Origin of the sequence: Siminovitchia jepli (genome assembly GCF_047228825.1) — a bacterium.
In the GTDB taxonomy this organism is placed as follows: Bacteria; Bacillota; Bacilli; order Bacillales; family Bacillaceae_C; genus Siminovitchia.
On sequence record NZ_JBFEGN010000030.1, the window covers coordinates 1 to 41428 of the forward strand.

Here is a 41428-nt window from a genome sequence, read left to right on the forward strand (position 1 = left end):
GGAGGCTTGTGCTGGGAACTATTGGCTGGAAACATTTTCATGCCAAGTTTGTGACCCGCCGGTCATGTATGTTTAGTTTAACGGTTTTAATATGGCGGTCACTCAATTGAACTTCAATTTCTTTCACGTGCTGAATGCTTACAGCCTCGTTATCCATGCCCATTGTCGGATAATCATTGCCGCTTTGGGCCATTTTTAATGTCAGTTTCCTGTCTTTGCCCAATATAAAAGGAGAGCCGAGCGTCCGGTAGCGGTTGCTGTTAATTGATGCCAATTCATTGACTTGAAGACAAGGCAGGAGCGGGTCAACGACGGCTCCCCTTACAGATTTGTTATAAGCCGTACTCCCTGTCGGTGTGGCAATGATCATCCCGTCCCCCCGGAAAGTTTCAAAATGAAAACCGTCGATAAACACTTCAAGGACGAGCGTTTTAATAATCGCCGAACGGATTGTAAATTCATTTAAGCAAAAAAAGGAACCTTCTTTATCAATTTCGACCTTGATGACAGGATATTTTCTTACCTCCATTTGTTCCATCGTCATGGCGTCGATCATTCCGTGCAGATCGTCTATTTGAAAATCGCAATAAAGCCCGCGGAAACGGTCATCATCAATTCCGATATAAAGAACGTCCTGTCGGAAGCCCGTTTTTCGGACTGCCTGCAGAAAAGTCCCATCTCCCCCAATGGCTGCGATAATATTGGCTTCTTTCGCATTTTCAACGGGGGTGAAACCATGCCTTTCTACCGTCTCATGAAGAACGTCTATTTTGGAACTGGCTGTTTTGTCGTTTTGATAAAAGGTATATTTATAGAAAAAGTAAATATTTTTCCGGGGCATGTAACGACTCTCCTTTCTCCCTTTTACTTTCTTCATGTTTATTTGTTACATTGTTGTTTGTGGGATTTTAGTTTACCATGAAAATGAAACCCAGGGGAAGGTTTTAACGTATGTAAGAACGGAAGGAGGAAATTAGATGACTGGAAAAAGATGGGCTGCACTTGGAATTGCGGCCGGAGTATTTTTTGTGTCCATCATGGTGAACATGGCCAGTGCATTTGTATTTGGTGACTTTTCGAAAATGTTTAAGGACAATATTTTGGCCGGCGAGACGTTTGAAGAAGAGATTGTGGAATCCGGAGATCCGACAAAACGGATTGCCGTTCTAAACGTTGACGGGGTCATTCAGGATACGGGAGAGACGCCATCCTTTTTGTCGGAAGGGTATTTTCACAGAGATTTTATGAAGCAATTGAATCAGGTGAAGGACGATAACAGTATTAAAGGGATTGTCCTGCGTGTAAACAGCCCGGGTGGAGGAACAAAAGAATCCGCTGAAATTCATGACAAAATAGTCGAAATTCAAAAAGAAACGAAGAAACCCGTTTATGTTTCGATGGGATCGATGGCAGCGTCGGGAGGATATTACATATCGGCATCGGCCGATAAAATCTTCGCAAGCCCGGAAACGATGACCGGCTCTCTCGGGGTTATTATGCAAAGTTTAAATTACACGAAGTTTGCCGACAACATCGGGATCGATTATAAGACGATCAAGAGCGGAAAGTATAAAGACATTATGAGCCCCTCCAGGGAGATGACCAAAGAAGAAGAAGAAATTTTGCAAGGCATGGTCAATAACGCCTATAACGGTTTTGTCAAGGTGATTGCCGAAGGCAGGGGGATGTCTGAAAAAGATGTCCGGAAAATTGCCGATGGCCGCATCTATGATGGGTACCAGGCAAAGGAACTGAATTTGATCGATGAATTTGGATATGATGAAGATGCCATCAAGTCATTGAAAAAGGACCATAAATTACAGGGGGCTGAAGTCATTAAATTGACAGCTTCGACTGGGTTTGGTTCGCTATTTAGCATGGCTGCCGAAAAAATATCCGGAAAGTCATCAGGGGTGAACGAGTTTCTTCACGTCTTAAACAAGCCGAACTCCCCCCGGCTGATGTACTTATATACGCATTAATGGAGGTGGCAATGAATGGATGAACTGCAGCATGATTACAGCGCAACTTGGCAATATGGCGGCTTCTGGATGCGTTTTTGGGCTTATTTGCTTGATTTGCTGGTAATAGCGGGGATCAACGGAATTCTCATCAAACCGGTGTTTCGCCTTTTCGATCTTTCCCTCGAAGCAAGCGGCATTTTTACCCCGATTAACATGGCGACAGCCGCAGTATTTTACTTGTATTTTGTGGTAATGACGAAATATTTTGGGCAGACACTCGGAAAAATGGTCTTTGGATTGAAAGTCGTTCCGCTCAATGGCAATAGCCTCAGCTGGGGAACGGTCATTTTCCGCGAATGGATCGGGCGTTATATTTCCGCCACTTTTCAAATTCTGTACATCATTGCCGCTTTCACGCCGAAGAAACAGGCGCTGCACGATTTGTTTGCCGATACAACCGTTATTCATGAACGTTCTAACGGAATAAAACCTGCCTTCGATTAGGCAGGTTTATTTTTTTTTCTTTCGGAAACACTGGTGCCGGAGGTAGATTATGAGTACGGTTTTCATTATCATGGCGATCATCGCAGTGATTTTCGTTCCTGTCATCTTACTGTCTAATGTAAAAACGGCCATTCAGCTTAAGGCCAATCTCTCCGAATGTATTTTAGCCATACATATACGTTTTTTATATGGATTGATTCGGGTCAAGAAGCAAGTGGATATAAAGGAGTTGTTGATCAAACGAACGGAAAACGAAGAAGCAGCAGCAGAAGTATTTTTTCGCCTGCCTGAACAATCCGGTTTTGAACGAATGAAAGAAATGCGTCCTTTTTTGTTGAAGCAGCTCAATAAGTTTAGCATTCGCCGCTTTGTTTGGTACTCCAGAGTCGGCCTTGACGATGCCGCATCCGCGGGAACATTGTGCGGCATTGTTTGGATTCTGAAAGGAGTGGCTGCGGCCTGGCTGAAAAATCTGTCCTGCATGAAATGCGAACCGCAAATGACCCTCGACCCTTGCTTTCAATCCAATTGTGCGGAAACGAACCTCTCATGTATGGTATCCATTCGGACAGGAAAAGCTATATGGACGATGTTGCAAATATATGTACAACGGAAAAAATTAAAAGACGGGAGGACAGATGATGGAACATCCAATCAAAGGTTTAATGACAACGGCCATGGAGAATTTAAAAGAAATGATCGATGTAAACACGATCATCGGCGATCCGGTTGAAACCCCTGATGGCGGGGTAATTTTAACGGTATCCAAAGTAGGATTCGGATTTGCCATGGGGGGAAGCGAATTTTCGCCGGGAAGCAAATCCGAAGGAGATTTTGATGACGAATCTTCGGACCTGCCCTTTGGGGGTGGAAGCGGCGGGGGAGTGTCCATTACGCCGATTGCCTTTTTGGTCGTTAATTCCCACGGCGTCAACATGCTTCACCTCGAACAAAATACACATTTATTTGAAAAAATGATGGACATGGCTCCCGCAGCCATTGAAAAAGTCCAATTACTTATGAAGAGCAGCCAGTCGTCCAAGAACAAGCAGTCTTCCGAAGGAGAACAAACGGATAAAAAATTGGATTATCATATTTAGCTGTTTCTGACATTTTTTTCTTGCTATTCAGAAAAAAATCCATCATGATAGGAGATACAATCGATAAGGGGGAATGTTGATGGCAGCAGTAACATTTGGCGGCAATCCGGTTACACTTGAGGGAAATCAAGTCAGGCCGGGGGATAAAGCACCTGAATTTACCGTTTTGGCGCAAGACTTGTCAGAAGTGAAATTAAGCGATTTCAGCGGAGTGCGCGTTATTAGTGTTGTCCCGTCCGTGGATACGGGAGTATGTGCCGTACAAACAAAACGGTTCAACGAAGAAACAGCCCTGAAAAACGCGCAGGTTTTAACAATTTCGGCAGACTTGCCGTTCGCCCAAAAACGATGGGCCCAGGAGAACGGCCTTGATGATGCCAAAATTTTCTCGGACCACCGTGACCTTTCTTTTGGACAAGCCTACGGTGTTGTCATGAAGGAATTCAGGCTCCTTGCGCGCAGCGTCTTCGTCATTGACAGCAATGATCAAATTACCTATGCCGAATATGTAAGCGAAGTCACGAACCATCCGAACTATGAAGCAGCCATTGAGGCTGTAAAAAATGCAAGGTAACGATGGCTGAATCCCCTTTTACAGGGGATTTTTTTTTGAATAATGAAGACCGTTAAGGAGAAATGTGTTACGCAACGCCAATTCCTTGTTTACAAGACGCTGCAAAGATAAAATAAAAAGAGTAGTTTCTCGCCGGGAGGTAAAAACATTTGAAAAAATTTCCAATGGAAAAGCTGTTTGAAGTAATCAATGAAACAGCCGAAATATTACAAGAAGAGTTAAACTGCACCTACCTGGAAGCTCTTGCTGAAACAGGGGATAACCTATTTCATCATGATGTCATGCAAAATAAACTGAGTGAGCTCACCGAAAAAAGATTGGCGAAAAAATATTCTGAGGTTCAGCTGTCTTCCTACAACAATGAGGAAATCCGCAAGGCATACCAATTTGCCATTTTAAAAGGCATGAAAAAACACGTCCAGCAGAATCACCAGATGACACCGGATACGATCGGATATTTTATCAGCTACTTGCTCCATAAATTTATGAACGGGCAAAATGAGATTCGCTTGCTTGATCCCGCTGCTGGGACAGGAAACTTGCTGACTACGATTTTAAACAGAACAGATCCGGACGTTGCCATGCATGCTTATGCCGTTGAAATAGACGATATTCTGATCAGGCTGGCATATGCCGGGGCAAATTTGCTGCAGCACCCGATCGAGTTTTTCAATCAGGACGGGCTCGGTCCTTTGTTGATCGACCCGGTTGATGCCGTCGTTTGCGACCTGCCTGTCGGCTACTATCCAAACGATGAACGGGCTGCCGAATTCAAACTAAAAAGAGATGAGGGGCACTCTTATGCGCATCATCTTTTTATTGAACAGGGGCTGAACTATACAAAGCCGGGCGGGTATTTATTTTTCCTTATTCCAAACGATTTGTTTGAAACAGAAGAAGCACCAAGGCTGCATCAGTTTTTAAAAGAAACGGCATACATTCAGGCGGTCTTGCAATTGCCGTTTTCCATGTTCGCAAACAGTCAGGCGGCAAAAAGCATTTTCATCATTCAAAAAAAGAAGCCCGGGATCAAGCCTCCGAAAGAGGTGCTGTTGGCTGCCCTTCCTAAACTGTCCAATAAAGAAGCGTTGGACAAAATATTCATCAAAATGGAAAAATGGTTTCAGGAAAATCATTAAACAGAGCGCAAAAGGATGATATTCGTTGGCTAAAGTCATTGCTGTCAATGCGGGCAGCTCTTCACTCAAGTTTCAGCTTTTCGACATGCCGCAGGAAAAAGTAATCGGCAAGGGAATAGTGGAAAGAATTGGTTTGCCAAACGGTCAGGCAGCGATGACCATTGGGGGAGTCAGGGAAAAGGAAAAATTAGATATTCCCAATCATGAAACAGCCATAAAATTTCTGCTTGACCGCTTGATGGCAAACGGAGCAATTGATTCTCCGGAGGAAGTGGACGGGATTGGCCACAGAGTTGTGCACGGCGGGGAAGTCTTTCTGGATTCGGTGCTCGTTACACCGGGAACGCTAGAAAAAATGGAGAAACTGACAGAACTCGCTCCATTGCACAACCCGGCGAATATTGCAGGAATAAAAAAATTTCAAAAAGTCCTCCCGTCTGTTCCGCAGGTGGCTGTTTTTGATACGGCATTCCACCAAACGATGCCTGAAAGCTCCTACTTATATAGTCTTCCATATGAGTATTATCAAAAATACGGTATTCGAAAATATGGCTTTCATGGCACTTCCCATAAATATGTGTCACAGCGTGCGGCCGAGCTTCTTGGGAGGCCCCTGGAACAGCTCCGCCTGATCTCTTGCCACCTTGGCAACGGAGCGAGCATCGCCGCCATCAAAGAGGGGAAGTCGATCGACACATCGATGGGCTTCACTCCGCTTGCAGGGGTGACAATGGGGACAAGATCAGGTAATATCGATCCTGCTCTCATTCCCTATTTAATAGAAAAAACGGGAGCATCTGCAGACGAAATATTGGATATATTGAATAAAAAGTCCGGCCTCCTCGGTCTTTCAGGATTTTCAAGCGACCTTCGTGATATCGAATTGGAAGCGGGCAGAGGGAATCGCCGTGCGGAACTTGCATTGGATATATTTGCGAACCGCATCCATAAATATCTCGGCTCTTATGCTGCCCGCATGTCAGGAGTGGATGCGATCATTTTTACCGCCGGAATAGGGGAAAACAGCGAGGTCATCCGCGCGAAAGTGTTGAGCGGCCTTCAATTCATGGGCGTGTATTGGGATCCGGATTTAAATAAAATCCGCGGTAAAGAGGCCTTTCTTAACTACCCGCATTCACCGGTAAAAGTACTGGTCATACCGACGAATGAGGAACTCATGATTGCGCGCGATGTCATGCGCCTTGCGATTCCTTGAATGGATTTTTTGTGTTTTTACGCCTGATTTTCTATACTTAAAAATAAACAAGATGAAGGGATGGTTGCAATGGATTGGACAAAAAGAGATGAAGTTGTTTGGGAAGAGTTACAAGAATGGCGCCAATCGTTGTTTGAATATGAATCGACTGATTTTCAGAACGCATACGATAAATGGATTGACCAAGCTTTTTCATTATTGCCTGATTCATTGCAAATCCAATTTTTTGAAAAAGTGGACGGATGGCTTTTTCATTTAAACTCATTGCTTCGGGGCTCACAACTGCAGTCCGAGGCGCCTGAAAGAATATTGAGCGCCGCCAGATCGATGAGCGGGGATATTTATACGTTGGCTGATTTGAGAAAACTTTCCGTGGACAAGCTGACATATTTGGCCGAACAGCAGGCTGCAAGGCACCGGCTTTACTCCCTCATCCAGGGCGGGATGACCGGATCGGGGAAAGCGGTATGGGTGAGCAGTGACTTTCTGGCCATGCTTGTCATTAACCTGCGGGCCATCCAACTGACGGCGATGTCGTTCGGTTATGATGTCCAGTCGCCTGCAGGCCTGCTTGAAACACTGAAGGTGTACCATACGGCCACAATGCCCGACCGCCTCAAAATGTTTGGCTGGGAAGATTTGATGAATGATTTGAAGAAAGAGGGAGAGGAATATTACTATGATATTCCCGAACGGGTGACGGACCAGTCGTGGATTGATGAGCCGTTGAAACAAGTGTTAAAGATCGCGCTGATTGTTATGTTTGCAAAGAAAAAAATATCCGGGCAGCCGCTGCTTTCCATGGTGATCGGTGCAGGCATTAATTACAGGGCGACGAGAAAGATTACGGATTTCGCTCTGAAATATTACCAATATAAACATTTACTGCAAAAAAATGGTGGAGAACTATGAGCGTTGACGAACATAAAAAAGAAGCACCGCGATCAGTCAACTGTGCCGTCATCACGATCAGCGACACAAGAACGGAAGAAACGGACAAAAGCGGCAAATTAATAAAAGAGCTCTTATTGGAACACGGTCATTCAATCGGGCATTATGAAATTGCCAGGGATGACGGAGCGGCCATTCAGGCAGCATTCGATAAAGCTGTCCAACGACCGGCAGTACATGCCGTCATTCTTAACGGCGGTACGGGAATTGCCAAACGCGATGTCACCATTGAAACGCTCGTTCCCTTGTTTGATAAAGAAATTGTGGGCTTCGGTGAACTGTTTCGGATGATCAGCTATTTGGAGGATATTGGCCCAGCCGCCATACTTTCAAGGGCAGCGGCAGGCGTCTACCGGAATAAAGCGGTTTTTATCATGCCCGGATCAACCGGGGCCGTCAAGCTGGCCATGGAAAAATTAATCTTGGCAGAATTGGGGCATGTCATAAGGGAAATACAAAAATAATGAAAGGGACCACTTCATTTTCGTGTGTCCCTTTATTATTTTTATACATAATGATGAATAAGTATTGTACAATAGCAAAATATATGTTATTATCTCTTATAGTTAATGATTAAATATAAATATTTTTGTATAACTATACACTTTCAAGCGGAGGGTTTGTTGTGAAAAAGAAAGTTGTTCTCGCTTATTCCGGGGGGTTGGACACCTCTGTTGCCGTAAAATGGTTCATTGATCAAGGATATGATGTAATAGCTTGCTGCCTCGATGTCGGCGAGGGGAAAGACCTGCATTTTATTAAAGAAAAAGCTCTGACAATGGGTGCGGTCAAAAGCTATATGATTGATACAAAAGAAGAATTTGCCCACGAATTTGTGCTTCCTGCACTTCAGGCGCATGCCTTGTATGAAAAAAAATACCCGCTCGTTTCTGCTTTGTCCAGACCGTTAATTGCGAAAAAGCTCGTTGAAGTGGCGGAAAAAGAAAATGCAGATGCAGTCGCCCACGGCTGTACGGGAAAAGGAAACGACCAGGTGCGTTTTGAAGTTTCCATTAAAGCGTTGAATCCAGACCTCGAAGTATTGGCGCCGGTACGCGACTGGAGCTGGTCGCGTGAAGAAGAAATCGAATATGCGAAAGAGAAAGGTGTCCCCATTCCGATTGATTTGGACAGCCCGTTCTCCATTGACCAAAACCTTTGGGGGAGAAGCAACGAGTGCGGCATTTTGGAAGATCCATGGGCGGCGCCGCCTAAAAATGCGTATGAATTGACGGCGGAGCTCGAAGATACACCCGATCAGGCGGAAGTAATTGAAATTGAATTTGAAAAAGGCGTGCCTGTTGCCATTGACGGCGAAAAATATAATTTAAGTGATTTAATCCTCTATTTGAATACTGTTGCCGGAAAACACGGCGTCGGAAGAATTGACCATGTCGAAAACAGACTTGTCGGCATCAAGTCCCGCGAAGTGTACGAATGTCCGGGGGCCATGACTTTGCTGACAGCCCACAAAGAGTTGGAAGATTTGACACTTGTAAAAGATATCGGCCACTTCAAGCCAATCATCAGCAAGAAATTGACAGAGCTCATTTATGAAGGCCTATGGTTCTCTCCGCTTACACCGGCTCTGCAGGCATTCCTGAAAGAAACACAGCAGTATGTCAACGGAACTGTACGTGTAAAACTGTTCAAAGGCCATGCGATTGTAGAAGGCAGAAAATCACCGAACTCGCTTTACAATGAAAAACTTGCTACGTATACAGCAGAAGACGAGTTTGACCAATCTGCATCTGTCGGCTTCATTAAGCTCTGGGGGTTGCCGACCGAAGTACACAGCTCAGTAAATAAAAAGGAAAAAGTGAAACAATGAAAAAATTATGGGGAGGCCGCTTTTCCAAGACGCCAGAGCAATGGATCGAGGAGTTTGGGGCCTCCATCTCCTTTGATCAGCAATTGGTTTTGGAAGATATTGAAGGCTCGCTCGCACATGTGAAAATGCTCGGCAAGACAGGTATTTTAACACAGGGTGAAAGTGAGCGGATTCAAGCCGGCCTGTTAAAGCTGAAGGAAAGAGCACAAGCTGGAGAACTGGAATATTCCGTTTCCGAAGAGGATATCCATTTAAACCTGGAGAAAATGCTCATTGAAGAAATCGGTCCCGCCGGTGGCAAGCTTCATACGGGAAGAAGCCGCAACGACCAGGTGGCAACCGATATGCATTTATATCTGAAAAAGCAGGTCAAGATGATCATTGAGCATGTAAAAGAATTGCAGTCGTCTCTCGTAAAACAGGCAGAAAAGAACGTGGAAACCATTCTCCCGGGCTATACGCATTTACAAAGAGCGCAGCCTGTTTCATTTGGCCATCATTTATTGGCTTATTTTTGGATGCTGGAGCGCGATAAACAGCGTTTCGAAGAGAGCTTGAAAAGAATCGACATATCTCCATTGGGAGCCAGCGCATTGGCCGGAACGACTTTTCCGATCGACCGCCATTTCTCTGCGGAACTTCTCGGCTTTTCCGGCGTATATGAAAATAGTATGGATGCAGTCAGCGACCGCGATTTTATTGTAGAATTTTTGAGCAACTCCGCTTTGACGATCACACATTTGACAAGACTGGCCGAGGAAATCATTCTTTGGTCAAGCAAAGAGTTCAGCTTTATTGAGCTTGATGATACGTATGCAACGGGGAGCAGCATCATGCCGCAGAAGAAAAATCCCGATATGGCAGAGCTGATCCGGGGAAAAAGCGGAAGAGTGTTCGGAAATCTGATTTCCATGCTGACGATTTTAAAGGGTTTGCCTTTGACATACAACAAAGACATGCAGGAAGATAAAGAAGGCATGTTTGATACCGTCCATACGATGATCGGCTCGTTGAAAATTTTTTCAGGAATGATTGAAACGATGACTGTAAACAAAGACGTCATGAAAGAGGCAGTCAACCAAGATTTTTCCAATGCAACCGAGCTGGCAGACTATCTGGCGGCAAAAGGAATCCCGTTCCGTGAAGCGCATGAAATCGTCGGTAAGCTTGTGCTGTATTGCATTAATAAAAACTGCTATTTATTGGATCTCTCTTTGGAAGAATTCAAGGAAGCCTGCGGTGAAATTTCCGATGACGTTTATGCCGTACTGTCACCGACAGAAGCGGTAAGAAGAAGAAATTCCTATGGCGGCACAGGATTTTCCCAGGTGAAAATACAGCTGGAACAGGCAAAAAAACTAATATAAAAAGAGCGTTTCCCCCTTCGGGATAACGCTCTTTTCATGGAAATAAGCCAAGTAAGAATTATTCGTCAACTTCCGTCCTGACGACGAGGACATCGCATTTTGCGGAGCGTGTGATGTTTTCGGACACGCTTCCGATCAAGAAACGTTCAACCGCGTTAAGACCTGTAGCACCGCAAACAATCAGATCGGCATTTAATTCTTTAGCCGCTTCTTTTGAAATAACGACTTTCGGAGACCCATGTTCAATCACCGTATGAACATTTGTCAAGCCCTGGGCTTCGGCTTCTTTTCGGTATCCGTCGAGCAGCTCCTCAGCATAGGCTTTTGCCCTTTCCGCCATCGTTGGGTCATAGGCTTCAATAGCCCCATACGACCTGGTATCGACAACATGGATAAGGTTCAGCTTTGCGTTATTGTTTCTTTTTGCAATTTGTACCGCTTTTTTAAATGCCCATTCTGCCTGCTTTGATCCATCAACTGCAACAAGAATGTTTTTGTAAGACAATTCCATTATAAAACGCCTCCTTTCTCATTATTTTAACATTTTTGAACAAATTTTTCTCTTTTTTGTGCTATTAAACATGAAAATTTTGGGAACAAAAAAAACGATAGTCCATCTAAAGCTATTCTTAAAATTGTATGCCATATAAAAATGTGGCAATTGTAAAACCATGCAAGGAATATATTGATTATAAAACAATTACAAGCTATTATTTTATAAGGTAACATTTTCGCATTTTTCATCAAGGTATGACAGTATATAGAGGAGGACCGACAGTGAATTATTCTTTTAAAAAATCTTTCATGGCCATCATGGCCGGCTCTGCCCTGCTTTTGGCAGCCTGCGGCGGCGGTGGCGGGGACGCCAAGCAGGGTGAGTCCAAAGAGGCGCCAAAATCAGAGGATAAAAAAGTATTGAATGTTGGTACAGAGGCAACTTTTATTCCGTTTGAATTTATGGAAAAAGGCAAGGTAACCGGGTTTGATGTGGACTTGCTGAACGCGGTTGCCGAAGAAGCCGGATATGAAGTCAAAATTGAAAATACGGGGTGGGACGCCATGCTTGCAGGATTGCAGGGCGGACAGATTGATATCGGCATGGCGGGCATCACGATCACAAAAGATCGCCTGAAAACGTATGACTTCTCCGATCCGTACTTCGAATCGATCGGTATGATTGCCTTTAAAGAAGGAACTGATATTAAGAGTGCAGAAGATTTAAAAGGCAAGAAAATTGGCGTGCAAAATGGCACGACAGGACAATTTAACGCAGAAGCCGTTGTAGGTGAGAACTCTCCGGATATTTCCAAATATGAATCTGCCGCACTCATGTTCCAGGCCCTGCTCAGTGACAATGTGGACGTCGTCGTAACGGATAAAGCGGTCGCCGAAGAATATCAGAAAAAATATCCTGACAGCAACATTCAGACAATCACCGATAACAAGGCATTTGCCATTGAACATTACGGAATCGCCTTTAAAAAAGGCAGCGAATTAAAACCTGAATTTGATAAAGCACTTGATGCATTATTTGAGAACGGCAAGTACGCCGAAATTTATAAAAAATGGTTTGATGGTGCCGAGCCGGATATTGAAGCTCTCCGTAAAGCAGCGAAAGAATAATCACATGCGGCTGTCCATGAGCGGATGGATGGCCGCTTTTTTTCGGTTAGACAATGAAAAGATCAGTCGATTGGAATTGGTTAATAAAGAAAGGTGAAAACCATTGAACATTCGCTATGACATTATCGCAGAATATCTTCCATTCTTTTTAAAAGGTACCTTATTAACGTTGGGCTTAACGATCGCCGGTATCTCAATCGGTGTGATTTTGGGTTTGGTGATTGGATTGGGAAAGATGGCCAACACGCCTGCCGTCCGTTTTCCCTTTGTTTGGTATATTAACTTTTTCCGGGGAACCCCTTTTCTCGTACAATTATTGCTCATCCACTTTGGGGTTGTACCGCTCTTTATGACGCCAGCCAATCCTATTGTATCTGCCATCATTGCCCTTTCTCTTAACGCTTCGGCGTACATTGCGGAAATTTTTCGCGCAGGAATCCAATCGATTGACAAGGGGCAAATGGAAGCGGCTCGTTCTCTCGGAATGAGCCATAACCAAGCGATGAAACTCGTTATTTTGCCGCAGGCAATCAAGCGGATGATCCCTCCTCTCGGTAATGAATTTATTGTATTGTTAAAAGAAACATCATTGGCGGCCATTATCGCTGCCCCCGAATTGATGTATTGGGGGCGTGCGGCACAGGGGGCACACATTCGCGTATGGGAACCGTATATTACAGTCGCCATTATTTACCTCATCCTCACTCTTTCTTTAACACAGCTAATGAACTATATTGAAAGGAGAATGAGGATGGAATGATCTCTGTAAAAAATTTAAAAAAATCCTTTGGCAACAACGAAGTTCTTAAAGATATCACGCTTGAAGTAAAGCCGCAGGAAGTGGTCGTGATAATCGGCCCTTCGGGTTCCGGGAAATCAACGTTCATACGCTGCCTCAATCTGCTTGAAGCCGTCACTGGAGGACAAGTGATCGTCGACGGCAAAGACTTGACCAATAAAAAAACGGACATCAATGAAGTCCGCAAAAATGTCGGCATGGTCTTCCAGCACTTTAATTTGTTTCCGCACAAAACGATTTTGGAAAACATTACAATGGCCCCGATTCATGTAAAAGGCCTGTCGAAACAGGAAGCCGAGCAAAAAGCGGTCGACCTGCTGGCCAAGGTAGGCCTTTCCGAAAAAGCGTCCGCTTACCCGGATTCACTTTCCGGCGGCCAAAAGCAACGGGTCGCCATTGCCCGCGCTTTGGCCATGGAACCAAAAGTCATGCTGTTTGATGAACCAACGTCCGCCCTGGACCCCGAAATGGTCGGCGAAGTTTTGGAAGTCATGAAGCAGCTGGCTAAAGACGGCATGACCATGATCGTCGTCACACATGAAATGGGCTTCGCCCGTGAAGTCGGTGATCGGGTGATTTTTATGGATGACGGTTATATTGTGGAAGAAAATGAACCTAATCAACTATTCAGCAATTCACAGCATGAACGGACGAAAGCCTTTTTGAGCAAGATATTGTAAAAAACATAAATAAAAAATCATTGAAATGCGTTTAAGTCCCGAAAGTAACCGCAAGAAATCAAGGTTTTCAAATTTGATTTCTTGCGGTTTTTTGATTTTTGCCGGATTTTGCCCCAGTCTTGCATGTAAGGATTCAAATAATGGATTCGTGCAAATAAATCAAATTTTAGTGCATATCGTGCTGAATTCGTGCACAACATTTTTTGGAGTTTCCCACATATCAATACAAAACCATGCATATAGTCGATATTCAAATTAAAAAGAGTGTCACGCTAGGGTAACACTCAACCACTTATACTGTGGATTAGCTTTTCTTTTTTTTATCGTACAAATCCATCAAGATCATAAAGACTAAAACTAAAACAGAAATTTGAATAGAATCAACAAACGATAAATCTTCTATAATAAAATAATTAATCGGTGTTAATAAAATAAACATGAATATATATCTCAACATTTAATCATCTCTCTTTTTTTTTAAAACGGCTCTATTATGGTCGATTTCTTGTTTTTTTCAGTAACCTGTCCACCAGTACCATTTTTACTTTTTCCGTTATGTGTAAGCCTGTTGTATTTTGTACTTTGAAAATATATCCTTCAGCTGTGCTTCGATGCAAATTCCCATTTCATTTTCAAATAAGAGTTTCATTTTTTGGGCGGTATGGGTTGCTTTTGAAACTTTGTTTTCCCGCAGCAGCAGCTCAATGTATTCAAAACAAAGTTCCTCATCAAACGGATCACGGCTGATCATTTTTTCATACAGCCTAAAACAATTCTGTACATCTTTTTTTTCGTATTCGTACAATGCAATCGTACGGGCAGTCTGGATATACGTTTTTCTGAAATATTCCCGCTCCTGTTCTAAAAACGTTTCGTATGGATATTCCTCCAAAAAGTCGCCCTTGTACAATTCTTCCGCTTTTTTCAAGTTTTTGATATTCCTTTTATCACGAACAAGCTCCATAAACCGGTGGATGTCCAAATCGATTTCGCTCACATCCAGCTCATACTGGTTTCCATGCCTCTTAATAAAGCGGGAGTGTACGCCTGATGAAAGACCAGGTTCCAGCGTTTTTCTCAGCACGGAAAGGGAAACGTTAAAAAGATTGTCCATGTTTCCGAGTGATCCTTCCGGGAAGACGGAATCGATGATCAAGTCTTTCTCTATTTTTTTCTGATAATGGGCAATAAAATACTGAAGAAGGCGAAGGCTGGAATGCCTTTTAATCGTGACAGGCTTTTCATTATACGTAATTTGAAAACGGCCAAGAGTTTGAATGACAAGAGGTTTTTGGGGCTTGTCTATCACTTTGGCTTCTGTTTTTGTCCTTAGGCGGTCGATGAGCCAATAAAAATTATTTTTTTGACAAATGTCTTTCATTTTTTGATATGTTTCTTTTGCCCTCACAGAATCGCCGAGCAAATTATACAAGTGGAACATCGATATGCCAACCATACACTGGTAATGTGTAAATAAAGCAAATGCACGATATGCTTTCTCCAAGCAGCTTTTCGCTTCTTTAAATTTCTCGCATTTCATGTAACTTTCCCCGAGCTCATGATTGGACCACCCAATGTCAAAGTCATTGTTAAAGCTTTTCGCTATGCTTACCGCTTTTTCTCCCCATTTAATTGCTTCAGTGAAATCTCCTTTTATACTGAACAATCTGCCCATTGTTGTATAAATGAAAGTCAGGGAGGATTTATCCTGCTCCTGGCAGATTGTCGCCGCTTTTTGGATGCAAGGGGCCGCTTTTTCCACATTTCCCTTATCCATATAAATGGTTGCCAATGTGTCCAGAGAGTGAATTCTTGTATGCGCAATCCTGTATTTTTCAGAAACAATGACGGCTTTTCTGACATATTCAATGGCAGTGTCGTACTTTTTTAAATATCTATTAATCTCGGCAATCAGGATTAAATTTAATGCACTCATGGCATGGTCGTGAAATTGCTCGGCGCTTTTTAATGATTCTTGGAAAAGATGTTCAGCCCTTACAATATCTCCGCGCATTAAATAAATAGTGGCAAGGCGGTGTTGCAGATTACAAAGCCACAATTCATTTTTCTTTTTCTTGGACAGGGATATATTTTCTTCAAATAGAGTTGTTAATTCTTGTAAGGTGGCAAGAGGAACGCAGCGAATTAAAAATAACGTATTATTTGCAAATGATTCACCTGCAGAAATTTCCTCAAGCCAGCCATCCAGTAAGAGCATTGATTCTACAGGATTATACAGATCCCGGATCAATCCCATTACTTTTGCCGCTTTAAAATAATCTTTTCCAATTGTGTAATGTGCAAAGGCATTGATCAGTTCATATCGGCTTTCATAAATCGCGGCAAGTTTAATATGTTCTTTCTTGTAATCGTCTTTCTTCATATCTTTAAAGTTTTGATATAACACTTGCCGGAAAAGCCGATGATAACGGATAATGCCCTGGTGGTCGCTGTATACGAACAAATGCTGGTTTAGTAAATGGTTTAATATGTCTTCGGAATGATCTATTCCCAAAAACTCATCAATAATCACGGGATCCAGCTCGGAAAACAGGCTGGTTTTGTATAAAAAAGCTTTGATGTAATCTGGCTGCACCTGTAAAACTTCCGCAGATAAATAATCATAAATGTCCTGAACGTTTGGAAAAGAAGACCATAAGGAAAAACGCTCCTGATGGTTCATCTTTCCAATCATTCCAAGGATTAGCTGGTAACTGGCGATCCAGCCTTCGGTTCTTTCAAAGATAAACTGGATTTCTTGCTCTTCGAGTTGCAGTTGATTCATTTCATTGAAAAAATTCCGTGTCTCCTCAAGGGTAAATGCCAGATCCGAAGTGGTTAATTCTTTATATTTGCGCTCCACTTTTAATCTAGCAATCGGCAATGTGGGACGGCCTCTGCTAATGACTATCACTTTGACCGCCGAAGATGCGTTTATTAATTCAATCATGAGCGGCTCAATTTCCGGGCTCTGATCAACCCATTGATAGTCGTCAAAAACAAGAAAGAGGGGCTCTGTTCGTTTTGACAACAGGGAGAGGAGAGCATCCCATTCATCCTCTGTACTTTCAGCAGGAATGATGGCGGGAGAAGCATCGACATCCATCTCTTTACAGATGCCTGCTTTCAAATAACTGAGAAAAATGTGGGCATACCGATCGGTATTTCCTAATTGATACCATACCGTGGAAATGTTTTTTTTTCGCAAATAAGTTGAAATCAACATCGTTTTTCCATAACCGCTGTCTGCCGCGACGACAATCAAGGAAGTATTGTCAATGGATTGATCCAATTCGGCAAACAAACGGTCTCTTATCAAAGATGGAGAGGAATCAGGCATTTGTAATTTATTTTCCTCGATCTTCATTACAATTCTCCTCTCATATGTAATTCAATGAAAACCTCCCGTATGTATCCGCTGTCATTTAATAGCATTGCAAGTGTAAATGTCAATTTCAGCTCTGATGTGTAAGTAATTTTGTAAGTTTTCAGTAAGTCTTTTGATCTATTATTAGTTTAAGTTAAATTCTCACCATATTCAATATAACTTTGAAGGGAGATTGACAATGACAAAAGAATACAAGCTGTTTATTGATGGCAAATGGACAGATGCTTATTCCGGAAAAACGTTTGAAACGTATAATCCCGGAACGGGAGAGGTGAATGCCGTTGTGGCGGAAGCCGGAAAGAAAGATGTGGACCGCGCAGTCCAAGCGGCTAGAAAAGCGTTTGAATCAAGCAAATGGAAAAACATGCCACCTGGTGAAAGAGGAAGATTGCTGTTTATGGCAGCCTTGAAAATGAGGGAAAAATTGGAGTATCTATCCGAAGTGGAATCCCGGGAATGCGGTTTGACGATCAAGGAAACACAGTTTATCGCAATACCGGCAACGATTGATGTGCTGGAGTTTTATGCGGGCCTGGCCAATAAGGTTCAGGGTGAAACATTGGCATCTCCGCCTGACAGGCTCAATTACACTCTCCGGGAACCTTTGGGAGTGGTCGGTGCCATCGTACCCTGGAATTTCCCACTGATGTTGGCCATGTGGAAAATTGCTCCGGCGCTGGCCGCGGGAAATACGGTTGTCATTAAACCGGCAGAGCAAACACCTTCCAGTTTGCTTGAACTCATGGAAATTTTTCAGGAAGCAGGCATACCGGACGGCGTTGTCAACGTTGTACCGGGTTTTGGAAAAGAAGCAGGAAGTGCATTGGCATCCCATCCGGGCATTGACAAGATTGCCTTTACCGGATCCACGGCAACAGGGCGATTCATCATGCAGGCAGCCAGCGAAAACTTGAAACCGCTCTCACTTGAGCTTGGGGGAAAGTCACCCAATCTCATTTTTGAAGATGCACATATTGAGAACGCTGTAAAAATGGCTGCTTTCGGCATTTACTTTGCACAAGGACAAGTTTGTGCCGCAGGATCGCGCATTTTTGTGCAGGACTCCATCTATGACGACTTTATGGATGCCTTTATAAAACAGGCAAAGTCCATAAAGGTTGGAAATCAATTGGAAATGTCCACGCAAATGGGACCGCAAATTTCCGAGACACAGCTTGAAAGAATAGAAGATTATGTGGCTGCAGGTCTGGATGACGGTGCTTCGCTGCTTACAGGTGGAGAAAGGCTAGCTGCTGAAAATGGATATTTCTATACACCAACGATTTTAGAAAATGTGTCCAATGAAATGAGAATTGCCCAGGAAGAAATTTTCGGCCCTGTTGCTTCAGTTATCCGATTCAAGGATGAAGAGGATGCATTAAGAAAAGCGAATGATACGATTTATGGCCTGGCTGCCGGCATTTGGACAAATGATATCAAACGCGGTCACAGAATTGCAAGGGGCCTCAAAGCCGGAACGGTCTGGATCAATACATACAGCCTGCTCGACAGTGCCGCTCCATTCGGCGGCACAAAACAAAGCGGATTCGGCCGGGAGCTGGGTGTTCAGGCCATGGACATGTATACCGAAACGAAACACGTATGGGTGGACTTGAATCCTGGTGCGATCGATTGGTATGGCGCTTGAGCCGTACTGTCAATATATTTTCACATCACATTTTTAGGAGGAATGATCAATGATGAAAACAACAGCAACTGCTCAAGTAAGTTTGGAAGAACTGCGTGAACTGGACAAAAAGCACTTTTTACATCCGATTACTCCGATTAAACAGCAGCAGACCGAAGGACCTGAACTGATTTTCGAATCAGGAAAGGGTATCCGTCTGACAGACGTTAGAGGTAAAGAGTACATTGACGGTGTATCCGCTTTGTGGAATGTTAATGTGGGCTATGGACGTAAAGAGCTGGCGGCTGCAGCCAGTGAGCAGATCATGAAGCTTTCCTATGGATCCTCCTTTTTCAACCAATCTCACGAAATGGTTATTCGATTGGCAACAAAGCTTGCCAGCATCGCACCCGGCGACTTGGATGTGGCTTTCTTTACTTCCGGCGGATCCGAATCCAATGAAACAGCCTTTAAAATTGTCCGTCACTATTGGAAGTTGAAAGGTAAGCCGGAAAAAAGATTAATCATCGGTTTGGAAAATGGATACCATGGCGTTGCAATGGGAACAACAAGTGCCACAGGGGTACCCGAATTTAAAGAGATGATTACGGAGATTGCACCGGGATTCCTTCACGCTTTGCCATATCAGACAGAGTGCGAAAAAGGGGACAAGTCTCACCCGAATTACGAAAGAAGCATCAGGGGGATCATTGAAAAAGAGGGGCCGGACAATATCGCGGCAGTCATTTTGGAGCCTGTCCAAGGGGTCGGTGGCGTCAACATTCCACCGGAGGGATATCTCAAAGCCATTCGTGAACTTTGTGATGAGCATGATATATTCATGATAACGGATGAAATCATAACAGGCTTCGGAAGAACTGGTAACATGTTCGGCGTTGAGAACTGGGATGTCGTTCCTGACCTGATGAGTGTTGCAAAAGGGATTACAAGCGGCTACGTTCAGTTGGGTGCCGTGATGATGTCAAGCAAGCTCAGAGATGAATTGGCAGACATGTCAGAAGGCCCTATGTTCCATGGATTCACATACAGCGGACATCCGGTAGCGTGTGCAGTGGCACTCAGGAATATTGAAATCATCGAAAATGAAGGCTTGGTTGAAAATGCCCGCCTTATGGGAGAAGAGCTGTTAAAAGGGTTGAAATACCTGGAAGAAAAGCACGAGATTACTGCGAAGGCAAGAGGAATCGGGTTGATGGCCGGCATCGAATTGTTCAAGGACCGTGAAAAAGGTGAGGGCTTTGCGCCTGATGTATATGCGGCCATGGCCGTTGTGGACGAGTGCAAGAAGCGCAATCTTATTTTGCGGCCGCTCACATTCGGGGGAATCAACTGCGTAGCGATCGCACCTCCGTTAATTGTCCAAAAGCAGGACATTGAAACGATCATCGACACTCTTTCCGATTCCATCAAAGCGTTTGAACAAAAAGTGCTTTAAACATCTGATGAATGACTGTCCCAGGATAAAAAAAGACTTTTTTGGGACAGTCTTCTTTTCTCCAAATCTAGTAACCGATTTCAAAAGAAAGGAAGTGTTCCGAGTGGAAGCGAGCAGAACATCTGATGCAGCGATCCAGAAACCTTATGCAGCTACGGATGCTGACCAATTGAAGAAAGTGTTCAAAACCAAGGATTTGGTTGTATTTGGACTCGTTTTTATGGCCCCGGTTTCCGCGCAAACGCTGTTTGGCGAATTGTCCATGGTTTCCCGGGGGCATGCCGTCCTTTCCTATCTCGTTGCGCTTGTGGCAATGATTTTTACAGCAGCCAGTTATGGAAAAATGGCGAACGCTTTTCCGGCCGCAGGTTCGACATACAGCTATACGGCTAAAGCGATCCACCCGGCTGTCGGCTTTATCGCAGGCTGGACCATTTTGCTTGATTATTTAATGATGCCGATTTTGCTGACAAAATTGAGTGCTCTGTTTTCTTTGGAATTATTGCCAAATGTTCCTTATTGGATAATGTTGCTCGTATTTTTTGTTCCGATTACTTTATTCAATTATTACGGTACGGTGATTACAGCCCGGGTCAATATGGTGATGACCGCGGCCATGCTGTTCAGTTTGGTTATTTTTATTCTGTTTGCTATGATACATCTGGTCCGTGCGGGCGGAATAGGCAATCTTTTTGAAATAGAAGGCATTTTTAATATCAATACTTTTTCGATGGATGCGCTTGCTGCCGGTGCTTCTATTGCGGTATTATCGTATCTTGGATTCGATGCTGTAACAACAATGGCCGAGGACTCAAAAGAAACGGGAAAGATCGTTGGAAGGGCGGCGGTCATTGCTTTGCTGTTTGCTTCTTTTTTCTATATTTTACAAGTTTATTTTGCAACACTCGTTGCGCCTGACTTTAACGCTTTTTCATCACAGGATACGGCTTTCTTTGAAATCGCAACAAAGGTCGGGGGCGGCGCGTTGGCGACTGTCTGTACGGTGATTATTGCCATTACAGGCATTGCGACTGGACTGGCCGGCCAATCTTCCGGATCGCGGATTTTATACGGCATGGGGCGTGACAGGGTGCTGCCGGCTATTTTCGCCCGGCTCCATCCAAAGCATAAAAGTCCGTATGCGAGCATTATGATTTTGGCGGTAACCGGTTATTGCGGAGCCTTGCTGCTTCCTTTGTCCCTTATTTTTTCCATCATGGTATTCGGGGCACTGATCGGGTTCACATGTGTCAACATTTCTGTTTTTGTCGCATTTTTCATGAAAAAGAAACAGCGGTCAGGAAAGTATCTTTTGCTTCATTTGCTGTTTCCTCTACTTGGGGTGTTTGTTTGCTTAAACATTCTATTTGGAATGGATGCCATTGGCATAACGGTCGGTTTTTCCTGGATGATGACGGGAGCCATTGTTTTACTCCTTAGAATGAGGGCTGTAAAAAAGAGCGGTGGAAAGGATCCTTTCAAATTGGATATGTAATGTTACACAGATAAGATGGTGACTGTCAAAAAAGGAAGACAGTCACTATCCACTTTTATTTCACTGCTTTAATCAAGTCATATGCTTTCAAAGCGGTTTCGATCGCAATCCTTTTATTCGGATTCATGAAATCTGAACCCAGCAGCTGCTCGATTTTTTCAAGCCGGTGATAAAGGGTTTGCCGGACGATAAACAGTTTCTCGGCTGCCTCTTTTTTAGCCCCGCCGCATTCAAGATACACTTTTAAGGTTTGAAAAAGATCACTTTCTGTTGTTCTGTCGTATTCCAGTATGGGTCCCAGATAATCCAATACATATGCTTCAAGTTCGCCGGTATTTTTTAATGGAAGAAATAGCCTGTAAATTCCAATCTCATCATATAAATAAACGTTCGCGTGAATGCCGATCACTTCTTTTGCCTCTTTATAGCTTTTTGTTAATTGCTCTAGCCGGGAATAATCTCGGCCAATTCCGATGGCGTATTTCTTTCCGAACAAAAGCTTTTTCTCGTTATTTTCATCTATATGCTGGATGATTCTTTTTAAATTTTCCACTGCCTTTTCTTTTTCTTCCCCAATAAACGCTGCAATCACTGCGATTTCATCCTTTGTAGCTGATACAGCGGGGGAAAATCCATGCCTTTTAAAAAGGGACCGTATCAGCATTGTCCTTTGCAAGTTAATGTCTTCCCATTCTTCTTCGCTGAATTCCTGGTCGAACGGTTGAAATTGAAGGACAAATACCCGAAAACACATGTCCATATGCATAAATGGCAGGTGGGTGTGCATTTCGTTTTCATCAAACTCCCGCCCCTGCAAAATATTCCGTACGAACTTATCTTCGGAATGCTGCTTCCTTTCCTCGATTGTCCTGTTCCTTAACATGATTTGTGCAATCGACAGGGCTGCCCGGTCAAGAATGAGATAATGAAATTCTTCCGGTGCGGAGCTGGTAGTATGGAGGAAAAGGCATCCCCATGTGTGTCCGGGTCCTTTTACCGGCATGACCACGAAAGTCTCATTTTCAATGTTGATGGTCTGCTGTTGGCGGATTTTATTTTTATCCATTTCGAAATAGTGTACAGCTATATCATGTAGTTCCTTTTGGTCTGCAGGAAAATAAAAGCCCCTGCCTTCAGCAGGCAAAAACATAACGGTATGATGGAAATATTGATACAGCTCCTGTAAAATTTTTAAGATGCCATTGGAGGACATGGACAGTTCGATGAATTTTCTCGAAGAAGTATCGAGGTAACTTAACAAGTCATAATGTCTATTAATAATCAAGCTATGGAGATCTTGCGTAATATCCACGAATTTTACCGTTTCTTCAAACAGGATAATAGGAAAATCATGCTCGTTCGCCAGCTCCAATATGTCCTCATGAATTTCCCGAAAATATTGCCCCCTCTCGATACAAATGCCGGCCGCATTCGATTGGATCAACTTTTTAACAAATGTAAGCTGGACATGAAAATCGGTTTGGAGCCCGACACCTGTTGTCAGAATCAATTCCCCACCGTGGATGAGTGACTCGAAATCCGCTACTTCCAATACGTGCACCCAGCGGATAATCCGGCCCAATCCTCTCGAACCCGCCAAAACCTTTGCATGTTTAAAATGCTCCCTTGAAAGAATATCCTTTACCTTTAACGTAAATTCATTCATCATGACGGTGGCCCCCAATATGTAAAATGAATGGTTCCAACATTTTACACTTTGTATAATGATTTGCTTGCGAATTGTTTGTAAAATTGATTATGAAGTGAAAGTACTTTAGAGTCAACCATTAATCTAGTAAAGATTAGGAGGAGAAAAGTTGAGTACAGTGGCAAAAAATACGAAAACGCTTGCAAATTTTATAAATGGACAATGGGTAAAATCAAAGACTGAAAAATATGAGGACGTGCCAAATCCGGCAACAGGTGAACTGCTGGCCAAAGTACCAATTTCAACGAAAGGGGATTTGGATGGAGCAGTCCAGGCCGCTAAAGAAGCCTTTAAAACATGGAAAAACACGCCTGTTCCGCAGCGTGCAAGAATTTTATTCAAATACCACCAGCTTCTTGTGAAAGAGTGGGATGAGCTGGCGCGGCTCATTACAATCGAGAATGGCAAAAATTTCAACGAGGCATATGGAGAGGTTCAAAGGGGAATTGAGTGTGTTGAATTTGCGGCTGGAGCGCCTTCCTTGATGATGGGAACGCAGCTTCCTGATATCGCCACTAATATCGAATCGGGGATGTATCGCTATCCGTTGGGCGTTATTGGCGGGATTACACCGTTCAACTTCCCGATGATGGTTCCTTGCTGGATGTTCCCGCTCGCCATTGCCTGCGGCAACACATTTGTCTTAAAGCCGTCTGAAAGAACCCCGCTTCTTGCCAATCGTTTGGCAGAATTGCTTCAGGAAGCGGGGCTCCCTGCAGGGGTATTTAACATTGTTCACGGTGCCCATGATGTCGTAAACGGCATTTTAAGCCATCCCGATATTCCGGCGGTCTCCTTTGTCGGCTCACAACCGGTTGCAGAATATGTGTATAAAACAGGTACTTCCCATGGAAAAAGGGTTCAGGCGCTTGCCGGGGCCAAAAACCATACGATCGTCCTTCCGGACGCAGACTTGGAATCAGCGGCAACAAACATTTTCAATGCTGCGTTCGGTTCGGCTGGTGAGCGCTGCATGGCCTGTTCCGTTGTTGTGGCTGTGGAAGACATTGCCGATGAATTGGTTCAAAAGCTTGTGCAAAAAGCCGACAGCATCAAAATGGGAGACGGTCTTCAGGAAGATGTATTCCTTGGCCCGGTTATTCGTGATGCCCATAAAGAAAAAACACTGGGCTACATTGAATCGGGCATCGAAGAAGGAGCGAAACTTGTGCGTGACGGCCGCAAGGATGAGTCACTATCGGAAGGCGGCTACTTTGTCGGTCCGACTATTTTTGAAAATGTAACACAAGACATGAAAATTTGGAAAGAAGAAATATTCGCCCCGGTCTTGTCCGTTGTCCGCGTGAAAGACTTGGATGAAGCGATTGCTTTTACAAATAAATCCGAATTCGCGAATGGTGCCTGCCTCTTTACCGACAGTGCGAAAGCAATCCGCAAGTTCCGGGAAGAAATCGACGCTGGCATGCTTGGCATTAATCTGGGAGTACCCGCACCAATGGCATTTTTCCCATTCTCCGGCTACAAAAAGTCATTCTACGGGGATCTTCATGCCAACGGACGCGATGGCATCGAATTTTACACGCGCAAGAAAATGGTGACGCAGCGTCACGCCTATTAATATCATTTTATACCTGGAAGGTTATAACAGACGACAGGAAGGAGAAAGGACATGGCAACAACCCAAACAGATTCATTGATTGATAGAGACCGCCAAAATGTTTGGCACCATATCTCCCCTTATAGCGAAGCAAGCCCGCCGACCGTTTTTACAGAAGCGAAAGGGGCCTGGCTGACCGATCATAAGGGAAACAAAGTGCTGGATGGCATGTCAGGTTTGTGGTGTGTAAATGTAGGATACGGAAGAGAAGAGCTCGCGAAAGCGGCCTATGACCAGATGATTAAAATGACGTATACGCCGATGACCCAAAGCCACCAGCCAGCAATTGACCTTGCTGAAAAATTAAATGAATACTTGGATGACGATTATATGATTTTTTACTCCAACAGCGGATCTGACGCGAACGAGGTAGCCTTTAAGATTGCCAGGCAATATCATCAGCAAAATGGGGAGTCTTCCCGCTTCAAATTCATTTCCCGCTACCGCGCCTATCATGGCAGCTCAATGGGGGCGTTGTCGGCAACGGGGCAGGCGTTAAGAAAATATAAATATGAACCGCTTGTTCCGGGTTTCTTGCATGTGGCGCCGCCGGACAGCTATAGAAGGCCGGCAGGAATGTCGGTAGAAGAATTTAATATTCAAAAAGCCCGGGAATTTGAGGAAAAAATTATTTGGGAACAAAAGGAAACGATTGCCGGCATCATTATGGAACCGCTCATTACCGGTGGTGGAGTCATTATTCCACATCCTGTCTACATGGAGAAGGTTCAGGAAATATGCAAGAAGTATGGGGTTCTTCTCATCATTGACGAAGTGATTTGCGGCTTTGGAAGAACAGGTAAAATGTTCGGCCATATGCATTTCAATATAAAGCCCGACATTATTTCCATGGCAAAAGGACTGACAAGTGCGTACTTGCCTCTGTCGGTAACGGCTGTCAGAAAAGACATTTACGAAGTATTCAAGAAAAGCGAAGAAAACAGCCATTTCCGCCATGTCAATACATTCGGCGGCAACCCTGCAGCGTGTGCGTTGGCGTTGAAAAACCTGGAAATAATGGAAAGGGAAAATCTCGTAGCCCGTTCTGCAAAGTTGGGAGAGCGCTTAAAGAATGAGCTGGCAGAACTAAAGGACCATCCTTGCGTTGGCGATATTCGGGGCATGGGCTTCCTGATGGGCATTGAATTGGTTGAAGATAAAGAAACGAAGGAACCTGCAAACAATGAACGGGTAGGCAAGATCATCTCCGAATGCAGGGCAAAAGGGCTCATTATTGGGAAAAATGGAGATACAGTGGCAGGCTATAACAATATTTTGACATTATCCCCACCACTTTCCTGTACAGATGAAGATGTCGATTTCATTATTTCAACCATTAAAGAAGTTTTTCATCATCATAAAAACTAATGATAACGGGGATATTAAACAGGGATGTTTTCATGCATCCCTGTTTGTTCACGAAAATACTAAAAATGTTTTTCTGGAATGCTTTCGTTTAAAGAATGAAAGTGATATATTCTAGATGTGGCTAGTTAGAACATGTTAGGAGGAAGTATGATGATTATTGGTGTACCTAAGGAAATTAAAAGCAATGAAAATCGTGTAGCCATGACACCTGCCGGTGCATATACATTAACCCAAGCAGGACATGAAGTACATATCGAAACAGGTGCGGGGCTTGGATCAAGTTTTACCGACGAAGAGTATGTCCAAGCTGGTGCGAAAATTGTCAACAGCGCCAAAGAAGCTTGGGATGCCGAAATGGTCATGAAAGTTAAGGAGCCTCTCGAGGAAGAGTTCGGTTACTTCCGTGAAGGGTTGGTCCTTTTCACATACTTGCATCTTGCAGCAGAACCGGCTTTGACGAAAGCACTTGTAGAAAATAAAGTGGTTGCCATTGCTTATGAAACTGTACAGCTTCCAAACCGCTCACTTCCGCTTCTTTCCCCAATGAGTGAAGTTGCAGGAAGAATGGCTACACAAATCGGTGCGCAATTCCTTTCCAAAACATACGGAGGAAAAGGAAAACTTCTTGCGGGCATCCCGGGTGTGGAACGTGGAAAAGTGACCGTTATCGGTGGCGGACAAGCCGGTACAAACGCTGCGAAAATGGCAGTTGGACTTGGTGCCGACGTAACAGTTATCGACCTGAATGTAGATCGTCTGCGCCAGCTTGACGATATCTTCGGCAACGATATTAAAACATTAGTGTCAAACCCGTTCAACATCGCCAATGCAGTGAAAGATTCCGACCTGGTGATCGGTGCGGTCCTGATTCCTGGAGCTAAAGCGCCTAAACTTGTTTCCGAAGAAATGGTTAAATCCATGTCGCCAGGATCTGTGCTTGTTGACATCGCGATCGACCAAGGCGGTATTTTTGAAACGAGTGACAGAGTGACAACACACGACAATCCAACATATGAAAAACATGGCGTTGTTCACTATGCTGTCGCCAACATGCCTGGGGCTGTTCCACAAACATCAACGATGGGATTGACCAACGTAACAGTTCCTTATGCACTTCAAATTGCCAACAAGGGCTATAAGCAAGCTTGCTTGGATAACGAAGCTCTTTTCAAAGGAATCAACGTCCTTGATGGAAAAGTTACATTCAAAGCCGTTGCAGAAGACCTTGGCTACGAATTCGTTGACGCAAAAGAATTATTATAATCAAAAAAAGCTGCCACCCGGGATTTCCCGGGTGGTTTTTTACGGATTTTGCTTGAACGCCGCAGAATACGAGCGGGGCAGCACGCAGATTTCTGCTCTAACTTCCAGTAACGGCAAACCCCTATCACGTTCCAACTCCGATTATTCTACTATTTGCAGCGTTTTTGGATATGTCGTCAGCACCCGTACGCCGTTTTCAGTTACGAGCACGTCATCCTCAATCCGCACCCCCGCAAAGCCCGGTATGTAAATTCCCGGCTCGATGGTAAAAACCATGCCTGGTTCCAGTTCAAGTTCATTTGTTTCGTTCACGGACGGATATTCGTGTACGCCGATTCCAAGACCGTGTCCCAGCCGGTGGGAGAAATATTCGCCATATCCGGCCTCTGAGATGATCTTTCGTGCCGCAATGTCCAGTTCGTTTGCCGGAATCCCCGGTTTCGTAAGCTGAATGGCCGTTTCCTGGGCTTTAAGAACGGTTTCGTAAATCTTTTTCTGTTCATCAGTTACCTCGCCAAAGGCAACTGTCCTGGTAATGTCGGAACAATATCCGTTATAAGAAACACCCAGGTCAAATAAGACGAAATCTCCCTGTTTTATTTTCGTGTCTCCTGGTATACCATGCGGGGAAGCCGCGTTTGCCCCGACGAGAACGGTCGAAGAAAAGGCCATCCCGGCTCCTTTTTTCTTGATTTCGTATTCAATGGCCGCAACAAGGTCAACTTCTGTTTTTCCTTCCGCTATTTCATTGACGCCAACTTCCACTGCAAAATCAACAAGTTCACACGCTTTTTGCAATAGCTCGATTTCTTTGCTGTCTTTGATCAGGCGCAGTTCGTTGAGAAATGGTTCGGCAGGGAGAAATGAAGCATCCGGGTACAGTCTCTGCAATTCTTCGAACCTTGCAATATTTAAATGGTCTTTTTCGATTGCAATGGACTTTATCTTATTCAGGCGGGCACTAATGCGTTTTTCAATAAGGTTCCAAGGATCGTCCGCATCACTATATCCGATAATTTCCTCGTTCCATCCGGCCTGTTTTGCCTCTTCCGCCTCCATTTTCGGACAAACAAGAATCGGTTCTTTCTCCTGAAATATGATGAGGGCGAGCAGCCGTTCGTGAGGTTCACATTGAAAACCTGTCAAATAAAAAACATTGTCAGGCGAGGTTACAAAAGCCGCGTCAATTTGTTTTCGTTTCAGTCCATCTTTCAAGTTTTGAAGCCTTCGATTCATGGCCAATCACTCCCTTTTTCTTTATTAAATACAATATCATGTTAAGCGTTTGCATGAAAGAAATATAGATTATTTGGCAGGAAAACTGCAAATGGTTTAGAATGATTTTAGTTGAGGAATTTTTAAAAAAAAGGAGTGCTGCTGCAAGATGAAGATATCTTATCACGGACATTCGATCGTTAAAATTGAAACGAACGGCAACACAATATTGATCGACCCGTTTATTACGGGCAACGAGCTGACTGATTTAAAGGCAGAAAACGAAAACCCCGATGTGATTATCTTAACCCACGGGCATTCGGATCATGTCGGAGATACGGTTGAGCTGGCCAAACGATGCCATTCCCTCGTTGTTGCACCGAATGAACTTGCTACATATATCGGATGGCAAGGGGTTCAAACGCACCCGATGCACATTGGCGGATCCCGCGAGTTTGACTTTGGAAAAATTAAATTTACACAGGCTTTTCACGGATCGGCGATTTTTACGGAAGATCAGCAAATCATTTATTTGGGAATGCCTGCAGGCGTGCTGTTCATGACTGAAGGAAAAACAATTTATCACGCGGGTGATACAGCGCTGTTTTCAGATATGAAGCTAATCGGTGAGCGTCACCCCATTGATCTTGCTTTCTTGCCGATCGGCGACAACTTTACAATGGGACCGGAGGATGCCGCACTGGCAGCAGAATTCCTGCAAGCAAAAACTGTTGTTCCGATCCACTATAATACATTTCCGCCAATCAAGCAGGATCCCGGCCAATTTATCGGGATGCTGAAAGAAGGCCTGAACGGGAAAGTAATGAAACCGGGCGACGCCATCGAACTTTAAGCATAACCCCCTGCATACACTCGTAAGTTGTATGGAGGGGGTTTTTACATGAACAACCGATACCTGCTTTGCCTGTTGTTATGTTGCGCTCTTATTTACATGGCGGTGCCGAGGATGGACATATATGGTCCGGGACTGGAAAGTATATTCTCGATCTCATGGATTGTCTTTGCTCTTCTCGTTTTTGCCGGGAATTTGGCAGCAATTCTGTTTCCAAAAAAAACCCGAAAAAAAAATCTAATGAAAACCGGCCAAAAAAATACCAAAGGCAAAAGAATGCGGGCCAATGGTTAGTCATAAGTTTGATGCAGCGGGCTTTTCCCGATATAATGGAAATAATAAATAACTGTACGGTTCAGGAAAAGGGTGAAAAGCTTGTCAACGAAGCATGAACAAATCATTCGTCATATCGACGGCCTTCCCGTTGGCGAAAAAATCTCCGTCCGTCAAATTGCGAAAGCTTTAAATGTGAGTGAAGGAACGGCGTACAGAGCCATTAAAGATGCTGAAAACAGAGGGTACGTCAGTACAATCGAACGGGTCGGCACCATTCGGATCGAACGCAAGAAAAAAGAGAATATCGAAAAGCTGACCTTTGCGGAAGTCGTCAATATTATAGATGGACAAGTATTGGGGGGGAAGGCGGGCCTTCATAAAACGCTCAATAAATTTGTCATCGGCGCCATGAAGCTCGATGCGATGATGAGATATACCGGCCCCGGCAACTTGTTGATTGTCGGCAATCGGACAAAGGCCCATGAATATGCTCTGAAGGCGGGAGCCGCCGTTTTGATTACAGGCGGATTTGATGCGGAAGATCACGTCAAGCAGCTTGCCGATGAATTGGAGCTCCCTATTTTATCGACAAGCTATGATTCATTTACCGTGGCCACAATGATCAACAGGGCGATTTATGACCAATTGATCAAAAAGGAAATCGTTCTTGTGGAAGATATTTTTATCCCGCTTGAAAAAACGATCAGCATGTTAACAACGGAAAAAGTGGCCGACTGGTATGCGCTGAAAGAAAAAACAGATCACAGCAGGTTTCCGATCATTGATGCAAATGGAAAAGTGCAGGGAATGGTCACCGGAAAGGATGTTATCGGGAAGGATCCCAATTTGGGAATCGAAAAGGTAATGACCAAAAATCCGATAACCACCTCGAAAAAAATGAGTGTTGCATCAGTTGCACATATGATGATCTGGGAAGCAATCGAAGTTCTTCCTGTTGTTGATAACCATCAGAAATTGGTAGGGATTATCAGCCGCCAAGACGTCTTAAAGGCGCTTCAAATGATTCAAAGGCAGCCGCAAGTTGGCGAGACGCTGGATGATACGGTTTCGAAACAATTGTTCAGCAGCAAGGAGGGCGGAGAGCCGGCGTTTCAATTCGAGGTAACGCCGCAAATGACGAGCCAGCTTGGTACAATCTCATATGGTGTATTTACTTCTATCGTGGCAGAATCGGCCAACCGGTTTTTCCGAATGAAGAAAAAGGGAGAGCTCACTGTGGAGAGCATGACCATTTATTTTCTGAAGCCTGTCCAAATGGACAGCATGATCGAAATTGTTCCTAAAATATTGGAAGCCGGCCGCAAATACGGAAAGCTGGATGTTGAGGCATATAACAACGGCGAAATTGTTGGTAAAGCATTAATGATGTGCCGCCTGATTGATAAATAAAGGCTTTCGATAAGGATGTATAGAATGGACGGGCACTGCGTGTTTCACCCGTGCATTTTCTATTTCCCCCGATATTTTTGCACAAGAAGGAAAGCGCAAGCGCCTTGCTCAGCACGGGCAGATAAGGCGAAGCACGCAGGAGGCTCCGCCCCCGGACTGTTTTGACTTATGACCCGAGGGGCCGGGCGCTGACCGCCTTAGGCCGCCGCGTCCTGTGGCGCCGGCGTCCTGTCTGTCGGCAGGCTTAGACAGCGACGTCCTGTCCGTCGGCAGGCTTAGACAGCGACGTCCTGTCCGTCGGCAGGCTCAGACAGCGACGTCCTCGAAAAAGCTTACGCTTTTTCTGCGTGCGATGATGATGCTGTCGAAGCTTTCCTTGTCCTGTTGCTTCGCCTGCACTAGCACATCCTGTCCGCCGGAGCTAGACACAGAAAAGCTTCTTTTGATGAAAATTTTTCTTGGCAAGTTATACTTTTCTTAGAAGTCAGGGGTCAGCCGCCGGATTGGTCCAAATTTGCGAAAGAGGAAATTTCAAATTTATACTTTTAAAAAAAGCCGCCTTTCAAGCGGCTTTACAATCAGTTTTGTTCCCGCTCCAACTGTCTGGCTTCTTCTCTGGCATAGGGAACATGGTGCCGGAAGTTTCTAAATCCTGCCCAAACACTTAATCCGCCTATGGTGATAAAGACGGCTGCCACGATATACGTGACGGTTGTATTGAAAAGAAAAAGTTGATTGATTCCAAACAGGGCAACAAACAGGCCGAGTGCCATGCCTGATTTGCCATTCAACATTTTTCTTTCCATCGGCCGCCTGCTTCTTATATATTTCATTTTATAATAAATATAAAATGAGAACGAGAGAATGATAAAAAATACTAGAAAGGGCACTTTTTTAACCTCCAAAGATCAACGTTTATATTCCACACCATTGTAACGTCATTTTCAAGGAAATGCCACTGGCCGTGCCAACGAACTTTTAATTAAATGTGAACAGGCTGCGAAAGAGCGAAAGGAGTTACATATGAAAGAGCAAATATTTGAAGCGATTAAACGGTATAAGAAGATTATTATTCATCGGCATGTCCGGCCGGATCCCGACGCTTACGGATCCCAGGGAGGATTGGCTGAAATTTTGGCGGCATCTTTTCCCGAAAAAGAAGTGTATGCTGTTGGAGAGCACGATCCGTCACTCGATTATTTGCGCAAGCCCGATGTCATTACCGATGATGCATATGAAGGGGCGCTCGTCATCGTTTGCGATACGGCCAATCAGGAACGGATATGTGATGCCAGATATAAGCTTGGTGAAATGCTGATTAAAATAGACCATCATCCAAATGAGGATCCGTATGGCGATCTCTTGTGGATTGATACGAATGCCTCCTCCGTGAGTGAAATGATTTATGAGTTTTATGAAACGTTTCAAAAACGGGGCCTAAAGATGACAGATGAGGCGGCAAGGCTTATTTATGCCGGCATTGTCGGGGATACGGGCCGGTTTTTATATCCGAGTACAACAGCAAAAACATTTCAATATGCCAAGGAGCTCGTTCAATATTCATTTGACCGCTCGCATTTGTATGACCAGATGTATGAGCTTTCAGCCAATATGATTAAACTTCAGGGTTATGTATTGGAACACTTTGAGATGAATGAAGACGGAGCTGCGTTTGTCTCAATTGACAGTGAAACACTGAAAAAATATAACGTGCTGCCTTCAGAGGCTTCCTTGTTGGTCAGTACGCTCGGCATCGTAAAAGGAATCAAGGCATGGGCGTTTTTTATAGAAGAAGAGGATCAAATTCGGCTGCGGCTGCGTTCCAAGGGGCCTGTGATCAATACGATCGCCATGAAATATGATGGCGGCGGGCATCCTTTGGCGGCAGGAGCTTCCGTTTACACATGGGAGGAAACGGAGCAGGTCATACGGGACGTGAAGGAAGTTTGCAGAAAAAGCTGAGCCTACCGGTTAGTCGGCCAGTTTTATTTCCGCGACAAGGGCAACCGTTGTGTAAAAATATAATTCTTTCACCTCAAGCCTGTATGTTTTCCCGTTGATTTCAAAAGACTTATTTTCCACTGTCTTTTTAATAATCTCTTTATTGTTGTAGGCAACCGTCAAATCTTTGGCGATCAACGATTTTAAGTCTTCCTTGACCTCTTCTTCCGCCTCAAAGATGCTTTGCCGGTCCGTGATGCGGTACCGTTCAAAACCTGCAATTTTGACATCGATTTTTTGAATGGTTAACATTTCTTCGTTTTTCTTGTTCAATTTCTGATAGTCCTCTTGCCAAATTTTGATATAGCCCCTCAGCTCCTTGATTTGAAGAGCCTGCTTTTCGATTAAGGCGCTGTTTCGTTCCTGCAGCGTCCCAAACATGAACAGAAATATGAGCCAGCTGATGCAGCCGCCCACTGCAGCCCCGGCTAAAAACCGCTGCCATGCCGGCTGCTTGTAATATGGCGGTATTCTCATGAAAGATGCTCCTGTGTAAGCCATGCAATGATGAGTGAAGCGGTTTTGGCACCGCCCATCGCAGACAGGATCAAAAGGAATTGCTTAAACAAGTCTTTTGTGCCGCCTTCCAAAAAACCTTTTTCAAAACTGTACACAGTATCAAATGTGCCGCCAATCGCGGCGATGATCGCCCAAATACGGACCTTTCCCGCAGTGTTGGCAATTTCCGTCAAAAGGGGCTCTCCGGTTATAAAAGCCGCCAATCCCCCGATTATTGAACCGCCCAGCAACACGCCAATTGCGACAAAATAACAGTAAAAAAAGGCCGGAAAAAATGATTCGTGCACGGTTACCATCCCCAAAGTTTTATAAACTTCCTCTATTATATATATGGGACAAAACATCATGATATGAAGAAAGTATATAATAGGGATGGAGCCAATATTCTATTTTATAAATAAACCAAGAGGAAAAGAGGTGAATCCGTTGAACTTTCCCCAATTGAACATTTCCACCGCTTACAGCATGCTTTCCAGCACAATCTCCATACCTGCCCTTGTCGATAAGGCAAAACGGCTAAACTATCCCGCTCTTGCCATGACGGACCATCATGTTTTGTACGGCGTGCTTCCTTTTTACAAAGCTTGTATGAAAGCGGAAATCAAACCGATCATCGGGATGGCCGCCGATGTCGGAGATGAGGAAGAAAGCAGCAAAATTATCCTGCTTGCCGAAAATAATGCGGGCTATGCCAACTTGTTGAAGATTTCGAGTTGCATCCAAATGCAGCAGAGCGAAACGATTCCTTGGGAAAAACTCCAATTATACAATGGAGGATTGTTTGCTGTTTTGATCGGTTCGGAAGCAGGCCGCCGGAAGGACGACATCGATCTTTTCCTAAAGATATTTGGAAAACATTTTTATATCGGCCTGCAAAATTACGGCAGGTACCAAGATCATGAAAGGATGACCTCCCTTTCAACATACGCCCGATCCAAGGGCATCCCGGTCGTGGCTGCCAATGATGTCCGGTATTTGGACAAAAACGATGCCTTTGCCTACCATTGTCTGCTTGCGATCCGGGATGGAAATGAAGTAGCGGCAGAGGAGGCCGGGCAGACAGAAGGAATTTATGACTTGAAAAGCCATCAGGAGCTGGGGCAATTGTTCTCGGATTTCCCGGAGGCGCTTCAAAACGCTATCGAAATTGCTGAAAAATGCAATGTCATGATCGAAACGAACCGGAGTTTGCTTCCGAAATATCCGGTCCCGGCCGGCGAATCTGCCGGGGAAATGCTTCGCAGGCTGACTTTTCAGGGATTGAAGGAACGAAACATTGATCATGAAGCATACGTCTCGAGGCTAAAATATGAGCTTCATGTCATTCATGAGATGGGATTTGATGATTATTTTCTGATCGTGTGGGATTTTATGAAATATGCCCGCGGAAACGGCATTTTGACCGGCCCGGGACGGGGGTCGGCAGCCGGCTCCCTCGTCGCCTATTCCCTGGGCATTACCGAAGTGGACCCGATCAAATATGGCCTGCTGTTTGAACGATTTCTCAATCCGGAACGAATCTCGCTTCCCGATATTGATATTGATTTTCCCGATATCCGGCGGGATCAAGTCATTCAATACGTCGTCGAAAAATACGGCAAAGCGCATGTCGCCCATATCATTACTTTTGGAACGTTTGCGGCAAAAGCGGCCATTCGTGATACGGCCCGTGCCTTCGGATTTCATTCAAAAGAATTGGACATGCTTTCCAATCTTATCCCCGGGCGCCTTGGCCTCACTTTAAAACGAGCATATGAAGAGTCGGAGCGGCTGCGCAAATTCGTCAACGAGTCCGGGCGGAACCGTCTTCTTTTTGAAACAGCTTTAAAAATTGAAGGCTTGCCGCGCCATGCTTCGACCCATGCGGCCGGGATCATTATAAGCGACCACCCGCTGGTTGACATTATCCCTGTCAAAGCAGGCCCGGATGGTACCCCCATCACCCAATATCCGATGGAAGATCTGGAAGAAATCGGTTTGCTCAAAATGGATTTTCTTGGTCTTAGAAACTTGACGCTCCTTGAACAAATGATGAAGAGCATCCAAATTGATACAGGGAAAGAAATCCGTCTTGAAGATATCCCGTTTTCGGACGAAAAAACCTTTGCACTGCTGCAAAAAGGGGATACAACCGGTATTTTTCAGCTTGAGTCGGGCGGGATGCGAAAAGTGCTTCGTGATTTAAGGCCAACCGAATTTGAAGACATTGTTGCGGTCAATGCGCTGTTCAGGCCGGGACCCATGGAAAATATCCCTGTTTATATTGCCCGCAAACACGGAAAGGAAAAGGTGCAGTATCCTCACCCCGACTTGGAGCCGATCTTGGATTTCACCTACGGCGTCATCGTCTATCAGGAACAGATCATGCAAATCGCTTCCAAAATGTCCGGATTTTCTCTTGGGGAGGCTGATCTTTTAAGACGTGCCGTCAGCAAGAAAAAGAAAGAAGTCCTTGATCAACAGCGGGGCCGTTTTGTAACGGGCGCGGTAAAAAACGGCTATGATGAAAAAACGGCAAACGACACGTATGACTTGATCGTTCGCTTTGCCAACTACGGGTTTAACCGCAGCCACGCGGTTGCCTACAGTTTTATCGCCTGGCAATTATCTTGGCTGAAAGCCCATTATCCGAAACATTTCATGGCGGCTCTTCTAACATCCGTTATTGGAAATGAAGACAAGATTGCTTTGTATGCAGCGGAGGCCAAGCAAAAAGGAATCGATATTTTGCCGCCATCGATCAACAAAAGCCATTATCCCTTTAAACCGGAAGGAAAAGGGATTCGTTTCAGCCTCGGTGCCATCCGGGGACTGGGGGCGGCCGCGCTGAAAGAAATCATCCGGGCACGGCGAAACCGCCCGTTCGATGATTTGTTTGATTTTTGCCTCCGGGTTTCACCGCGGATGATCAACCGGAAAATACTCGAGTCTCTTGTTCATTCGGGCTGCTTTGATGAATTTGGCCATGACCGCGCCGTATTGCTGGCCACGCTTGATGTAGCCATTGAACATGGCGAATTAATGCGGCCTTCGCAAAGCGCACAGACTGAGGATCTGTTTGTGGATGAAACGATGTTCCAATTCAAGCCAAAGTACATTGAAGTGGAACCGATCGGCCTTGCCGAAAAGCTGGCTTTTGAAAAAAGGGCCACAGGCATTTTTTTGTCAGACCACCCCGCAAGTACCTATAAAGAAGATTTTTCATCCAAAGGTGCTGTGGATCTGATCAAGCTTTCCCCCGGGCGCCGCAATGTCGCCGTTGGAGTCTATTTGGCGGAAATCAAAACGATCCGGACGAAAAAAGGCGACATGATGGCATTTGCCACTTTAAGCGATGCTTCGGGCGAGATGGAAGCCGTTATTTTTCCGGATGTATACAAGCGCCATATGAAACATTTGAAAAAAGGGGAAATCGTGCTTGCAGCCGGGTATGTAGAAGAAAGAAACAATCAGATGCAGTTTATCATCCAAAGTGTAGCCGCAGCGGAAGATTTGGGAAAAACAGATCAAAAGATTTTGTATCTTAAAATCACCGAACAATTGCATGAAACGGAGACATTAAACAAACTAAAGATAATATTGAAAAAATATCCCGGTGAAACAGGGGTTATCCTATATTATGAGAAAAAGCGCCAAACGATCAGGCTTGGTGAAAAAAATCTGGTGAATCCAAGCGAAAATTGTTTGAAGGAATTGCAGTCCCTGCTTGGAGACCCATGTGTCAAGTTAAAATAATTTTTTCAAATCGACCATTATATGTTATATTGTTTTATAAGCTTTTAGACATATGAAAAAATATGAGAAACCGGGTATGGCTGGAACGAAGGAGTGAACCTTTTTGACATTAAGAGAAGAAGCATTGCACATGCATAAAATATTTCAGGGGAAGTTGGAGTCAAAATCCAAGGTTGAGGTTAAGAATGCGAAAGATTTAAGTCTTGCTTATTCTCCGGGTGTTGCTGAGCCTTGTAAAGAGATTTATGAAAATCCGAATACTGTCTATGATTATACAATGAAAGGCAACATGGTGGCTGTTGTTTCCGACGGAACAGCCGTCCTTGGGCTTGGAAATATTGGTCCGGAAGCATCCCTCCCGGTAATGGAAGGAAAGGCTGTCTTATTCAAAAGCTTTGCGGGCGTAGACGCATTTCCCATTTGTCTCAACAGTACGAATGTAGATGACATCGTCAAGACGGTTAAACTGCTCGAACCGACATTTGGCGGCGTCAATCTTGAAGATATCGCAGCTCCGAACTGCTTCGAAATTGAAGAAAGGTTAAAGAGGGAATTGACGATACCCGTCTTTCACGATGATCAGCACGGAACGGCGATTGTGACGGCAGCAGGCCTTGTCAATGCATTGAAATTGACAGGCAGGAAAATGTCCGAAATCAAAATTGTTGCCAATGGCGCCGGTGCAGCCGGAATTGCCATCATCAAGCTTTTACACAGCTACGGTGTACGCGATATTATTATGTGTGATTCCAAAGGTGCCATTTATGAAGGCCGCTCAGAAGGCATGAATGAAGTGAAGGAAGCTGTGTCCAAATTTACAAACCACGACCGCCAGGAAGGAAACTTGGAGCACGTCATCCAAGGTGCCGATGTCTTTATCGGAGTTTCCGTTGCAGGGGCGTTAACAGAAGAAATGATTGCGACAATGAATGACGATCCGATCATTTTTGCCATGGCGAACCCCGATCCGGAAATTATGCCGGAGAAAGCGATCGCTGCCGGCGCAAAAGTAGTCGGGACCGGCCGTTCGGATTATCCCAACCAAGTAAACAACGTGCTTGCATTTCCGGGCTTGTTCCGCGGCGCCCTGGACGTGCGGGCAACTCATATTAATGAGGAAATGAAACAAGCAGCTGTTGAAGCCATTGCGGGGTTAATTACAGATGAGGAACTTTCCCCGGACTGCGTCATTCCGCGTCCGTTTGATCCCCGGGTTGCACCGCACGTCGCAGCGGCTGTAGCGAAAGCCGCGATGGAAACGGGAGTTGCCAGACAAAAAGTGGATCCCGAAACGATCAAGCAAAAAACGATGGACTTGGCTGTCATTGGCAAAGACAATTGAAATAAGACAAAGACAGAATCGAAAAAGGCCGTGCCGCATATTAAGGGCCGGTCTTTCCTGTGCAATGGTATGAAAAATAACTGACTGCGGTTGAAAGGAGGGCTTGCTATGCTCAAGGATTTTTTTTCAAAGCCCAAGAAGAAAAAATATGCCACAATACCGTCGGAAGCAGCCAAGCAGGATGTACCGGAAGGCATCATGACAAAATGTCCAAATTGTAAAAAGATCATGTACACAAGGGAACTGCAAAAAAATTTAAAGGTTTGCCTGCATTGCGGATATCATCACAAAATGACCGCATTTGAAAGAGTCGACAGCCTGTTTGACGAAAATTCGTTTGTCCGTTTTAAAGATCATATTGCTACTGAAAACCCGCTCGGCTTTCCGAATTATTTAGAAAAACTTGAACAGGACAGGAAAAAATCCCATTTGGATGAAGCTGTTTTGACAGGTTCGGGCTTGATCAATGGAATGGAAGTGATCACGGCGATCATGGACGCCCATTTCCGTATGGGAAGCATGGGATCGGTCGTCGGTGAAAAGATTACAAGAGCCATTGAAGCGGCAGCAGAAAAACATGTGCCGCTCATTATTTTTACCGCTTCGGGGGGAGCCCGGATGCAGGAAGGTGTATTATCGTTGATGCAAATGGCGAAAACGAGCACGGCACTTAAAATGTTCAGTGAAAAAGGGGGATTGATCATTTCGGTCATGACACACCCGACAACGGGAGGCGTTTCAGCAAGCTTCGCCTCACTCGGTGACTATAATTTTGCCGAGCCTGGTGCTTTGATCGGTTTCGCCGGCCGCAGGGTCATTGAGCAGACCATCAGGGAAGAACTGCCAGACGATTTCCAAACAGCCGAATTTTTGCTTCATCACGGACAGCTTGATGCCGTGATTCCACGCCCCGAAATGAAAGAAAAACTCACAACGGTGCTGGAAATCCATCAACAAGTAGGTGAACGATCGTGGTAAACGAGCTTGAATTTGAAAAGCCTGTCTTGGAATTGCGCAAAAAAATTGCCGAGCTGAGAGAGTTCACGAAACATTCCGACGTGAATTTATCTGATGAAATTGATAAGCTGGAATCCCGTTTGGAAAAGCTTGAAAAAGATGTATACGAGAATATGGGTCCGTGGGATCGGGTCCAGCTTGCCCGGCATTCAGCCCGGCCGACAACCCTTGATTATATTGGGGAGCTGTTTACGGACTTTTTTGAGCTCCATGGAGACAGGCTGTATGGAGATGACGAAGCGATCGTCGGCGGGATTGCCAAGTATAAGGGCCTGCCCGTTACGGTCATCGGCCATCAGCGTGGACGGGATACAAAAGAAAATATCCGGCGCAATTTTGGCATGCCGCACCCGGAAGGCTACCGCAAGGCGCTTCGCCTGATGAAGCAGGCGGACAAGTTTAACCGGCCGATTATTTGCTTCATTGATACAAAAGGCGCCTATCCCGGAAAAGCTGCCGAGGAGCGGGGACAAAGTGAGGCCATTGCCCGGAACCTGTTTGAAATGGCCGGACTTAAAGTGCCGATCATTTGCATCGTGACCGGAGAAGGCGGAAGCGGCGGTGCTTTGGCCCTTGGTGTCGGGGACCGCATTTACATGCTGGAAAACTCAACGTATTCAGTTATTACACCTGAAGGGGCGGCAAGCATACTGTGGAAAGATGCTTCATATGCAAAACAGGCAGCTGAAGCCTTGAAAATCACTGCTCCCGATCTGAAAGAACTCGGAATTATTGATGAAATTATACCGGAAGTCAAAGGCGGGGCCCACAGGGATTTGGAAAAGCAAGCCCTTGAAATCGATAAGGTTCTGCACAAAGCTCTAAAGGAACTGATTGAAGTCAAACCTGAAGATCTTATAAAAGCTCGTTATGCAAAATACAAAAAAATGGGTAAGTACACAGAGCAAAAAGCAGTGGAAAATGTGCAGTAATAAGGATTGTCCGATGGGGACATTCCTTTTTTTTAAAAGATAAAAAATGATAAATTTCCTTTTGGATTTAGGAAAAAAATGCATCTGCGTTGTCCGGCTCAGCACCTTGCCCTGCGATGGTCACAAGCTGCTTCCCTGTTCGCTTACGACTGCCTCCTTGGGAACCGTCTTCTTTGCCCGCGCTTAGCAAGGCCGCTTTTCTTGTTAATTTGGTTACGCAGAATGGTTCTAGTTGACCGAAAAAGGCGTGAACCCGTAATTCGGATTACGCAGAAAGGTTCTAGTTGACCGAAAAAGGCGTAAACCCGTAATTTGGGTCATGTAGAAAGGTTCTAAGTGACCGAAAAAGGCGTAAACCCGTAATTTGGGTCACATAGAAAGGTTCTAAGTGACCGAAAAAGGCGTGAACCTGTAATTTGGGTCACGTAGAAAGGTTCTAAGTGACTGAAAAAGGCGT

General features: G+C 44.6%; 36 protein-coding genes. 28 read left to right on the forward strand and 8 right to left on the reverse strand.

The window, feature by feature from the left end:
* Positions 1-37: 37 nt before the first annotated feature.
* Positions 38-841 (reverse strand): NAD kinase, encoded by an 804-nt coding sequence (locus AB1L08_RS11530; protein ID WP_413064805.1) that lies wholly within the window; start codon positions 839-841, stop codon positions 38-40.
* A gap of 136 nt (positions 842-977) precedes the next feature.
* On the opposite strand from AB1L08_RS11530, the gene sppA reads away from it, so the two are divergent.
* The 11 genes from sppA to argH all read left to right on the forward strand — a co-directional run bounded on the left by sppA (position 978) and on the right by argH (position 10646).
* The gene (gene sppA / locus AB1L08_RS11535; RefSeq protein ID WP_413064806.1) at positions 978-1982 is read left to right on the forward strand and encodes a signal peptide peptidase SppA; all 1005 of its coding nucleotides are present in this window, start codon (positions 978-980) and stop codon (positions 1980-1982) included.
* 15 nt (positions 1983-1997) lie between these two features.
* Entirely contained in the window at positions 1998-2468 is a 471-nt protein-coding gene (locus AB1L08_RS11540; RefSeq protein ID WP_413064807.1) for an RDD family protein, read from the forward strand.
* Positions 2469-2517: 49 nt separating this feature from the next.
* Positions 2518-3201, forward strand: coding sequence for a DUF2953 domain-containing protein (locus AB1L08_RS11545; RefSeq protein WP_413064808.1), 684 nt, complete (start codon positions 2518-2520; stop codon positions 3199-3201).
* Positions 3107-3568 (forward strand): GerW family sporulation protein, encoded by a 462-nt coding sequence (ytfJ, locus tag AB1L08_RS11550; RefSeq protein WP_413064809.1) that lies wholly within the window; start codon positions 3107-3109, stop codon positions 3566-3568. Before AB1L08_RS11545 ends, ytfJ begins: the two co-directional genes overlap by 95 nt.
* A gap of 79 nt (positions 3569-3647) precedes the next feature.
* On the forward strand, positions 3648-4142 hold the full coding sequence (gene tpx, locus AB1L08_RS11555) for a thiol peroxidase (RefSeq protein ID WP_413064810.1): 495 nt from the start codon (positions 3648-3650) through the stop codon (positions 4140-4142).
* A 149-nt stretch (positions 4143-4291) separates the two neighbouring features.
* A complete protein-coding gene (locus tag AB1L08_RS11560) occupies positions 4292-5281 on the forward strand; it encodes a class I SAM-dependent methyltransferase (RefSeq protein WP_413064811.1) in 990 nt (329 codons plus the stop codon).
* Positions 5282-5306: 25 nt separating this feature from the next.
* Positions 5307-6497: an acetate kinase gene (locus tag AB1L08_RS11565; protein WP_413064812.1), complete on the forward strand. Its 1191-nt coding sequence runs from the start codon at positions 5307-5309 to the stop codon at positions 6495-6497.
* 69 nt (positions 6498-6566) lie between these two features.
* Positions 6567-7409: an EcsC family protein gene (locus AB1L08_RS11570; RefSeq protein WP_413064813.1), complete on the forward strand. Its 843-nt coding sequence runs from the start codon at positions 6567-6569 to the stop codon at positions 7407-7409.
* The gene (locus AB1L08_RS11575; protein ID WP_413064814.1) at positions 7406-7912 is read left to right on the forward strand and encodes a MogA/MoaB family molybdenum cofactor biosynthesis protein; all 507 of its coding nucleotides are present in this window, start codon (positions 7406-7408) and stop codon (positions 7910-7912) included. Before AB1L08_RS11570 ends, AB1L08_RS11575 begins: the two co-directional genes overlap by 4 nt.
* A gap of 161 nt (positions 7913-8073) precedes the next feature.
* Positions 8074-9279 carry an argininosuccinate synthase gene (locus tag AB1L08_RS11580; protein WP_413064815.1) on the forward strand — a complete coding sequence of 402 codons (1206 nt, stop codon included), beginning with the start codon at positions 8074-8076 and terminating at the stop codon, positions 9277-9279.
* Complete coding sequence (gene argH / locus AB1L08_RS11585) at positions 9276-10646, forward strand: argininosuccinate lyase (protein ID WP_413064816.1); 1371 nt, start codon at positions 9276-9278, stop codon at positions 10644-10646. Before AB1L08_RS11580 ends, argH begins: the two co-directional genes overlap by 4 nt.
* Positions 10647-10704: 58 nt before the next feature.
* Here argH and AB1L08_RS11590 read toward each other — a convergent pair whose 3' ends face one another.
* Positions 10705-11157 carry a universal stress protein gene (locus AB1L08_RS11590; RefSeq protein WP_413064817.1) on the reverse strand — a complete coding sequence of 151 codons (453 nt, stop codon included), beginning with the start codon at positions 11155-11157 and terminating at the stop codon, positions 10705-10707.
* 266 nt (positions 11158-11423) lie between these two features.
* Between AB1L08_RS11590 and AB1L08_RS11595 the strand changes: the two genes are divergently transcribed.
* The 3 genes from AB1L08_RS11595 to AB1L08_RS11605 all read left to right on the forward strand — a co-directional run bounded on the left by AB1L08_RS11595 (position 11424) and on the right by AB1L08_RS11605 (position 13748).
* Positions 11424-12269 carry a basic amino acid ABC transporter substrate-binding protein gene (locus tag AB1L08_RS11595; RefSeq protein WP_413064818.1) on the forward strand — a complete coding sequence of 282 codons (846 nt, stop codon included), beginning with the start codon at positions 11424-11426 and terminating at the stop codon, positions 12267-12269.
* A gap of 103 nt (positions 12270-12372) precedes the next feature.
* The gene (locus AB1L08_RS11600; RefSeq protein WP_413064819.1) at positions 12373-13029 is read left to right on the forward strand and encodes an amino acid ABC transporter permease; all 657 of its coding nucleotides are present in this window, start codon (positions 12373-12375) and stop codon (positions 13027-13029) included.
* Positions 13026-13748, forward strand: a complete 723-nt coding sequence (locus AB1L08_RS11605) for an amino acid ABC transporter ATP-binding protein (protein ID WP_413064820.1) — start codon at positions 13026-13028, stop codon at positions 13746-13748. Before AB1L08_RS11600 ends, AB1L08_RS11605 begins: the two co-directional genes overlap by 4 nt.
* Before the next feature lie 553 nt (positions 13749-14301).
* Here the strand turns inward: AB1L08_RS11605 and AB1L08_RS11610 are convergent.
* Positions 14302-17115 (reverse strand): AfsR/SARP family transcriptional regulator, encoded by a 2814-nt coding sequence (locus AB1L08_RS11610; protein WP_413064821.1) that lies wholly within the window; start codon positions 17113-17115, stop codon positions 14302-14304.
* Between the two features lie 199 nt (positions 17116-17314).
* Between AB1L08_RS11610 and AB1L08_RS11615 the strand changes: the two genes are divergently transcribed.
* From AB1L08_RS11615 to AB1L08_RS11625, 3 genes are all read left to right on the forward strand, one after another.
* Positions 17315-18784, forward strand: coding sequence for an aldehyde dehydrogenase family protein (locus AB1L08_RS11615; protein WP_413064822.1), 1470 nt, complete (start codon positions 17315-17317; stop codon positions 18782-18784).
* Positions 18785-18833: 49 nt separating this feature from the next.
* Positions 18834-20219: an aminotransferase family protein gene (locus AB1L08_RS11620; RefSeq protein ID WP_413064823.1), complete on the forward strand. Its 1386-nt coding sequence runs from the start codon at positions 18834-18836 to the stop codon at positions 20217-20219.
* 103 nt (positions 20220-20322) lie between these two features.
* Positions 20323-21714, forward strand: coding sequence for an APC family permease (locus AB1L08_RS11625; protein WP_413064824.1), 1392 nt, complete (start codon positions 20323-20325; stop codon positions 21712-21714).
* Between the two features lie 55 nt (positions 21715-21769).
* Here the strand turns inward: AB1L08_RS11625 and AB1L08_RS11630 are convergent, their stop codons facing one another.
* On the reverse strand, positions 21770-23383 hold the full coding sequence (locus tag AB1L08_RS11630) for a PucR family transcriptional regulator (RefSeq protein ID WP_413064825.1): 1614 nt from the start codon (positions 23381-23383) through the stop codon (positions 21770-21772).
* A 148-nt stretch (positions 23384-23531) separates the two neighbouring features.
* On the opposite strand from AB1L08_RS11630, the gene AB1L08_RS11635 reads away from it, so the two are divergent.
* The 3 genes from AB1L08_RS11635 (at position 23532) to ald (ending at position 27671) form a co-directional block, all read left to right on the forward strand.
* Positions 23532-25001: a CoA-acylating methylmalonate-semialdehyde dehydrogenase gene (locus AB1L08_RS11635; RefSeq protein WP_413064826.1), complete on the forward strand. Its 1470-nt coding sequence runs from the start codon at positions 23532-23534 to the stop codon at positions 24999-25001.
* 51 nt (positions 25002-25052) lie between these two features.
* A complete protein-coding gene (locus tag AB1L08_RS11640; RefSeq protein WP_413064827.1) occupies positions 25053-26408 on the forward strand; it encodes an aspartate aminotransferase family protein in 1356 nt (451 codons plus the stop codon).
* A 150-nt stretch (positions 26409-26558) separates the two neighbouring features.
* Entirely contained in the window at positions 26559-27671 is a 1113-nt protein-coding gene (gene ald, locus AB1L08_RS11645; protein ID WP_413064828.1) for an alanine dehydrogenase, read from the forward strand.
* 141 nt (positions 27672-27812) lie between these two features.
* On the opposite strand, the gene AB1L08_RS11650 is transcribed toward ald, so the two are convergent.
* The gene (locus AB1L08_RS11650; protein WP_413064829.1) at positions 27813-28907 is read right to left on the reverse strand and encodes a M24 family metallopeptidase; all 1095 of its coding nucleotides are present in this window, start codon (positions 28905-28907) and stop codon (positions 27813-27815) included.
* 148 nt (positions 28908-29055) lie between these two features.
* On the opposite strand from AB1L08_RS11650, the gene AB1L08_RS11655 reads away from it, so the two are divergent.
* The 3 genes from AB1L08_RS11655 (at position 29056) to AB1L08_RS11665 (ending at position 31425) form a co-directional block, all read left to right on the forward strand.
* Positions 29056-29739, forward strand: coding sequence for a metal-dependent hydrolase (locus AB1L08_RS11655; RefSeq protein ID WP_413064830.1), 684 nt, complete (start codon positions 29056-29058; stop codon positions 29737-29739).
* A 48-nt stretch (positions 29740-29787) separates the two neighbouring features.
* Positions 29788-30033, forward strand: coding sequence for a hypothetical protein (locus AB1L08_RS11660; protein WP_413064831.1), 246 nt, complete (start codon positions 29788-29790; stop codon positions 30031-30033).
* An 81-nt stretch (positions 30034-30114) separates the two neighbouring features.
* The gene (locus AB1L08_RS11665) at positions 30115-31425 is read left to right on the forward strand and encodes a DRTGG domain-containing protein (protein ID WP_413064832.1); all 1311 of its coding nucleotides are present in this window, start codon (positions 30115-30117) and stop codon (positions 31423-31425) included.
* Between the two features lie 578 nt (positions 31426-32003).
* On the opposite strand, the gene AB1L08_RS11670 is transcribed toward AB1L08_RS11665, so the two are convergent.
* Positions 32004-32315 (reverse strand): YtpI family protein, encoded by a 312-nt coding sequence (locus AB1L08_RS11670; protein ID WP_413064833.1) that lies wholly within the window; start codon positions 32313-32315, stop codon positions 32004-32006.
* A gap of 133 nt (positions 32316-32448) precedes the next feature.
* Between AB1L08_RS11670 and AB1L08_RS11675 the strand changes: the two genes are divergently transcribed.
* Positions 32449-33387 (forward strand): DHH family phosphoesterase, encoded by a 939-nt coding sequence (locus AB1L08_RS11675; RefSeq protein WP_413064834.1) that lies wholly within the window; start codon positions 32449-32451, stop codon positions 33385-33387.
* A 9-nt stretch (positions 33388-33396) separates the two neighbouring features.
* Here the strand turns inward: AB1L08_RS11675 and ytrI are convergent, their stop codons facing one another.
* Both ytrI and ytrH read right to left on the reverse strand, forming a co-directional pair.
* The gene (gene ytrI / locus AB1L08_RS11680) at positions 33397-33903 is read right to left on the reverse strand and encodes a sporulation membrane protein YtrI (RefSeq protein ID WP_413064835.1); all 507 of its coding nucleotides are present in this window, start codon (positions 33901-33903) and stop codon (positions 33397-33399) included.
* Entirely contained in the window at positions 33900-34232 is a 333-nt protein-coding gene (gene ytrH / locus AB1L08_RS11685; protein WP_413064836.1) for a sporulation membrane protein YtrH, read from the reverse strand. The genes ytrI and ytrH overlap by 4 nt, the downstream gene beginning before the upstream one ends.
* A 139-nt stretch (positions 34233-34371) precedes the next feature.
* Here ytrH and dnaE point away from each other — a divergent pair, with 139 nt between their 5' ends.
* From dnaE to accA, 4 genes are all read left to right on the forward strand, one after another.
* The gene (gene dnaE, locus AB1L08_RS11690) at positions 34372-37680 is read left to right on the forward strand and encodes a DNA polymerase III subunit alpha (protein ID WP_413064840.1); all 3309 of its coding nucleotides are present in this window, start codon (positions 34372-34374) and stop codon (positions 37678-37680) included.
* 103 nt (positions 37681-37783) lie between these two features.
* Entirely contained in the window at positions 37784-39022 is a 1239-nt protein-coding gene (ystJ, locus tag AB1L08_RS11695; RefSeq protein ID WP_413064837.1) for an NADP-dependent malic enzyme, read from the forward strand.
* Positions 39023-39130: 108 nt separating this feature from the next.
* Positions 39131-40000: an acetyl-CoA carboxylase, carboxyltransferase subunit beta gene (gene accD / locus AB1L08_RS11700; RefSeq protein WP_413064838.1), complete on the forward strand. Its 870-nt coding sequence runs from the start codon at positions 39131-39133 to the stop codon at positions 39998-40000.
* Complete coding sequence (accA, locus tag AB1L08_RS11705) at positions 39994-40971, forward strand: acetyl-CoA carboxylase carboxyl transferase subunit alpha (RefSeq protein WP_413064839.1); 978 nt, start codon at positions 39994-39996, stop codon at positions 40969-40971. Before accD ends, accA begins: the two co-directional genes overlap by 7 nt.
* The last annotated feature ends 457 nt before the right edge of the window (positions 40972-41428 follow it).

What these genes read in the sequence shown, in the direction of transcription:
- AB1L08_RS11590 (WP_413064817.1), bottom strand. Translation starts at nt 11,157, where the DNA reads ATGGAATTGTCTTACAAAAACATTCTTGTTGCAGTTGATGGATCAAAG.
- AB1L08_RS11660 (WP_413064831.1), top strand. Translation starts at nt 29,788, where the DNA reads ATGAACAACCGATACCTGCTTTGCCTGTTGTTATGTTGCGCTCTTATT.
- ytfJ (WP_413064809.1), top strand. Translation starts at nt 3,107, where the DNA reads ATGATGGAACATCCAATCAAAGGTTTAATGACAACGGCCATGGAGAAT.
- AB1L08_RS11530 (WP_413064805.1), bottom strand. Translation starts at nt 841, where the DNA reads ATGCCCCGGAAAAATATTTACTTTTTCTATAAATATACCTTTTATCAA.
- AB1L08_RS11655 (WP_413064830.1), top strand. Translation starts at nt 29,056, where the DNA reads ATGAAGATATCTTATCACGGACATTCGATCGTTAAAATTGAAACGAAC.
- tpx (WP_413064810.1), top strand. Translation starts at nt 3,648, where the DNA reads ATGGCAGCAGTAACATTTGGCGGCAATCCGGTTACACTTGAGGGAAAT.
- argH (WP_413064816.1), top strand. Translation starts at nt 9,276, where the DNA reads ATGAAAAAATTATGGGGAGGCCGCTTTTCCAAGACGCCAGAGCAATGG.
- AB1L08_RS11675 (WP_413064834.1), top strand. Translation starts at nt 32,449, where the DNA reads ATGAAAGAGCAAATATTTGAAGCGATTAAACGGTATAAGAAGATTATT.
- AB1L08_RS11640 (WP_413064827.1), top strand. Translation starts at nt 25,053, where the DNA reads ATGGCAACAACCCAAACAGATTCATTGATTGATAGAGACCGCCAAAAT.
- ytrI (WP_413064835.1), bottom strand. Translation starts at nt 33,903, where the DNA reads ATGAGAATACCGCCATATTACAAGCAGCCGGCATGGCAGCGGTTTTTA.
- AB1L08_RS11615 (WP_413064822.1), top strand. Translation starts at nt 17,315, where the DNA reads ATGACAAAAGAATACAAGCTGTTTATTGATGGCAAATGGACAGATGCT.
- AB1L08_RS11570 (WP_413064813.1), top strand. Translation starts at nt 6,567, where the DNA reads ATGGATTGGACAAAAAGAGATGAAGTTGTTTGGGAAGAGTTACAAGAA.
- AB1L08_RS11605 (WP_413064820.1), top strand. Translation starts at nt 13,026, where the DNA reads ATGATCTCTGTAAAAAATTTAAAAAAATCCTTTGGCAACAACGAAGTT.
- AB1L08_RS11630 (WP_413064825.1), bottom strand. Translation starts at nt 23,383, where the DNA reads ATGATGAATGAATTTACGTTAAAGGTAAAGGATATTCTTTCAAGGGAG.
- AB1L08_RS11650 (WP_413064829.1), bottom strand. Translation starts at nt 28,907, where the DNA reads ATGAATCGAAGGCTTCAAAACTTGAAAGATGGACTGAAACGAAAACAA.
- accD (WP_413064838.1), top strand. Translation starts at nt 39,131, where the DNA reads ATGCTCAAGGATTTTTTTTCAAAGCCCAAGAAGAAAAAATATGCCACA.
- AB1L08_RS11575 (WP_413064814.1), top strand. Translation starts at nt 7,406, where the DNA reads ATGAGCGTTGACGAACATAAAAAAGAAGCACCGCGATCAGTCAACTGT.
- AB1L08_RS11610 (WP_413064821.1), bottom strand. Translation starts at nt 17,115, where the DNA reads ATGAAGATCGAGGAAAATAAATTACAAATGCCTGATTCCTCTCCATCT.
- AB1L08_RS11540 (WP_413064807.1), top strand. Translation starts at nt 1,998, where the DNA reads ATGGATGAACTGCAGCATGATTACAGCGCAACTTGGCAATATGGCGGC.
- ald (WP_413064828.1), top strand. Translation starts at nt 26,559, where the DNA reads ATGATTATTGGTGTACCTAAGGAAATTAAAAGCAATGAAAATCGTGTA.
- AB1L08_RS11620 (WP_413064823.1), top strand. Translation starts at nt 18,834, where the DNA reads ATGATGAAAACAACAGCAACTGCTCAAGTAAGTTTGGAAGAACTGCGT.
- AB1L08_RS11545 (WP_413064808.1), top strand. Translation starts at nt 2,518, where the DNA reads ATGAGTACGGTTTTCATTATCATGGCGATCATCGCAGTGATTTTCGTT.
- sppA (WP_413064806.1), top strand. Translation starts at nt 978, where the DNA reads ATGACTGGAAAAAGATGGGCTGCACTTGGAATTGCGGCCGGAGTATTT.